The organism is Hymenobacter sp. UYP22, assembly GCF_040547285.1.
GTDB lineage: Bacteria > Bacteroidota > Bacteroidia > Cytophagales > Hymenobacteraceae > Hymenobacter.
This window is the reverse complement of record NZ_JBEPPK010000001.1, coordinates 1-56,211: the sequence shown is the minus strand read 5'-3', so window position 1 is coordinate 56,211 and position 56,211 is coordinate 1. Positions and strand designations below refer to the sequence as shown.

At 60.9% G+C, this 56,211-nt stretch carries 52 protein-coding genes and 1 riboswitch (1 of these 53 only partly in view); of the genes, 26 read left to right on the top strand and 26 right to left on the bottom strand.

Annotation, left to right across the window (positions count from 1 at the left end; genetic code table 11):
* Nucleotides 1-59, bottom strand: partial view of a YbbC/YhhH family protein gene (locus ABIB60_RS00260; RefSeq protein WP_354576931.1) — the start only. It extends 331 nt beyond the left edge of the window; only the first 59 of its 390 coding nucleotides appear in the window; the start codon lies at nucleotides 57-59; its stop codon lies off the left edge, out of view.
* Between the two features lie 197 nt (nucleotides 60-256).
* On the opposite strand from ABIB60_RS00260, the gene ABIB60_RS00255 reads away from it, so the two are divergent.
* On the top strand, nucleotides 257-1,615 hold the full coding sequence (locus tag ABIB60_RS00255) for a sigma-54-dependent transcriptional regulator (RefSeq protein WP_354576930.1): 1,359 nt from the start codon (nucleotides 257-259) through the stop codon (nucleotides 1,613-1,615).
* Nucleotides 1,616-1,860: 245 nt separating this feature from the next.
* Nucleotides 1,861-3,660, top strand: a complete 1,800-nt coding sequence (locus ABIB60_RS00250; protein WP_354576929.1) for a sensor histidine kinase — start codon at nucleotides 1,861-1,863, stop codon at nucleotides 3,658-3,660.
* A 291-nt stretch (nucleotides 3,661-3,951) separates the two neighbouring features.
* Here the strand turns inward: ABIB60_RS00250 and ABIB60_RS00245 are convergent, their stop codons facing one another.
* Nucleotides 3,952-4,725 (bottom strand): molybdopterin-dependent oxidoreductase, encoded by a 774-nt coding sequence (locus ABIB60_RS00245; RefSeq protein WP_354576928.1) that lies wholly within the window; start codon nucleotides 4,723-4,725, stop codon nucleotides 3,952-3,954.
* Nucleotides 4,715-5,431, bottom strand: a complete 717-nt coding sequence (locus tag ABIB60_RS00240; protein ID WP_354576927.1) for a cytochrome b/b6 domain-containing protein — start codon at nucleotides 5,429-5,431, stop codon at nucleotides 4,715-4,717. The genes ABIB60_RS00245 and ABIB60_RS00240 overlap by 11 nt, the downstream gene beginning before the upstream one ends.
* Before the next feature lie 173 nt (nucleotides 5,432-5,604).
* Here ABIB60_RS00240 and ABIB60_RS00235 point away from each other — a divergent pair, with 173 nt between their 5' ends.
* Complete coding sequence (locus ABIB60_RS00235; RefSeq protein ID WP_354576926.1) at nucleotides 5,605-6,435, top strand: phosphatase PAP2 family protein; 831 nt, start codon at nucleotides 5,605-5,607, stop codon at nucleotides 6,433-6,435.
* A gap of 73 nt (nucleotides 6,436-6,508) precedes the next feature.
* Nucleotides 6,509-6,922, top strand: a complete 414-nt coding sequence (locus ABIB60_RS00230; protein ID WP_354576925.1) for an EamA family transporter — start codon at nucleotides 6,509-6,511, stop codon at nucleotides 6,920-6,922.
* 2 nt (nucleotides 6,923-6,924) lie between these two features.
* Here the strand turns inward: ABIB60_RS00230 and ABIB60_RS00225 are convergent, their stop codons facing one another.
* From ABIB60_RS00225 to sdaAB, 6 genes are all read right to left on the bottom strand, one after another.
* Complete coding sequence (locus ABIB60_RS00225; protein WP_315997549.1) at nucleotides 6,925-7,353, bottom strand: EamA family transporter; 429 nt, start codon at nucleotides 7,351-7,353, stop codon at nucleotides 6,925-6,927.
* Nucleotides 7,354-7,355: 2 nt separating this feature from the next.
* Nucleotides 7,356-7,751, bottom strand: a complete 396-nt coding sequence (locus ABIB60_RS00220) for a DUF4259 domain-containing protein (protein WP_354576924.1) — start codon at nucleotides 7,749-7,751, stop codon at nucleotides 7,356-7,358.
* A 451-nt stretch (nucleotides 7,752-8,202) separates the two neighbouring features.
* Nucleotides 8,203-9,192, bottom strand: a complete 990-nt coding sequence (locus ABIB60_RS00215; RefSeq protein WP_354576923.1) for an NAD(P)H-dependent glycerol-3-phosphate dehydrogenase — start codon at nucleotides 9,190-9,192, stop codon at nucleotides 8,203-8,205.
* Between the two features lie 235 nt (nucleotides 9,193-9,427).
* Entirely contained in the window at nucleotides 9,428-10,837 is a 1,410-nt protein-coding gene (locus ABIB60_RS00210) for an efflux RND transporter periplasmic adaptor subunit (protein ID WP_354576922.1), read from the bottom strand.
* A 101-nt stretch (nucleotides 10,838-10,938) separates the two neighbouring features.
* Nucleotides 10,939-12,444, bottom strand: coding sequence for a TolC family protein (locus ABIB60_RS00205; RefSeq protein ID WP_354576921.1), 1,506 nt, complete (start codon nucleotides 12,442-12,444; stop codon nucleotides 10,939-10,941).
* Between the two features lie 158 nt (nucleotides 12,445-12,602).
* Nucleotides 12,603-13,283: an L-serine ammonia-lyase, iron-sulfur-dependent subunit beta gene (sdaAB, locus tag ABIB60_RS00200; RefSeq protein WP_354576920.1), complete on the bottom strand. Its 681-nt coding sequence runs from the start codon at nucleotides 13,281-13,283 to the stop codon at nucleotides 12,603-12,605.
* 187 nt (nucleotides 13,284-13,470) lie between these two features.
* Here sdaAB and ABIB60_RS00195 point away from each other — a divergent pair, with 187 nt between their 5' ends.
* Nucleotides 13,471-14,448, top strand: a complete 978-nt coding sequence (locus ABIB60_RS00195; protein WP_354576919.1) for a tryptophan 2,3-dioxygenase family protein — start codon at nucleotides 13,471-13,473, stop codon at nucleotides 14,446-14,448.
* 40 nt (nucleotides 14,449-14,488) lie between these two features.
* Nucleotides 14,489-15,235: a M23 family metallopeptidase gene (locus ABIB60_RS00190; protein ID WP_354576918.1), complete on the top strand. Its 747-nt coding sequence runs from the start codon at nucleotides 14,489-14,491 to the stop codon at nucleotides 15,233-15,235.
* 79 nt (nucleotides 15,236-15,314) lie between these two features.
* On the opposite strand, the gene ABIB60_RS00185 is transcribed toward ABIB60_RS00190, so the two are convergent.
* Nucleotides 15,315-15,821, bottom strand: a complete 507-nt coding sequence (locus tag ABIB60_RS00185) for a DUF2911 domain-containing protein (protein WP_354576917.1) — start codon at nucleotides 15,819-15,821, stop codon at nucleotides 15,315-15,317.
* Nucleotides 15,822-16,039: 218 nt separating this feature from the next.
* Here ABIB60_RS00185 and ABIB60_RS00180 point away from each other — a divergent pair, with 218 nt between their 5' ends.
* Nucleotides 16,040-16,447 (top strand): hypothetical protein, encoded by a 408-nt coding sequence (locus ABIB60_RS00180; protein WP_354576916.1) that lies wholly within the window; start codon nucleotides 16,040-16,042, stop codon nucleotides 16,445-16,447.
* Here the strand turns inward: ABIB60_RS00180 and ABIB60_RS00175 are convergent.
* The 3 genes from ABIB60_RS00175 to ABIB60_RS00165 form a co-directional block, all read right to left on the bottom strand.
* Nucleotides 16,434-17,759, bottom strand: a complete 1,326-nt coding sequence (locus tag ABIB60_RS00175; protein WP_354576915.1) for an MFS transporter — start codon at nucleotides 17,757-17,759, stop codon at nucleotides 16,434-16,436. The two genes, ABIB60_RS00180 and ABIB60_RS00175, sit on opposite strands and share 14 nt — an antisense overlap.
* 72 nt (nucleotides 17,760-17,831) lie before the next feature.
* The gene (locus ABIB60_RS00170) at nucleotides 17,832-19,121 is read right to left on the bottom strand and encodes an O-antigen ligase family protein (protein WP_354576914.1); all 1,290 of its coding nucleotides are present in this window, start codon (nucleotides 19,119-19,121) and stop codon (nucleotides 17,832-17,834) included.
* A gap of 35 nt (nucleotides 19,122-19,156) precedes the next feature.
* Nucleotides 19,157-20,017, bottom strand: a complete 861-nt coding sequence (locus ABIB60_RS00165) for a class I SAM-dependent methyltransferase (protein ID WP_354576913.1) — start codon at nucleotides 20,015-20,017, stop codon at nucleotides 19,157-19,159.
* A 147-nt stretch (nucleotides 20,018-20,164) separates the two neighbouring features.
* Nucleotides 20,165-20,382: riboswitch (cobalamin riboswitch) on the top strand.
* A gap of 199 nt (nucleotides 20,383-20,581) precedes the next feature.
* Between ABIB60_RS00165 and ABIB60_RS00160 the strand changes: the two genes are divergently transcribed.
* From ABIB60_RS00160 to ABIB60_RS00145, 4 genes are all read left to right on the top strand, one after another.
* The gene (locus ABIB60_RS00160; RefSeq protein ID WP_354576912.1) at nucleotides 20,582-20,989 is read left to right on the top strand and encodes an acyl-CoA thioesterase; all 408 of its coding nucleotides are present in this window, start codon (nucleotides 20,582-20,584) and stop codon (nucleotides 20,987-20,989) included.
* A gap of 151 nt (nucleotides 20,990-21,140) precedes the next feature.
* On the top strand, nucleotides 21,141-21,467 hold the full coding sequence (locus ABIB60_RS00155) for a hypothetical protein (protein ID WP_354576911.1): 327 nt from the start codon (nucleotides 21,141-21,143) through the stop codon (nucleotides 21,465-21,467).
* Between the two features lie 147 nt (nucleotides 21,468-21,614).
* Nucleotides 21,615-23,195: an NAD(P)/FAD-dependent oxidoreductase gene (locus ABIB60_RS00150; protein ID WP_354576910.1), complete on the top strand. Its 1,581-nt coding sequence runs from the start codon at nucleotides 21,615-21,617 to the stop codon at nucleotides 23,193-23,195.
* Between the two features lie 99 nt (nucleotides 23,196-23,294).
* Entirely contained in the window at nucleotides 23,295-23,654 is a 360-nt protein-coding gene (locus ABIB60_RS00145; RefSeq protein WP_354576909.1) for a CoA-binding protein, read from the top strand.
* A gap of 219 nt (nucleotides 23,655-23,873) precedes the next feature.
* Here ABIB60_RS00145 and ABIB60_RS00140 read toward each other — a convergent pair whose 3' ends face one another.
* Nucleotides 23,874-24,668 (bottom strand): glucose 1-dehydrogenase, encoded by a 795-nt coding sequence (locus ABIB60_RS00140; protein ID WP_354576908.1) that lies wholly within the window; start codon nucleotides 24,666-24,668, stop codon nucleotides 23,874-23,876.
* Nucleotides 24,669-24,958: 290 nt separating this feature from the next.
* Here ABIB60_RS00140 and ABIB60_RS00135 point away from each other — a divergent pair, with 290 nt between their 5' ends.
* The 3 genes from ABIB60_RS00135 to ABIB60_RS00125 are packed head-to-tail and all read left to right on the top strand — an operon-like array spanning nucleotide 24,959 to nucleotide 27,527.
* A complete protein-coding gene (locus tag ABIB60_RS00135) occupies nucleotides 24,959-25,522 on the top strand; it encodes an RNA polymerase sigma factor (protein WP_354576907.1) in 564 nt (187 codons plus the stop codon).
* 5 nt (nucleotides 25,523-25,527) lie between these two features.
* Entirely contained in the window at nucleotides 25,528-26,337 is an 810-nt protein-coding gene (locus tag ABIB60_RS00130; RefSeq protein WP_354576906.1) for a hypothetical protein, read from the top strand.
* A gap of 26 nt (nucleotides 26,338-26,363) precedes the next feature.
* Nucleotides 26,364-27,527 carry an outer membrane beta-barrel protein gene (locus ABIB60_RS00125; RefSeq protein ID WP_354576905.1) on the top strand — a complete coding sequence of 388 codons (1,164 nt, stop codon included), beginning with the start codon at nucleotides 26,364-26,366 and terminating at the stop codon, nucleotides 27,525-27,527.
* Nucleotides 27,528-27,621: 94 nt separating this feature from the next.
* On the opposite strand, the gene ABIB60_RS00120 is transcribed toward ABIB60_RS00125, so the two are convergent.
* Nucleotides 27,622-28,377 carry a TrmH family RNA methyltransferase gene (locus ABIB60_RS00120; protein WP_354576904.1) on the bottom strand — a complete coding sequence of 252 codons (756 nt, stop codon included), beginning with the start codon at nucleotides 28,375-28,377 and terminating at the stop codon, nucleotides 27,622-27,624.
* A gap of 50 nt (nucleotides 28,378-28,427) precedes the next feature.
* Here ABIB60_RS00120 and tamL point away from each other — a divergent pair, with 50 nt between their 5' ends.
* Nucleotides 28,428-30,989: a translocation and assembly module lipoprotein TamL gene (gene tamL / locus ABIB60_RS00115; protein ID WP_354576903.1), complete on the top strand. Its 2,562-nt coding sequence runs from the start codon at nucleotides 28,428-28,430 to the stop codon at nucleotides 30,987-30,989.
* Nucleotides 30,990-31,126: 137 nt separating this feature from the next.
* On the opposite strand, the gene ABIB60_RS00110 is transcribed toward tamL, so the two are convergent.
* On the bottom strand, nucleotides 31,127-33,304 hold the full coding sequence (locus ABIB60_RS00110; RefSeq protein WP_354576902.1) for an alpha-ketoacid dehydrogenase subunit alpha/beta: 2,178 nt from the start codon (nucleotides 33,302-33,304) through the stop codon (nucleotides 31,127-31,129).
* A 125-nt stretch (nucleotides 33,305-33,429) separates the two neighbouring features.
* Here ABIB60_RS00110 and ABIB60_RS00105 point away from each other — a divergent pair, with 125 nt between their 5' ends.
* Nucleotides 33,430-33,957: a GNAT family N-acetyltransferase gene (locus tag ABIB60_RS00105; RefSeq protein ID WP_354576901.1), complete on the top strand. Its 528-nt coding sequence runs from the start codon at nucleotides 33,430-33,432 to the stop codon at nucleotides 33,955-33,957.
* Nucleotides 33,958-34,137: 180 nt separating this feature from the next.
* On the opposite strand, the gene ABIB60_RS00100 is transcribed toward ABIB60_RS00105, so the two are convergent.
* Entirely contained in the window at nucleotides 34,138-35,169 is a 1,032-nt protein-coding gene (locus ABIB60_RS00100; protein WP_354576900.1) for an MBL fold metallo-hydrolase, read from the bottom strand.
* A gap of 339 nt (nucleotides 35,170-35,508) precedes the next feature.
* Between ABIB60_RS00100 and hemF the strand changes: the two genes are divergently transcribed.
* Both hemF and ABIB60_RS00090 read left to right on the top strand, forming a co-directional pair.
* Nucleotides 35,509-36,471: an oxygen-dependent coproporphyrinogen oxidase gene (gene hemF, locus ABIB60_RS00095; protein ID WP_354576899.1), complete on the top strand. Its 963-nt coding sequence runs from the start codon at nucleotides 35,509-35,511 to the stop codon at nucleotides 36,469-36,471.
* Entirely contained in the window at nucleotides 36,465-37,055 is a 591-nt protein-coding gene (locus ABIB60_RS00090) for a phosphatase PAP2 family protein (RefSeq protein ID WP_354576898.1), read from the top strand. The genes hemF and ABIB60_RS00090 overlap by 7 nt, the downstream gene beginning before the upstream one ends.
* Before the next feature lie 3 nt (nucleotides 37,056-37,058).
* On the opposite strand, the gene ABIB60_RS00085 is transcribed toward ABIB60_RS00090, so the two are convergent.
* From ABIB60_RS00085 to ABIB60_RS00070, 4 genes are all read right to left on the bottom strand, one after another.
* Complete coding sequence (locus ABIB60_RS00085) at nucleotides 37,059-38,033, bottom strand: serine hydrolase domain-containing protein (RefSeq protein WP_354576897.1); 975 nt, start codon at nucleotides 38,031-38,033, stop codon at nucleotides 37,059-37,061.
* Between the two features lie 133 nt (nucleotides 38,034-38,166).
* A complete protein-coding gene (locus ABIB60_RS00080; RefSeq protein ID WP_354576896.1) occupies nucleotides 38,167-38,427 on the bottom strand; it encodes a hypothetical protein in 261 nt (86 codons plus the stop codon).
* Nucleotides 38,427-39,017 (bottom strand): riboflavin synthase, encoded by a 591-nt coding sequence (locus tag ABIB60_RS00075; protein WP_354576895.1) that lies wholly within the window; start codon nucleotides 39,015-39,017, stop codon nucleotides 38,427-38,429. Before ABIB60_RS00075 ends, ABIB60_RS00080 begins: the two co-directional genes overlap by 1 nt.
* 126 nt (nucleotides 39,018-39,143) lie before the next feature.
* Entirely contained in the window at nucleotides 39,144-40,559 is a 1,416-nt protein-coding gene (locus ABIB60_RS00070) for a sugar transferase (protein ID WP_354576894.1), read from the bottom strand.
* Nucleotides 40,560-40,756: 197 nt separating this feature from the next.
* On the opposite strand from ABIB60_RS00070, the gene ABIB60_RS00065 reads away from it, so the two are divergent.
* From ABIB60_RS00065 to ABIB60_RS00050, 4 genes are all read left to right on the top strand, one after another.
* Entirely contained in the window at nucleotides 40,757-41,413 is a 657-nt protein-coding gene (locus ABIB60_RS00065; RefSeq protein WP_354576893.1) for a protein-L-isoaspartate(D-aspartate) O-methyltransferase, read from the top strand.
* Between the two features lie 161 nt (nucleotides 41,414-41,574).
* Nucleotides 41,575-43,710 carry a M43 family zinc metalloprotease gene (locus ABIB60_RS00060; RefSeq protein ID WP_354576892.1) on the top strand — a complete coding sequence of 712 codons (2,136 nt, stop codon included), beginning with the start codon at nucleotides 41,575-41,577 and terminating at the stop codon, nucleotides 43,708-43,710.
* 147 nt (nucleotides 43,711-43,857) lie between these two features.
* A complete protein-coding gene (locus ABIB60_RS00055; RefSeq protein WP_125429520.1) occupies nucleotides 43,858-44,382 on the top strand; it encodes an acyl-CoA thioesterase in 525 nt (174 codons plus the stop codon).
* Between the two features lie 92 nt (nucleotides 44,383-44,474).
* Nucleotides 44,475-45,305 (top strand): hypothetical protein, encoded by an 831-nt coding sequence (locus ABIB60_RS00050; protein ID WP_354576891.1) that lies wholly within the window; start codon nucleotides 44,475-44,477, stop codon nucleotides 45,303-45,305.
* 247 nt (nucleotides 45,306-45,552) lie between these two features.
* Here ABIB60_RS00050 and ABIB60_RS00045 read toward each other — a convergent pair whose 3' ends face one another.
* The 5 genes from ABIB60_RS00045 to alaS form a co-directional block, all read right to left on the bottom strand.
* Entirely contained in the window at nucleotides 45,553-46,713 is a 1,161-nt protein-coding gene (locus ABIB60_RS00045; protein WP_354576890.1) for a redoxin family protein, read from the bottom strand.
* A gap of 225 nt (nucleotides 46,714-46,938) precedes the next feature.
* The gene (locus tag ABIB60_RS00040) at nucleotides 46,939-47,487 is read right to left on the bottom strand and encodes a peroxiredoxin family protein (protein WP_354576889.1); all 549 of its coding nucleotides are present in this window, start codon (nucleotides 47,485-47,487) and stop codon (nucleotides 46,939-46,941) included.
* 98 nt (nucleotides 47,488-47,585) lie between these two features.
* Nucleotides 47,586-49,046 carry an Asp-tRNA(Asn)/Glu-tRNA(Gln) amidotransferase subunit GatB gene (gene gatB, locus ABIB60_RS00035; protein WP_354576888.1) on the bottom strand — a complete coding sequence of 487 codons (1,461 nt, stop codon included), beginning with the start codon at nucleotides 49,044-49,046 and terminating at the stop codon, nucleotides 47,586-47,588.
* A 59-nt stretch (nucleotides 49,047-49,105) separates the two neighbouring features.
* The gene (locus ABIB60_RS00030; RefSeq protein WP_354576887.1) at nucleotides 49,106-49,894 is read right to left on the bottom strand and encodes a TonB family protein; all 789 of its coding nucleotides are present in this window, start codon (nucleotides 49,892-49,894) and stop codon (nucleotides 49,106-49,108) included.
* Between the two features lie 118 nt (nucleotides 49,895-50,012).
* Nucleotides 50,013-52,700, bottom strand: a complete 2,688-nt coding sequence (gene alaS, locus ABIB60_RS00025) for an alanine--tRNA ligase (protein ID WP_354576886.1) — start codon at nucleotides 52,698-52,700, stop codon at nucleotides 50,013-50,015.
* Nucleotides 52,701-52,931: 231 nt separating this feature from the next.
* Between alaS and ABIB60_RS00020 the strand changes: the two genes are divergently transcribed.
* The 4 genes from ABIB60_RS00020 to ABIB60_RS00005 form a co-directional block, all read left to right on the top strand.
* Nucleotides 52,932-53,294: a MerR family transcriptional regulator gene (locus tag ABIB60_RS00020; RefSeq protein WP_354576885.1), complete on the top strand. Its 363-nt coding sequence runs from the start codon at nucleotides 52,932-52,934 to the stop codon at nucleotides 53,292-53,294.
* 47 nt (nucleotides 53,295-53,341) lie between these two features.
* Nucleotides 53,342-54,088: a DUF4241 domain-containing protein gene (locus ABIB60_RS00015; protein ID WP_354576884.1), complete on the top strand. Its 747-nt coding sequence runs from the start codon at nucleotides 53,342-53,344 to the stop codon at nucleotides 54,086-54,088.
* A 79-nt stretch (nucleotides 54,089-54,167) separates the two neighbouring features.
* The gene (gene dprA, locus ABIB60_RS00010; protein ID WP_354576883.1) at nucleotides 54,168-55,304 is read left to right on the top strand and encodes a DNA-processing protein DprA; all 1,137 of its coding nucleotides are present in this window, start codon (nucleotides 54,168-54,170) and stop codon (nucleotides 55,302-55,304) included.
* Nucleotides 55,305-55,953: 649 nt separating this feature from the next.
* The coding region (locus tag ABIB60_RS00005) for a transposase (RefSeq protein WP_354576882.1) at nucleotides 55,954-56,211 on the top strand (258 nt) is incomplete at its 3' end.

The window sequence follows — 56,211 nt, the reverse complement described above, 5'->3', positions numbered from 1 at the left end:
CCACAGATGCTAAGAGCTAACAATCCAGCTGTGCAAAGAGAAGTAAAGCTTTTAGTCATGGCGAGGAATCGAGAAGGGAGTTCTAGAGACGCAATATCTTGCGTCTCGTCGTTGCTGATGTTGTTTGGAACCGCACAAGCAAGACCGTTCAACGAGGAGACGCAAGATATTGCGCCGCTACGGTTCATTCTGCTTTTTCCCCACTAAGCCGATACTTTCGCACCCGAATCCCTAATTCTTCATTACCCCTCCCTCCATGCCCACCGGTACCCTGCTCCTGATTGACGACGAAGCCCGCCTGCGCCAGCTATTGGCGCGGGTGCTGGAGCTGGAAGGCTACACCGTGCTGCAGGCCCCCGATGCCACCCGCGGCCTGGAGCTGCTCCAGCACCACGCCGATGAGGTGCTCGTGGTGGTGTCGGACGTGAAGCTGCCCGACGGCCACGGCGTGGACCTGATGCCGCGCTACCGCGCCAAGGCCCCTGACTGCGAGATTGTGCTGCTCACGGCCTTCGGCACCATTCCGGATGGCGTGCGGGCCATGAAGCAGGGCGCCTTCGACTACCTCACCAAGGGCGACTTCGAGCAGCAGCTGGTGGTGGTGGTAGAGCGGGCCGCCGAAAAAGCCCGCCTGCGCCGCCGCGTGGCCGAGTTGGAGCGACGCATGAGCCAGCGCTACAGCTTTGCCAGCATGATTGGCACTGCCCCGGCCCTGCGCCGCGCCCAGGACCTGGCCCGGCAGGTAGCCCCCACCGACAGTACCGTGCTGCTGGAAGGCCCTACCGGCGCGGGCAAGGAGCTATTTGCCCAGGCCATTCATGAGGCCAGTGAGCGGAAGCTCAAGCCGTTTGTGGCCGTCAACTGCTCGGCTTTTCCGAAGGATTTGCTGGAATCGGAGCTGTTTGGGTACAAGAAGGGCGCGTTTACGGGCGCGCTGGCCGACAAGAAAGGCCTGCTGGAAGAAGCCAACGGCGGCACCCTGTTTCTGGATGAAATCGGGGAGCTGGAGCTGAACGTGCAGGCCAAGTTTCTGCGCGTGCTGGAGACGCGGCAGTTCACCAAGCTCGGCGATACCAAGCCCACCAGCGTGAACGTGCGTATCGTGGCGGCCACCAACCGTAACCTCAAGCAGGAAGCCGCCGCCGGCCACTTCCGCCCCGATTTGTACTACCGCCTCTCGGTGTTCACCATCAACGTGCCCAGCCTGCAGGAGCGCGCCACCGATGTGCCGGCCCTGGCCGGGCACTTTCTGCAGCACTTCGCGGCCCAGCTGCGCAAGCGCCTGCCGGGCCTGGAGCCCGAGTGCGTGGAGTTGCTGCAGCGCTACGAGTGGCCCGGCAACGTGCGGGAGCTGAAAAACGTGCTGGAGCGCGCCGCCATCCTGGCCCCCGCCGACCAGCCCCTCTCGGCCGGCTACCTCCCCGACGAGTTCCACACCCTGCCCTCGTCCCTAAGCCCCGACGCCGACCCCGCCGACCAGAGTCTGCGCGCCGTGGAAGCCCGCCACATCCGCCAAGTGCTGCATCAGGTGCAAGGCAACAAAACCGAAGCCGCCCGCCGCCTCGCCATCGGCCTTACGACCCTGTACCGCAAGGTGCAGGAGTACGGGCTGTAGGGACCTCACCCCCCGGCCCCCTCTCCTCAGGGAGAGGGGGAGCCTGACGACTACTTGTATGCATTAACCTGCAATCGTCAGTAGGCCGGTGTGCTCGTTTAAGCTTGCAACAGTTCTGGTACTCTCATGCAGGTCTATTCTTTCTTTCCATCAATTCGCTCAGTCCCAATACTGCCTCACGATACTCGTCAGGCTCCCCCTCTCCCTGAGGAGAGGGGGCCGGGGGGTGAGGTCCACCATGCGCCATGTCCCTGAAACTCAAAATTCGCCTCAGCATCCTGACCATGCTGACCTTGCTGCTGGGGCTGGGCGGGTATACTTTCTTTACGATTCAGCGGCTGGAAAAGGGCGCGCTCGGGATTCAGCGGGCTAATTTCCGCTCCGTGGAGTACGGGGAGCAGATGCTGCGGGCCCTGGAGCAGCTGCAGGAGCAGCCCACGGCCCAGCCCCCGCTGCAGCAGCTACGCCGGGCCCTCACCCGCGAGGCCGCCAACATCACCGAAACCGGGGAGCTGGAGCTAGTGGACACCCTTACCCAGCAGGTAGCCGATTACCAGCGGCTGGTGGATGACCGGGCCCCGGTCGCCCGGCAAGTGGCGCAGCTGCACCAGCTCCGGGCCGAAACGCACCGCATGATGCAGCTCAACGCAGCCTCCTTCAACCAGCAAACCCAGCGCATCACCCAGCAGGCTGCCCAGGAACGCCGCACAGTACTGACGCTGCTGCTACTGAGCGTGGCTGTGGGCCTGGGGCTGATTGTGCGCCTGCCGCGGGTGGTGCTGCGCCCGTTACGCCGGCTCCGGGCCGATGTGGAGGACGTAGCCAGTCCCGGCCCCACCACACAGGTATCCATTGTCAAGAACGACGAAGTAGGTGCCGTGGCCCTGGCCCTGAACCGGGCTTTCGGCTACATGCAGGACCAGCGCAGCGTGACGCGGGCGGCCCTGGCCACGGAGCGCAGCCGTCTGGAAAGCCTCATTGAGCACCTTGATGAAGGCCTACTCCTGCTCGACCCCGACCGCACCGTACTGCTGGCCAACCCCGCCGCCCGGGAGCTGCTGGGCCGCGAAGCCTCTGACTTAGTGGGCCGCCGCGCTGAGGATCTGAGCCAGCAAACCGAGCTGTTGCACCAGCTGTTCCGGCCCTTGCTGGCCCAAGAAGCCGTGCGCGCCGGCGAAACGCCCGCCCCGGTTACGGTCACCATCAACCGCCCCAATGGTGAAACGGCGTATTACCAACTCACGCTCAACCACATCGTCAGCCGTAACCGGGAAACCAGCCGCACCGAGTTTGTGGGCCATATCCTGAGTTTGCGCAACGTATCAGATTTCAAGAAGCTGGACGAGGTGAAGTCGAACTACCTGGCCACTATTTCGCACGAACTAAAAACCCCGCTGGCCAGCATCAAGCTGAGCCTGATGCTGCTACAGGATGAGCGCACGGAGGCTGAGGAGCGTCAGCGCCTGGCCGACGGTATCCGGGATGAAACGCAGCGCCTGCTGGGCATGGTGGGCCAGCTGCTGGCCGTATCGAGGCTGGATGCAGGGGCGGAAATTCAGTTCGATGTGCAGCCTATTCCGCTGGCTGATATCGTGCGCTACGCCATTGAAACCGTGCGCCCCCAACTGGAGGACCGGGAGTTGCACCTGCGCCTGGAAGTACCCCAGGACTTACCCCCAGCCCGCGCCGACCTGGAAAAAACCACTTGGGTACTCATCAACCTGCTGGCCAACGCCATCCGCTACAGTCCCCGCGGCGCCGATTTGTGCGTGCGCGCCCACCAAGCCACCCCCCAACAGTTGCAGATAAGTGTGCAGGATTGCGGGCCGGGCATTGCCCCCGAATACCACGAGCGGATTTTTCAGCGCTTTTCAGAAGTACCCAACGCCACCGGCCACAAGGGCGGCTCGGGCCTGGGGCTGAGCATTTCCCGCGAGTTCATCGAGGCCCAGGGCGGCCGGCTGTGGGTAGAAAGCATACCGGAGCAGGGTAGCCACTTCTGCTTCACGCTGCCGGCGGTTCCCATTAAACAAGTAAAAAAATAGCGCATACGCAATGTCACAGTTGCGCGGGCTAGCGGCAGAATTTCGGCCCGTAGGCAACCAATAGGGGCACATGACACGCGTAAACGCCGCTTTTGCGGGCTACCAACTGTTAGCAACGCATGTCACGAACAACACGGAACAGGGCTTGGCATGAGTTCCGGTTTGCACCACCTTTGTGCATCCCTCTGGCAAGCTCCTGCAAGGGTAAGCCAACACCGTCCCCTTTTCCGCAACCAACAGCACAACCCGAGGCCAAGCCCCGGGTTGCGCTGTTTTGGGCCGCCCCAGTTGTTACAGGCCCGAGTGCCAGTCGTAGCCCCGGTCGGCCCAGTAATCGGCGGGGCGCTGCGCCGGAAAGTCGATGTTACCCAGCCGCTTAATGTGCTTGATACCGTACTTGACGGGCGTAACCAGCCGCAGAGGCGCGCCGTGCTCAGGCGTGAGCGGAGCCCCGTTCATCTCGTAGCACAGCAATGTTTGGGGATGCAGGGCGCTGGCCATGTCCAGGCCCACGTAGTATTTGCCGTCGGGGGTGGTGAGGTTCACGTAGGGCGCGGCCGCATCGGCCAGGGGGAAGCGGGCCAGGAAGTCGGCAAACCGCGCCCCGGCCCAGGTAACCACGGTGCTCCAGCCCTCAATGCACTTGAGTTCGGTGGTCATTTCAACCCGGGGCAGGGCCTGAATATCGGCCAGCGTAAACTCCCGGGCTGCTCCGCCGGCGGCCGGCGCTACGCGCAGGCGCCAGGCAGCCGGGTCTAGCGGTGTTTTCAGGCCTACCCGGCCGTTGGTGCGGGGCATGCGGGCCCGGCTTTTCGGATACACCGGGGCCAGGTGGGCCGAGCTGAAATACTCCCCGGCCAGTTGCCCGTTGGCATCCAGCACGCTGCGCAGGGGCCGGGAAATGCCGTCGGCCTCGGAGCCCGTGCTGGCCCAGCGCCAGCCCAGCAGCCCCAGCACGGCGGCTGTACCTCCCACCAGGAAAGAGCGGCGGGAACGGCGGCGCACTTCGGCCAGGGCGGCCTCATCGGCGGGAATAAGCGGTTTTTTGGGCAGGTTAGCGGACATGGGAAGTAGTAGCAGAGGGTTCAGTAACAGGCGCAGCGGGAGCAGCGGAAGGCGGAATATCCACGACCTCCACACCGGCCACCATCGAACGAAAATTGTTCCAGCCGGCCCGCACTACCTGGGCCACGTGCACTAGGAAAAACAGCACGTAGCCGGTGGTGAGGATGAAATGCTCGGCCCGGGCCCACTCGTAGCCGCCGAGGGCCGTGGTGAGCCAGGCTAGCTGCGTGGGTTTGTAGATGGCCGCCCCCGTCAGCAAAGAGCCGGCCCCCATCAGCACCACGGCGGTATAGGCAATCTGCTGGGCGGCGTTGTATTTGCGCGCCGGCAGCGGCTGCTTGCGCAGGCCCAGGTCGTGGAGGATTACCTGCCCTGCCTCCCGCAAAGCGTGGCGGCCGGGCACCAAGGCCCGCCACTCTCCCGAAACCAGCGTGTAGCCCACGTATAGTAGGCCGTTGAGCACGAATACCCACATCAGCACGAAGTGCCAGGCCATGCCCTTGGCCAGCTTGTAGGGCATATCAAAGGCCTCGTAAAACGAATGGGGAAAAAACTTCAGCAGCGTAGTACTGCCCCAGCCCAGGCGGTACACATCATTAGCCCAGTAAATCCAGAGGCCGCTCCAAATCATCAGGGCCAGCACCGGAAAGTTGATCCAGTGAAACCAGCGGATGGCCAGCGGGTGCTTTTCGTGCAAATATTTCATGAGGCTACCTACGAGAAAATGAGGGTGAGCAGGTTGACGGGAAACAAGGGTGCCAACTAGTAAACAAGCCAGCGGCCCGTGGGTTGGCCGGCATTTCTATGTTACCGTAGTATTACGTCTTTATCTTGCGGGGCCGAATTAGTGCTCCTATCGTTCTGCTTTTTGCTACTGCCATGACTTCCTTTCTACCTGCTACCGTTGGTTTTGTGCGCCGCCACGCGCTTGTCGCCCTGCTGAGCGTGGGCTCCGCCCTGCCCCTGGCTGCCCAGGTGCAGCCCACCGCCCCTACCGATACGACCCGCAAGTACGAAAACCCCGGCGACCTGCCCACCATCGTGAAAAAGCCCTGGTACAAGGGCAAGCTGGTGACGGCCACCATCGTACCGGCTGTGCTCATCGGCTACGGGGTTTCTACTATCAACGGCAACGGCTTTTACAGCAGCTACGACGCCCGCCGTGACATCCAGCGCAACTTTTCCGGCTTTCATACCAAAGTAGATGACTACCTGATTCTGGCCCCCTACGCCGAGCTGGGGCTGGTGGCCCTGGCCGGCGTGGAGTCGCGCAACGACCGGCTGAACACGCTGCTGGTTATTGGGAAGTCGGAGCTGATTTTCGGGGCCCTGACCTACGCGCTCAAGAACACCACCAAGGTGCTCCGGCCCGATGGTAGCACCCGCAACTCCTTTCCTTCGGGCCACACGGCGCAGGCGTTTCTGGCCGCCAGCATCGTGCACACCGAGTTTCGGGATAAAAGCCAGTGGTACGGTGTGGGGGCCTACACCATTGCCACCAGCGTGGCCGCCCTGCGCATGCTCAACGACCGGCACTGGCAGTCGGACGTAGTAGCCGGGGCGGGAATCGGCATCCTGTCGGCCCACCTGGGCTACCTGTCCCACCGCAACCGCTGGGGCCGTAAACCGCGTATCAAAGGCGTCAGCGCCTCGCCCATGGCCTGGCCCGGGGGCACTACCGGCTTTACCTTCACCTGGCGGCCTGAGTAGGGCACCCAGGGCCGGGGCTAAAGCAACGGGCAAAGCGTTCATCTTCCGGTTTCACCTTATCCAGCGGCTAGTTATGTGGTGGACGTATGCGTTGCTTTCGGCGGTATTTGCGGCTCTCACGGCTATTCTGGCTAAGGTGGGCATGAAGGGCGTCGACTCTAGCCTGGCTACGGCGGTGCGCACGGTGATGGTGCTGGGGCTGGCCTGGGGCATTGTGTATGCCCAGGGCGGGCTGCCGGGTCTGGCCCACCTTACCCGCCAAAACTGGCTGTTCCTGACGCTCTCGGGCTTGGCTACGGGCCTGTCCTGGGTGTGCTATTTCCGGGCTTTGCAGTTGGGGCCGGTATCGAAGGTTGCGCCGGTGGATAAGCTGAGCGTGGCGCTGGCCATCGGGCTGTCGGTGCTGTTTCTGGGCGAAAAGCTCACTTGGCAAACCGGCCTGGGCGCTGGCCTGATTCTGGCGGGCACGCTGGTGTTGATTCGGTAAGGCTAATGCCCCCGGGCCAGCAGGGCAATGCCCACCACAATGCACAGCAACCCCAGCGCCTGCGGCCAGGCCAGGGTCTCGCGCAGTATCACCAGACCCAGCACGGCTGTCAGCAGCACCGAGCCCCCCACAATAACCGGCGTACCCACCGACGAGGACACGCCCCGGCTAAACACCACGAACGTCAGGATTTCGGCCAGGCCCACGCCGGCTCCGGCCAGCATCGCCAACCCTACGCCCTTGGAACTTAATTCCAGGGGCTGCCCCTTCAGGCGGAGCAACAACAGCCACACGCCGCCCAGGGCTGCCGCCACCAGTTGCAGAATCACCGCTCCCGCCGCGGCCGAGATATGCCCGGCGGCCAGCTTAATAAAGAAGTTGTAGCCCGCCAGGCAGAGCGCCGTCAGCAGGGCCAGGGCCAGCCAGTGCACGCTTACTCGGCCGTTAAGCGGGCCAGCAGGTCCTGCTGGTGCTGCTGCCACTGCGCGTAATCGGCCGACTGGGCCCACTTCTCCTGCAGCTCCGATTTGCGCACTACGGCTTCCACCGCCTCTACCGCCAAGTCGGCCAGGTCATCGTCCACTTCCATCCCGTTCACGGCCAGCAGCAGGCCCGGCAGAAAATCAGTGCCGGGGTGACCCAGAATGGCGGCCACAATTTCGGCGGCGGCCAACGCCTCGGCAGCTTCCGGTAGTTCCAGATAATCCTCCGTTTCAGCGGCGGTAGCCAAGGCCTCGTACAGGATGGCCTCGTTGGGCTCCTGGCGGAAATTCTCGGCGAAATCCGCCGCGTCGTCATTGTCAAGATTGTGGTAGTCCCAGGTGCCCATGTGGTGTGTGGTTAAATTACTTATGCCATCAACTTTCGAAGCATTGTTCTACGCCAAATTAGCTGTGATAGCATGAGCACAGTTACGAGTAAATACCAAAGAGGATAGTCCTGTGTAATTGCCCAATAGATAAATGGGCTGCCAATAATAGCGCACTCAAGTAGCAAGCCACCATTTAAAACACGCTTCTTCACATGGTTAGATAGGCTCGTTGCAGCCAGATAGAGCAATGAGTCCATCGTTAACATAGCTGCTAGGAACCACGGCCATACTACAATGCCATAGCCTAGTATTAAGACCATAGGCCCAAGAATAGCATCATCGAATAAGCTGAATTTGCTACCATTTTCTACTGCCGCCCAGCATACACATAGCAAATAAGTAGCTCCAACTAAGCACACGCAGTTTACCCAGTTAGTTACGACAAATTGCCAGTAGCTTTTCCAGGTTCTCATTTAAATTTCTCCTTCAGCAGCTCAATTTCAATGGCCGGGGAAATCTTCTCGTAGAGGATGTGGTAGGCGGCCGAGGTGATGGGCATGGACACCTGCAGCTTGCGGTTCAGCTCGTAGATGCTCTTGACGGCGTAGTAGCCCTCGGCCACCATGTTCATCTCTAGCTGCGCCGATTTCACGGAGTAGCCCCGCCCTACCATGCTGCCGAAGGTGCGGTTGCGCGAAAACTGCGAGTACGCCGTTACCAGCAGGTCGCCCAGGTAGGCGGAGGCCGACAGGTCGCGGGGCTGGGGGTTGAGGGCGTGCACGAAGCGGCGCATTTCCTGGACGGCGTTGCTTACCAGCACCGCCTGAAAATTGTCGCCGTAGCCCAGGCCGTGGGCAATGCCGCCGGTGAGGGCAATGATGTTTTTCATCACGGCGCAGTACTCAATGCCGTCGAGGTCCTCGGCGGGGTTGGCTTTCACGTAGCGGTTGCGCAGCAAACGGCTGAATTCCTCGGCCAGGTCAGCATCCGGAGAGCCAATGGTGAGGTAGCTCTGCTTTTCCAGAGCCACCTCCTCGGCGTGGCAGGGGCCGGCCACTACGCCCAGGCGAGTATGGGGCAGCCGGAACCGCTCGACCACGTAGTCGGTCACCAGCACGTTTTTGCCCGGAATCATGCCCTTGATGGCCGAAATAACCCGCTTGTTCTTCAGTTCGTCGCGGCCCAGCTTATCCAAAGTGCTTTGCACGAAGGCGGCGGGCACGGCCAGTACCAGCCAGTCGGCCTCACGCACGGCCTCATCCAGGTCGGTGGTGGGCAGCACCCGACTCAGGTCGTGGGCCACCGAGGACAGGTAGCGCGGGTTGTGGCGGGTGCGCAGCAGGTGCTGCACGTCGTCCTTGCTGCGCATCCACCAGTGTACGCGGCTGCCGTTTTCGGAGAGAATTTTGGTAAGCGCGGTGGCCCAGGAGCCGCCGCCCAGCATGGCTATTTTTTCCAAGGGGTGGGAAATGGTGATTTAGTGGTTTAGTGACTTGGTGAATGAGTTGGCCGTGCCAGCGGCGCGGGTCGTGCAGAGTAGCCGGACCAAACGGCCAACTCACTAAATCACTCATTCACTAAATCACTTTACGTCAATCTTAGCCAAAAAAAACGGAAGGCCGCCGCTAACGGGTGGTAGCGGCAGCCTTCCGGAATGGTTAGGAACTCAGAATGAGCTATTAACTCAGCTGTAGTTATTCTTCCTCGGTAGGGGCATCTTCCTTCATGGCGGCTTTGTCCAGGGTTTTGGCATCTTTCACCACCACCAAGGCGCCATCCTTCAAGGTTTTGGATACGGCCCGGAACGGCCCGCTCACCACCTGGTCGCCGGCCTGGATACCGCTCAGGATTTCCATGTTCTGGAAGTCGCTGATACCGGTTTTCACGGGCGTCATCACCGCCTTACCGTTGCGGATCAGGAATACCACTTCCTGCACGGGGGCTTTAATGCCGGTGGCCGCGGGCTTATCGGGCTGGGCGCCGCTGCCTCGGCTCACGCGTACAGTGGGGGTATTCTTCTTGTCCTCGGTTTTGGTGCTGTCGGAGCGGGTGGTTACGGCGGCCAGGGGCACGCTCAGCACGTTGGCTTTGCGGTTGGTAATCACGTCCACGGAGGCCGTCATGCCCGGGCGGAAGGGTACCACGCTGCGGCCCTGCACCGTGCGAATCAGCTGGCGGTACGACTCGGGCAGCAAGCGGATGCGCACCTCAAATTCAGTTACGGCTTCGGCCGTGAGGGCATCCTTGGCCGTGTTGGCAATGGCCGTTACCACGCCCCGGAACTTCTGGTCCTTGCTGGCGTAGCTGTCCACCTCCACGTCGGCCGAGTCGCCCAGCGTCACGTTGATGATATCGTTTTCATTCACGCTCACCCGCACCTCCATGTTGTTGAGGTTGGCAATGCGCATGATTTCGGTGCCGGCCATCTGGGAAGTACCCACTACCCGCTCGCCCTTCTTCACGTTGAGCTTGCTGACGGTGCCGCTTACCGGGGCGTAAATCGTGGTTTTATCGAGGTTACGGCGGGCATCGTCGAGGCCGGCCTGGGCGCTGCGCACGCTGCTCTGGGCCGCCCGAATGCTCTGGCGGGCCGAGTTGATTTCTTCCTGCGAAGCATCGTAGGCGGCTTTGCTGGCCTCGTAATCAGCCTGCGAAATCACCTTCTGCTTGTACAAAGAGGCATTGCGGCGGTAGGTTAGCTCGGTTTGGCGGGCGCTGGCAATGAGCTGCTGCAGGCGGGCCTGACTCTGGCCTACGTTGGCCTGCTGAGTGCCCACCACGGCGCTCTGCTGGCTCACCACGGCCTGGTAGTTGTCGGGGCGGATGCGCAGCAGCAATTGGCCCTTCTTCACGGAGTCGCCCTCCTCCACGTACAGCTCGGTAATTTCGCCCGATACGTCGGGGGAAATCTTCACTTCGGTTTCGGGCTGCACTTTGCCCGAGGCACTTACTTTCTCCACAATGGTAGCCGGCGTGGCCTTGGCCGCCAGCACCTCGGTGCCGGCCGGCTTACCTACCCAACCCTGTTTTTTCGCTAGCATAAATCCGCCAAGCAGCACCACCAGCAGGGCCAGCAGTATGTAGAGGGTACGGTTGTTTTTCATGTTGGTCTGGTAACGTCTTATGCAACTGGAAGACACGTTCTTAGTTACCGTATCTTTACTCTATGAATGAAGTAAAAAGCGGTTAACTGAGAGAGGAGAAACTACAAGGCAATGGGCCGGCCCTGGTAAAAATCCAGCACTTTACGGCGGAAGATAAACTCGTACTTGGCCTGAATCATGGTGGACTCGGCGGCGGTGAGGTTGTTTTTGGCAATGTTGAACTCGGTGCCGTTGAGCAGGCCGTTATTGAAGCGGATTTCGGCGTTGCGGTAGGCCGTGGTGAGGGCCTCCACCTGCCGCCGGGCCGAGAGGTAGCGCCGCTGGGCGGCAATGGCGTCGGCGTAGGCCTGCTGAATATTCTGGCGAACCGTCAGGCGGGTTTGCTCGGCGCGGAGCTCCTGCTGCTGAATGTTGATTTGGGCGCGCTGCACGGAGGTGCGCACCTGCAAGCCATTGAAAATGGGAATCTGCAGGGAGAATTGCAGGTTTTTGCCCAGGTTATCCTTCAGTTGAGAGGAGAAACCCGACGGCAGCAGCTCCGGAATAGCCTGCTTGGGCTGCAGCAAAAAGTATTGGGATGGTATTGGCTGCCCGCCCACGCCCGGCTGAAACACCGGTACGGCCACGGCCTCCGTAGAGTCGCCGTTGAATACCCGCGCCAGGCGGGAGGAAGAGAAACCCGTGAAAATCCCCGCTCCGAAGGCCAAACGCGGATAATAAGCGCCCCGGGCAATATCCAGGCTGCGGGAGGCGGAGCGCACGCGCAGGTCGGCGGCCTTGATTTCGGGCAGCAGGCTTTGGGCCGTTTGGTAGGTGCCGTCGGGGTCAGCTGTCAGCAGGGGCTCGTCATCGGGGTCAGCCAGGGGCGGCACCTCAATAGTAAGGCCCGTGGGCGAAGGCAGATTCAATAGCTGAGCAAGCGAGAGGCGGGCCAAGTCGCGCTGGTTCTGGGCCGTAATAACGTTGAGCTCATCCGAAGCCTGTTGGGCCTGGATGTCCAGCAGGTTGCTTTCCGGAATAGAGCCGGCCTTCAGCAGCTTCTGGGTGCGCTCTACCTGGCTGCGCGTGCTACTCACCCGCACCTCGTTGGCCCGCACCAACTCCTCCGATAGCACCAGCTGCAGAAACGCGGAGGCCACGTTCAGGGATAAATCGTTGCGGGACTTCTCGATATCCAGTAGACTGGCTTCCGAATCGAGGATGTTGCGCTTGACCGTGTTACGCAGCTGAAACCCCGAAAACAGCGTTACCTGCGAGTTGGCCGAGAAGTTATTAGACCGGATGGTCTGGCTCACGAAGTCGTTGGTGAGCGGGTCAAGGCTGGTGCCGTAGTTCCAGGCCTGGGTGCCCGAGAGGTTGGCCGAGGGCAGCAGGGCCGCCCGGCTCTGGCGCAGAGTGGCATTCTGGAGCTCCGCCGTGAGCTGCTGCCCGCGCACCGTCAGGTTGTTTTGCAGGGCATAGTCAATGGCGCGTTGCAGTGACCAGGGGCCGGAAGGCGCGGCGGCGGGCAAGGAGCCGGCCGGGGGCTGGGCCGGCGCCTGCTGGGCCCGTAGCGGCCCGGCCGCCAGCAAGCCCACGCCAAGCAGCAGCCAAGATGTACACTTCATAAGAAAAGAGTTGAGGGCTGACGGACACTACCGGCGCACCGGGCATTTCAGCGGAGTGCGGTGGCCGAGGCCACCAAAGGTATCGGATGGCGCGAACCCGCAAAATCACAAATCAACAAACCGTGCAAAATTCGCCGTTAACCGGGCCGGTTCCGCCGTTAGTCGATGGTGGGGATGTAGGTAACCCGGTGCACCCAGCGCAACTGCCGCAGGTATTCCAGGGTAATGTCACGCAGGCCCGAGTCGATTTCGATGAACTGCCGGGCCGCGTCGTTCTTGCCTTTCCGGCTCACGAACATGGTAGCAATGTTGCAGTCGTCGTGGGCAATAACACTGGCAATGAAGGCAATGGAGCCCGGCACGTCGTCGGCATCAATGATGAGCGTGTGCAGGGAGGCGGAGAAGTCGGCCGGGAAGCCATCCACCTCCACAATCCGGATGACTCCCCCGCCCCGGCTCTGCCCGATTACCTCCACGGCCTGGCCCGTGCGCTCATCGCGCAGCTGCAGCTTAATGGTGTTGGGGTGCATGGTGGAGGCATTGCCCACGCCCTGAAACGTGTACTGCAAACCGGCCTTCCTGGCGTGGTCGAAGGCCTCCCGAATGCGCACGTCGTCGGTGGGCATGCCCAGCAGGCCGGCCACAATGGCGCGGTCGGAGCCGTGGCCCTCGTAGGTGCGGGCAAAGGAGTTGTAGAAGGTGATGGTGGCGTGGGTGGGCACGCTGCCCAGAATGCGGATGGCGGCCCGCGCAATGCGCACCACCCCGGCCGTGTGCGAGGAGCTGGGTCCTATCATCACCGGCCCTATCATATCGAAAATGCTGGATTTTTCTGCCATAAGCAGGGTAAAGGTAATTTTTAATGTGATTGAAATGTGGGAAATGTGATGAAATGCCAGCGGGGTGAGCCAGAATAAACAGATGGAAGAGTTGCCCTTCCGTATCCGCCTGCTTTTCCACATTGCCTGCATTCCCTCACATTTCTCACATCTTTGTACCCACTACCCTCCTTTCCGCCCTTGCCGCATGACAACTCCCGAATTTCAACCTTCGCCGGCCGTGCTGGAGCAGCTGCAGCGCCTGCAACAGCGCTACGCCGCCGACGACCAGGACCTGGCCGCTTACCTGGAAGGCCTCTACCACACCCGCTACCTGGGCTACTGGGACTATATTCAGCTGGAAACCCTGCTGAGCTTGCAGCGCCCCCTCACCACCATCCCCGACGAGCGAATTTTCATCATCTACCACCAGATTACGGAGCTGTACTTCAAGCTCTGCCTCTGCGAGTATGAGCAGCTGGGCGATTTGGCCGCGCCCACCGTGGAGGAAGTCACGCGCCGGGTGGGCCGCATCAACCGCTACTTCGAAAACCTGATCGACTCGTTTGATGTGATGGTGGACGGCATGGACAAGCAGCAGTTTCTGGAGTTCCGGATGGCGCTGATGCCGGCCTCGGGCTTCCAGAGCGTGCAGTACCGCATGATTGAGCTGGCCAGCACCGCCCTGAGCAACCTGGTACCCGAGGAGCAGCGCCGCCTGCTGGGCGAGGCCGCCGCCCACGATGAACTGCTGGGCTGCATCTACTGGAAATCGGGGGCCACGGTGGTAGAAACCGGGGCCAAAGCCCTTACCCTGACGGAATTCGAGAAGAAATACGCCGACCGGCTGCTGGCCCACGCCCGCGAGTACGAACACCGCAACCTCTGGGCCGTGGTGCAGCGCCTGCCCGTCGGCCCCGAGGGCCAGGAAAACCCGCGCCTGCTGCGCCAGCTCAAGCAGCTGGACGTGAACGTGAATGTGAACTGGCCTTTGATGCACTACAAATCGGCGGTGCGCTACCTGGAGCGCCACCCCGATGCCATTGCGGCCACCGGCGGCACCAACTGGCAGCAGTACCTGCCTCCCAAGTTTCAGCGCCGCATCTTTTACCCCCAGCTCTGGACCGCGCAGGAACTGGCCGACTGGGGCAAGGGCTGGGTGGAAAGCGTGCTGGGCGGCGGGTAAACGGCTAATTGCCTATCGAATTACAATGTATTAGCCGATTATGAAAATAGCATGGGTTGCTGCGGCCAGCAGCTTATTACTGCTGGCCCACACACCGGGTAGTGGGCAGGTAGTACGGCCTTACAAAATTTACCAAGTCAAGCACGAGGATGGCCGAGTGTTCATTGTGGGGGAGAATTACGGCCCGGTTCCCTTCTCTGTTATTCTGCGGGTTAAACTGGTATCTATGCGCAGCTCAGTGCCGCTACCAGCCCGCGTAGCCTTGCCGCCTGATGCCGCACCCCATGTTCTGGTCACTCTAACGCCAGAAAAAGCCGATTTTTCTTACCGCTACTCCACGCAGGGTGATGTTGGCGTGTATACCGGCCAAGTACCGGATAGCATCCGAAACTGCCCGCTGCCATTCCAAGCGGCCACCGATACCATCCGGCCCCGCGAGAAGGCCCCAAAACAGTACGCTTTTGCTCTCCCTGATGGTACACCCATTGTGGCAGTCCGGGCCGGTACCGTGGCCTATGTGCGTCAGGACCAGAAGAATGCCCGCTCCAGCAAGAAAGGTAATACGGTCTTCATCTATCATGCCGATGGCACCTACGGCAGCTACTCCAACCTGGCCCAGTATGGCGCTACGGTACAGGTAGGGCAGGCCGTGCAACCCGGCCAGGTTATCGGCCGATTCGGCGGCAATAAGTACGAAACCAATTTTTGGTTTACTCTGGTGTATCTCACCCAAACCGACGTAGCCGGTAGTCCAATTCTATTTGAGCGCCGTAGACTCCGACCCTGACATTGCTGACTATGGGTACTGACTAAATGAGGTAATTAGCTAGCGGCTACCCTGGATCAGGCTCCATTCTCTTCTGAAACTATTTCACCACGAAGCTGACCTGCGTTTTCTCCCAAGCCAGCGTAACCTGCCCGGCATCGGTAGCTTTGATGGTAAACCGCTCTAGCAGCTGGGGGCTAGTGGCGGGTGTAGCCTTCACGCGCAGCACATCGTCGGCAGCCTCGTACTCATACGCCCCCCACTGCGTGGCCGTTTTGTTGAAAATGATGGTCCAGTCTTTTTCCGTAGGGATGGTGAACAGGGCATACTTGCCGGCGGGCAGGGGCTGGCCCTGCACGGTTACGGGCTGGTTTACCTGAAATGTGGTGGCCTCGTTGGCTCCCGTGCGCCACACCTGCCCGTACGGCACCAGGCCCCCGAATACTTTGCGCTCCTTGGCCGAGGGCCGGCTGTAGCGGATGGCTAGCTGCGCGCCGCCGGGCAGCGAGGCTGCTACCGTGGCCGGTGGGCTGGGTCGAGTGGGAGCCTGCTGGGGTTTGTCCGGCTCTGAACAGGCGGCTAGTGGCACCAGAAGCGTCAGCAGCATACGAACAGAAAACTGGCTAGGCCGAGTAAATAAAAGGGGCATATAGCGCAGGAAAGAGAGAAGGCACGTTTCTGCCCGGATACGGGCAATAAACTTCTTCCTCAATAATTATACCCTAAGTTGCGCGTTAGGTTGCCTACGGCCTGCAACTTTCGCCCGGAGCCAGAGCTCTTGCTCCTACACCGTCCGCAGTTCTGCCACCAAAGCGTACTCCTTCTATGATGACTTTCAAGATTTTCACCCTTCGTCTGCTGCTGGCGGCTCCTTTCCTTGCCGGGTTAGGCGGCTGTCTTTCCCAGAGTGATGAGGCCGAATGCAGCCAGGAGGCGGTGGGCTCCGTTACGCAGGTAACCGGCCCGAGAACCGGTACGGTGGGCACGCCGGTACCGGTTTCCTACACGGTAAGCATCCCCAGCAGCTGCGGGAAATTCAAGGAGTTGCGGGAGCAGAAGGACGGCAATAAAACCTTCCTGGTGCCCACGGTGCGCTACGAGGGCTGCGTATGCGCCCAAACAGGGGCCGATTACCAGGGTACCTACCAGTTTGTGGCCACGCAGCCCGGTACGTACGTGCTGTTGTTTCCCAACGCCACCAAAGCCCTGACCGATACCATTACAATCCAGTAGCGGCCTGGGCTTCCTCCTGGCTGATGCGCGAGGTAGCACGCGTATCGGCCATGCGCCAGTACACCAGTAGGGAGGCCGCCGCGCAAGCCGTTACGTACCAGTAAAACCAATGCTCCACGCCGTTGTCCTTGGCCAATAGGGCCAGGTACTCGGCGGTACCCCCAAAAATGGCCACCGTGAGGGCGTACGGCAGCCCCACCCCCAACGCCCGGATTTCCGTGGGGAACAGCTCGGCCTTCACCACGGCATTGATGGAGGTGTAGCCGCTCATGATGAGCATGGCAAGCAGCAGGTAGCCGAAAGCCGCCCCCACGCTGCCCGGCTGAGCCAGGGCCGTGAGCAGCGGCACCGTGGCCAAAGTGGCCCCCACCCCAAAAAACAGCAGTACCGGCCGCCGCCCAATCCGGTCCGATAAAGCGCCCATCAGCGGCTGCAGCAGCATGGCTACGCCCAGCGCCCCAAACGACACGAGCGTTGCTTGGTCTTTACTGAAGCCGGCAGTATTCACCAGAAACTTCTGCACGTAGGTAGTGAAGGTATAGAACACTACTGTGCCGCCCATGGTAAGGCCCACCACCGTGAGTACCTCGCGCGGGTGCTGCAGCAAAATCCGCAGCTGGCTGGGTTTTTCGGCCGAGGGCGGCGTGGCTTCCTGGCGGTTGAAGGCGTCGGTTTCCTCCATGGTGCGGCGCAGGTACAGGGCCACCAGCGCCGCCAGCGCCCCAATGGCAAACGGTATTCGCCAGCCCCAATCAGCCAGCTCCGCCGGGGTTAAGGCCTGCTGCAAACCCAGCTGCACCAGCAAAGCCAACAGTTGCCCGGCAATGAGAGTTACGTACTGAAAGCTGGAAAAAAAGCCCCGGTTGCGGGCATCGGCCATTTCGCTGAGGTAGGTAGCGGAGGTACCGTACTCCCCGCCCACGCTCAGGCCCTGCAGCAGGCGGGCCAGCACCAGCAAAGCCGGCGCGGCCACCCCAATTTTGCTGTAGGGCGGCGTGAGGGCAATCAGCAGTGAGCCGCCGCACATGAGCAGCACCGAGGCCAGCAGCGCCGCCTTGCGCCCGGCCCGGTCGGCGTAGATACCCATCAGCCACCCGCCCAGGGGCCGCATCAGAAACCCCACCGCAAAAATGGCCGCCGAGTTGAGCAGCTGGGCCGTAAGGTCGCCTTTGGGAAAGAAGGCCGGGGCGAAATACAGGGCAAAGGCCGAGTACACGTACCAATCGTACCACTCCACCAGGTTGCCCACCGACCCACTGAAGATGGACCGGATGCGGGAAGACATAGTGCGGGGTGCGGAGGGCTGGGACATTGTACCGGGGCGGGAGAAAAGTAAGAGGATGAGGCCGCGGCACCGGTTGGTTGGCCGAACGGGCGACGTAGCCTAGGGCAAGGCGGGCTCCTGTTTGGGCCCCAGCTGGGCAGTTTCGGCAGCAACTACCACAAAGCCGTACCCAAATACAAATAGGTTCAGGCTGATTTGCAGGCTCAGAATATCCACCACCAGCATGGCCACGGCTTGGGTGAAGATAAATACCACCACGTAGGGGTTTCGGCGGGCTGCGGGCTGCGCCAGCGGCCAGAGCAGCACTGCTAGCCACAGCGCCAGCCCAACCACTCCTCCGCCCACCAGGGTACTCAGATACTGGTTGTGCACGTTCACCCGGTTTTCGGGCCGCAGCCCAAAGTCCCGCCAACTGTATTGGTCGAGCATAGCGGCGTAGGCATCGGCCGGCCCCACGCCCAACAGCCAGTTTTCCCGAATGATGGCCCCGGCAGTTTCCACGGCGGCCAGCCGCTGGGCCAGGGAGTACTCGTTAATGTCCTGGCCCTGGGTGTACTGCGCCACATCATGCAGCGTGGCGCCCACCCGCTGCTGCACCGAGTTGAGGGTGCGGTAGGCCAGCCAAGGCACCAGCGCCACGCCTGCCAGCAGCAGCAGGCCGCCCACCAGGTTCCGGCGGAGCAGCAAACGCCCCGCCCAGGCCAGTAGCCCCGCGTACAGCACCAGCAGCCCCGTTCGGTAGGCCAGCACGTGCAGCGTGAGCCCTATAGCCACCACTGCCAGCAGCAACGCCCCCCGCAGTACGCGCCCCGCCAAGGGGCTGCGCCGCAGCAGCAGCCCCCAGAAAAACGCCTGGGCCAGCATGATTCCAAAGGCAATGTGAAACGTACCCGTAACGGCCTGCATGTTCTGCCCCATCCGGATGGCCTCATTGGCATGGGTGGAGTTGAGCAGGTACTGCAGCATGGTCGTGAGTCCCACCCCGGCCACGCTCAGCACGAACAGCGCGCCCACGGTCAGCCGCTGCCGGCGGCTCAGGGGCACCGCCAGCGTGAAAGCCAGGGGCACCGCCAGCCACGTCAGGCTCCGAAACAGCTCGTGGCGCCAGGTTGCCCACTGACTGGTATACAAGCCGCTCAGCACCAGAAACCCCACCAGCGCCACCGCCCGCAGGGCCGCCCCGTTGCGCCAGTAGCGGGGCACAACCTGCCGCAGCCCGGGGTTGGCTAGCACGGCCGCCACCCCCACCAGAGGGCTCAGGGCAATCAGGGCCCGGAACGCCAGCAACCCGGCCACTCCTGCCCCGCAGGCCAGCCATAGCAAGTGCTGCGACAACCGTCCTGAGCGGTAGTACCGGCCGCTGCTCAAGTCCTCAATAACCTGTTGCATACCGCAATATCTGCTAAACCTGCTTGGAAGGTTGGTTAGGTGCGGGCCGTTTCCAGCGCGAGCTTGCCCGTCAGCTCCAGTACCGCTTCCGTGGTTTCCATCCGCTTTTCGTACTCTATAATCAGGTGGCCGCCGGTCAGCACAGTTAGGCTCTGGTTAAGCTGGGCCAGTTCGGCGTAGGCTTCGGGGCGGCGGGTCGAGGAGGTTCCTTTCCGCAGGCCCCGCTGCCGGGCCCGCCAGCCCGCCAGCAGCATCCAGGGGTAGTAGAAAGGCAGCAGCAGCAACGATGTGTAGTTGACCTTAGAGGGGTGTACCTCCGCAATCCGCAGCCCCGACAGCGCCGCCAATGCCCGCTGCTTGGTGAGGTTGGCGAAGAAGATGTGCCCCAGGTACACGTCGTGGATGGTGCGGGCATTATCCGAGGCCCAGACGGAATCCACTTCGTTGGGAGGCATGAGCTTGTAGCCCTCACTTTCCAGCAGCAGGTAGCTCAGGCGGGTGCGCAGGTTGGAGTAGTTGGGCGTGGTGATGATGGCCCGCCCCCCCGGCCGCAGCACTCGGTTCAGCTCCTGAAACAGGTGCAGTTGGTTGGGCATGTGCTCAATACCCTCCTGGCAGATTACCACGTCAAAGCTGGCATCGGCGAAGGGCAGCGCCCCGTTCAGGTTGGCCTTCACGCACTCAATGGCCGGATACCGAAAAAACTCCGGGTACAAATCGGAGGCCGTCACGTGGGCCCCCAGCTCCAGCAGCAGCTGGGCCGTGTCGCCGTTGCCGGCCGGTACATCCAGCACCCGCTTGCCCGCCAGGCTGGCCTGCCGCCGCCGCAACAGGCCGGTTACTAAGTGTTTGATATCCTTACTACCTGTAAAAAACGGCCGCGCGATACGAATCATGTGGAAACTATACGTGAGAGAATAAGCCCTAGGAGGGCACAAATGTAGAAGCATTGCCCGGATACTTGCATGGAGCTTCCTTACCCCTCCTTGGCTGAATCAGGCAATCTGTGCGTACTTTGCGGCCACGTTCTTTGCCTGTGTATTTCAGTCAGACGAGCGGTGAGGTGGCTTTTTCCTCTCGACGGAGAAGCCGACCCAGGGAACCGGGTGCAACTCCCGGACAGACGCGCTACTGTAAGTGCCAGCGGCCCCGTTACCGGGCCACGGCGGCAGCCCCACGCAGCCCATTGCCCGCTTAGGCGGGTGAGAAGGGCGGGAGGCCGGGCATAAGTCAGGATACCTGCCCACCGCTTTCCATGATGAGGCCTCTTCGCGACCTGAGAGCCTTGTTGGGTGCTGCCACACTGGGCCAGCCGTGCGCTGGCCGGTCCCGCCGTGCAGGCCGGGTGCGGCCGAGCCGTGGGCAGACGAATCAGCAGAGCAAGCAGCCATACCAGCGGGAAAAGGCACTCCGAAAATGCGGGCCGGGAAGGTATTTCCTTCATCCTTTTCCCTAGCAGTATGCTTACCCTCGACGAAAAAATCAGCCAGGCCGAAACCCGCATTTTCAAGGCCGTTTTTCCCAATACCACCAACCACTACGACACCCTGTTTGGGGGCACCACGCTGCACATGATGGATGAGGTAGCTTTCATTACGGCCACCCGCTTCAGCCGCCTGAAAATGGTTACCGTTTCCTCCGACAAAGTAGACTTTACCCACCCCATTCCGGGGGGCACGCTGGTGGAGCTGATTGGCCGCGTGGAGCATGTGGGCACTACCAGCCTGAAAGTGCGCGTGGAGCTGTTTGTGGAACAGATGTACTCCGAAGACCGCCACCGCGCCGTGTCCGGACTGTTCACCTTCGTAGCCGTCAACGACCAGAAAAAACCCATCCGTATTCTGCCCGCCGAGGTGGTTTCAGCCTAGGGCGGCAGGCGGCAACTCCTGAACCCGAAAGCTAGCGGGAGCGTAGGAAGAAGAAACAAATGGGACATAACCAATATTTTTTCGAGTTATCCCGAACTATTCCGGTAAGCTGCGCGGTTTGCTTGCCACTCCCCCGTTTCTTCTACTCTGTATGCCCAACGAGCAGCCCTCCACTCACCCCATAAACGAACGCCTGGAACAGTCATTCCGGGATGCTGACCAGGCCCGGGAAGAACTCACTGAGTCTCTGGCCAATTCCGTAGCTGCCAACTGCGACCTGCTGCACCACGGCTTGGTTGGCGCCAAAGGCCTGGAAGTAACCACCGAAATGTACCGGCACTTGCTGGGCCGGCTGTTGCGCCACTCCTCCGGCGAAGTACGCAACCAGACGCTGGCTCAGTTCAACGAGTCCATCGAGAAGTTCTGGCCCCGGGCCAAAAGCGGCAAGGGCTTCTTCACCGCCGACGACGACCACTAGGTAGCTCGGCTCTTGTTTGCAAGCCTCCCTTGCTCCTGTCAGGTTTCTTGCCTGAGTTAGGCGGCAGCGGGAGGCTTGTTGCGTATCTTTGCGGCCCCTTGAGTACCCGTTTCGGTTCAAAGGCTAACTCCCTTTCACCTGTTGTGTATGGCTCCCTTCCAGGAAATTGAGCTGCTTCTGGCCCCGGAAGTAGCCTACGATGAACTGGCCCGCTACCGGGCCCTGCTTGCGGCCGCCGGCCTTTTGCCCGGCCAGGCCGATTTTGTGCACCTGCGAAAACGCTCCGTGGATGCCCGCGGCCGGCAGCCCCTGGTGCGCCTGCGCGCCGATATTTATCGCTCCGCCCCGCCCGCCGACTTATTCGGCCCCTGGTTTAGCTACCCCAACGTGCAGCAGGCCACCCGCTCGGTCCTGATTGTGGGGGCGGGCCCGGCTGGTTTGTTTGCGGCTTTGCGGGCCATTGAGCTGGGTATCAAACCTATTGTGCTGGAGCGGGGCAAAGATGTGCGCACCCGCCGCCGTGATTTGGCCGCCCTCAACAAGGAACACCTGGTGAACCCCGACAGCAACTACTGCTTTGGGGAAGGCGGGGCCGGCACCTATTCCGACGGCAAGCTCTACACCCGCTCCACCAAGCGCGGCGACATCCAGCGCATCCTGCGGATTCTGGTGCAGCACGGCGCCACCCCGGATATTCTGGTAGATGCCCACCCCCACATCGGTACCAATAAGCTGCCCTACGTGGTGGCCGCCCTCCGCGACAGTGTGCTGGCCGCGGGCGGGGAAGTACGGTTTGAAACCCGCGTGGATGACCTGCTGCTAACGGGCCAGCATCTGCGCGGGGTGATTACCAGCACCGGTGAGGAGCTAACCGCCGACGCCGTCATTCTGGCCACCGGCCACTCGGCCCGGGATATTTACGAGCTGCTACACCGGCGTGGCGTGCTCATCGAGGCCAAGCCCTTTGCCCTGGGCGTGCGCGTGGAGCACCCCCAGCAACTCATCGACCAGGCCCAGTACCGCCGCCAGGACCGGGGCGAGTTGCCAGCGGCTTCGTATTCTTTGGTGCACCAGACGCAGTGGCAGCAGCGGCAGCGGGGCGTGTTTTCGTTCTGCATGTGCCCCGGCGGTTTTATTGTGCCGGCCGCCACGGCTCCCGGCGAGGTGGTGGTAAATGGCATGAGCCCCTCCCGCCGCGACTCCCGTTTTGCCAACTCGGGCATTGTGGCGGCCGTGGAGCTGGAGGACATGGACGTGCGCCAGTACGGCGCGCTGGCGGGCCTGCGGTTTCAGCAGGAAATTGAGCAGCGCGCCTGCCAGCTGGCCGGCGGTACCCAACTGGCCCCGGCTCAGCTATTGGGCGACTTCCTCAAGAAAAAAGTATCGGCTGAGCTGCTGGAAACCAGTTATCAGCCGGGTCTTGTATCGGTGCCAATGGACAAAGTATTAGGAACAGGCCTGGCCGAGCGGCTGCGCCAGGGCTTCCAGAACTTCGGCCGCAAAATACCCGGCTACGCCACCAACATGGCCCAGATTGTGGGCGTGGAAAGCCGCACCTCCTCGCCCGTGCGCATCCCCCGCGACCGGGACACGCTGCAGCACCCCGAGGTGCGCGGCCTTTTCCCCTGCGGCGAAGGCGCGGGCTACGCCGGCGGCATTGTGTCGGCGGCTATGGATGGGGAGCGGTGCGCCGAGGCCGTGCTGGCGCAAGTGGCCGCAGGTTTGTAGTTATCCGTTGGGAGGTTTCACCGTATACAACAGGCGTACACCATTCGACTCCCACCTTTTTGTAGCTGATTACCCCGGTTATCAGCTCCCCCTTCTGATATGAAAAAGACCCTTGTATTGGGCGCTACCGATAACCCCGCCCGCTACGCCTACCGCGCCGTGCACCAACTCAAAAACCACGGCCACGAGGTGGTGCCCGTGGGCATCCGCAAAGGCTCAGTGGCTGGCCTGGAAATCCGCAACGACCGGCCTACCGCCCAGGATGTGGACACCGTGACGCTGTACGTAGGCCCCCAGAATCAGCCGGGTTGGTATGATTACATTCTGGACCTGAACCCTAGGCGCATCATCTTCAACCCCGGCACCGAAAACCCGGAGCTAGAGGAACTGGCTCACCAGCGCGGCATCAAAACCGAAGAAGCCTGCACACTGGTTATGCTGAGCGTGGGCCAATACTAATCGGTTTACTGTACACACGAAAAAGCCGCCGTGCCTTGAGGTACGGCGGCTTTTTTCATTAAAGCTGTTCAGGAAGATCGTCAAAACGTCCTGCAGAGCCGGAGGCGAAGCATCTCGCGTGCTGACGTCTGAATAGCATAGCAACGTCAGCACGCGAGATGCTTCGCCTCCGGCTCTGCAGGACGTATTAAAAGTTGCCGGACAGCCTCACTATGAGGTTTACTCGGCGTTGCCGTACATATTGGATTCGCCGCCGTCGATGGCAATGGTTTGGCCGCTCACGTAGGAGGCATCTTCGCTCAGCAGAAACGCCACCAGCTTGGCTACCTCCTCGGGCTGGCCCAGGCGGCGCGTGGGGTTATTGCTGGCGTACTGGGCTTCGGCCTGCTTGGGGTCGGTGGGGTTTACCTGCTTGAAGGCTTCGGCCACCATGGGCGTAAGAATGGCCCCCGGCGCAATGGCGTTGGTGGTGATGCTGTAGCGGCCGTACTCCAACGCCGCATTCTTGGTCATGCCCGATACGGCGTGCTTGCTGGCCACGTAGGGCATCTGGTTGAGTACGCCCCGAATGCCGCCTACGGAAGCCACATTTACGATGCGGCCGCTGCCCTGGCGCTGCATCACGGGCAGCACGTAGCGCAGGCCGTAGTATACGCCCAGCAGATTGATGTCAATTACTTTCTTGAACACGGCCACATCGTACTCCGTGATGCTGGCCTGCTTCCCTTCGATGCCTGCATTGTTGTAGAAGCCATCAATGCGGCCAAACTTGGCCACGGCTTCCTGTACGTAGTGCTGCACGGCCGCTTCATCCGAAACGTCGGCCACCACCGTCAGTATTTCTACTTCCCCAAATTCCTGACTGACGGCCTGTTGCGCCTCCTGTAGGCTCTGCTCATTGTAATCGATGAGCACCAGGTGGGCACCCCGACTAGCCAATTCTTTTGCGGCGGCCAGACCTAGGCCCATGGCTGCGCCGGTAATCACCATTACTTTTCCTTGCATCGTTTTCATAGCCAAGAAATTTATGTTGGTACATACTACAGACAGCCAGCTTACCCGTTTGTTGAGAAAAGCCGGTATTTTACCGCTGGGCTAGGCTGTGTGGACAGTAAGCAAGCCTACATAACGCCACATCCTCGGCATGACGTTCCGCTTGGTAGTCAGAAGCGTTACTGCCCACACAGCCTGGGCTGTGGCCACGGCCGCTAACTTTTTTTACGGGCTCAGGCAACCGTCCGCAGTATCCGCCCATCTAGCCCTCCAAACGCCCCGCATCTGACTGCACTTTACCCTTCCTTTCCGTGACTGAAGTCGAACTGATAGCCGCCTGCCGACAAGGCAGCAGCCGAGCCCAGAAACTGCTGTATGAGCGGTTTGCGGGCCTGATGCTGGGTGTGTGCCTGCGCTACCTGCGGCGGCGCGAAGACGCGGAAGAGGCCTTGATTGTGGGCTTCACCAAAGTATTCCGGGCCCTGGACCAGTACCGCCACGAGGGTTCTTTTGAAGGCTGGATTCGGCGCATTGTAGTGAACGAGGCGTTGGGCATGCTCCGCCGCAAGGAGCCCCTGCACATGGCCATCGATGATTTGACCTACGACGTGCCCGCCACCGCCGCCGAGGCCGAAAGCCAGCTTAATGCCCAGGATATGCTAGCCCTGCTGGCAGATTTACCCGCCGGCTACCGCACTGTGTTCAACCTCTACGCGCTGGAAGGCTACACCCACCCCGAAATCGGCGAGCTGCTCGGTATATCGGAAGGTACCAGCAAGTCGCAGCTCAGCAAGGCCCGGGGCATGCTCCAGCGCCGCCTGGCAGTGGCCGGGGCCCAGGCCCGGCCCACTCCTACCACCCTCTACTCCTACTAAGCCTCATGCAACCCGAAGATATTGACAAGCTGTTCCGCGAAAAGCTGGCGGACCACGCGCCCACCCCGCCGGCCTTTCTCTGGGCCGAAATCGAAGCCGAAATTCAGCCCCGCAAACGGCGGCCGATGATGTGGCTGGCCGCTGCCTCGGTGGCCCTGCTGACCTTGCTGGGCGGCCTGTGGTGGACGCTGCAAAACGGCGCAGGCCTGCAGAATGGCCGCCCCGAGCTGGCCGCTACTACACCCCGCCACGCCGCTGCTGCCACGCCCGAAAATATTTCACCGCCCCAGGCAACTACCTCCCCGGCTTCTCCATCTAGCCCCTCAGAAGCCCCGGCCAACCAGCCGACTGCCGCAGTGGCCACTGTGGCACTCGCCGCCCAAACCCCGTCCGTGGGTGTACAACCGGACCCGGTTTTGGCAGCCAGCCGGCCCAGCCGGCCTCGTGCTTCGACCCAGCGCCAAGACGTGGCGCAGGTAGCCACCACGGCCTCCACCCCGAACCGGCCATTAGGAACCACTCCTGAGAAGCCCGCTGCTGAGCGGGAATTACCGCAGGAGCTCAGCCGCCCCTCGGAGCTGCCTACCCACACCGTCGCCCTTACCGGCCCCATTGAGGTGGAAGTACGGCCCGCCGCCGCTCCGGCTGCGCCCGTTGTTCCCGCTCACCGGCCCCGGTTAGTGTCGTTGCTCCGGCAGGCCCGCAATGTGGTGCAGGGTGAAAAGGTGAGCCTCACGGCCGCCGGCTTACCCGAAACGGTGACGGTGCAGGCCCGCCTGGCGGGCCACACGCTCACCAAAGTCATTCAACTTTAACTCTCCCGCTTTCAGCGCCTTCTGTCATGAAACGCCTCCCCGTTCTCCTCACCGCCCTCCTGCTGGGTGCCGCCTCCGCCGCCCAGGCCTCCGATTTCGCCCGCCTCACGCCCCCTCGCGTGGCCAACGACGACACCATTGTGGTGAAGCTGCCCAACCAGGCCAGCATGACCCTATTCGTGAAAAACAAAGCCCAGCTGCGGGAGCTGCGCCAGTACAAGCTGGACTCCTTGCTGGTGCTGCTGGATAGCTACATCACCCAAGCCGAGGCCGCCGGCAAAAACTCTAAGTCGGAGCAGGTGACCATGGAGTTCTACCCCGCCAAGGAGCAGCCCGGCAAGCAGGTGCCTGAGCAGATCCGCATCACGGTGCGCAACCAGGGCCCCGGCGCCAAAACTAAATCGGCCGACCATGTAGACGTGACCTTGGGCCGGGTGTTTGGGGTGACGGTGGATGAAAGCACCGACGGCGGCTCTGACCGGGTATCGGTGCGGGTGGGCGCCACGCCTGCCTCCGACTCCATCCGGAATGCCCAGCGCCAAGCCAAGCGGGAAGAGTACCGGAACCGCGCCGTACACAGCAACTTCAACATCGACTTGGGCCTGAACGCGCTGGTAGATAAGGGGGCCGATGCCAACGGCGTAACGCCCGACCTGCGCCCCGTTGCCTCCCGCTACCTCAGCCTCAACTGGCACTACGATATCCGCCTGGGCCAGAAAGGCTCCGTGCTGTACCTGCGCACCGGCCCCGAGCTGGCTTTTAATAACTACATGCTGGATGGCAACTATCAATTTACCAACACCAACGGCATCACCACGCTCAGCAAGGCTGAAGCCGGCCGCAGCCTAGAGAAAAGCAAGCTGGCCGTCACCAGCATCAACTTGCCCCTGATGCCCATGCTCAACTTCCAGGATAAGAAGGGCAAGAACGCCTTCCGGGTGGGGGCCGGCGGGTTTGTAGGCTACCGTCTGGGCTCCCACACCAAGCTGAAATACGAGCAGGAAGGCAACACCAAGAAGGACAAGGACCGGGGCAGTTATAATCTGGAAGACTTCCAGTACGGTGTACAGGGCCTTATCGGCATCCGCAGCATCAACCTGTTTGCCAAGTACAACCTCAACGACACGTTCAAAAACAACCGCGGCCCCCAGGCCCAAACCTTCAGCTTCGGCTTCTCGCTGCTGAATTAGCGGTGAAATAGTGAGATAGTGAAATGGTGAGTTTGACGTTCTACCGGGCCTGATGGCGCAAGTAGAACGTCAAACTCACCATTTCACTATCTCACTATTTCACTATCTCGTTCCGGTAGAAGTTATCCAGCAGAATGGCGGCGGACACGGCCACGTTGAGGCTTTCGGCCTGGCCCCGGCCGGGAATGTGCAGGCGCTGAGTCAGGCAGGCTTCTACGGGGGGCGTGAGGCCGTGGCTTTCACTGCCCATAATCAGCACGCCGCTGGGCCGTAGCGTGAGGCGGTGCACGTTGTCGCCGTGCAGGTCGGCGCCGTATACGGGCAACTCCGGCGGCAGGCTGCCGAGCCACTCGGGCAGGTTGCGCTGCCATACGGGTACCCGCGTAAACGAGCCCATGGTGGCGGCCACGGTTTTGGGGGCCCAGGGGTCGGCGCAGGTATCGGAGCACACCACCCCGGCCAGTCCGTACCAATCGGCCAGGCGAATGAGCGTACCCACGTTGCCCGGGTCGCGCACCTCATCCAGGGCCAGCAGCAACTCCTGTCGGGGTACGGGCAGGGACTTTTCCGGGGGCAGTTGGGCAATAGCCAGGGCAGTATTGTTGGTGCTGAGCGTGCCCAAACGGGTCAGCTCCTCGGCCGAAACCACGTCAACGGGTACCCCGGCGGGCAGCTCCGCGCGGATTTTCTCCTCGAATTCGGCCGTAAGGATAAGGCGTTCCGTTAGAATCCCGGAACTTAGCAGCTCCCGGACGCTTTTGCCCCCTTCCACCAGAAAGGCATTGTGCCGGATTCGGTACTTCTTCAGGTGCAGCGCGTGCACGTATTTCGCTACTGCTTTTGAAACCATATTCGCAATTGAACGAGGAGCCCCCACGGGGCCTGTTTTCAGATACATGTATGTCCCGACTAGGACTGGGGGCGGTGCTGCTGGCCGGGGGCCTGAGTGCCTGCTCGCCCACGCGGCTTTTGCAGCCCGGGCAGCGCCTGCTCAGCCGGGTTAAAATAGAAGGCACGGACCAGGCCGACGCGGAGCGCCTGCAGGCGCTGGTGCAGCAGAAGCCCAACAGCACCTTTCCCCTGCCAAAGGTAGCCATCTACCAGCTAGGGCGCTCATTTTATAACCGGGAGCGAATTCAGCAGAAACTGGACGAGGACCGCACTAAGTACGACCAGCTCATCAAGGCCGCCGCCACCGACTCGGCGGAGGCGGGCAAGCTGCTTACCAAGCGCGAGCGGCACACCCGCCGCCACCAGCTGGCCCTGGACAAGGGCAACGCCATCATGCGCCTGGGCGAGGCGCCGGTGATTTACGACTCCTCGCTGACGGCCACTTCGGTAAAGCAGCTGGGCATATTTCTGAAGTCCAAGGGCTTTTTCCGCAGCGCCGTTGCCGTTACCGATACGGTGCCCACGGAGCGGTTCGCGCCCTTCCGCATTTTCGCCCTCAAGTCTCCCTTCCACGCCGATTCCCAGCGCGTGACGGTGACGTACCGCATTCAGGAGGGCCCGGCCTTCCACTACTCCCAGCTAGATTACGACATTGCCGACACGGCCATAGCCCGGCGGGTGCTGGCCAGCCAGCCCGAGAGCCAGCTGCGGGTTGGGCAGCAGTACGATGAAGAAGTCATTGGATCGGAGCGCAACCGTATTGAAACCCTGCTGAAGAACCAGGGGTACTTTGATTTCCGGGAGCAGTACATTACCCTGGAGGCCGATACCAGCTTCGCGCCGACCTCCGTGCGCCTGCGCACCATCATCAGCAAGCCCGCCCGGGGGGAGCAGCACCGGCTCTACACCATTCGGGGCGTAAACTTTATCACGGATGCGGGCCTGGTCCGGTTTGGCCTGCAGCGCGACACGCTGGTGCGCGACTCGGTGAACTACCTGGCCTACAAGCACCGCTTTAGTACCCGCGCCCTCGACCGGAAGCTGCTGGTACGGCCCGGCCAGCCCTACAGCTTGGCCAAAACCCAGCAGACCCAGCGCCAGTTGAGCAGCCTGGATATGTTCCGGTTTAGTACCCTCACCTACCGGCGCGTGCGGGGCAGTGAGGCCCCCGCCGACTCGGCCAAGGGCCTGCTGGATGCTACCGTGAATGCCTCGCCCGCTAAGAAATTCCAGGAAACCACTGAATTTGGGGGTACCTACGTGGCCGAGAAGGTAGGCCCGTTTGGCAACGTACGCCTGAAAGTTCGTAACGTATTTGGGGGGGCGGAGGTGCTGGAGTTTGGGGTACGGGCCGGTTTTGAAGGGCAGTACAACCTTACTGGGCTTACCCAAGGCGGCGTGGAGTCCAAAAATCTACGCAGCCAGTTGACCACCCAGCTCGGAGCGAATGTAAACCTGGTGCTGCCCCGGTTCCTGGTGCCCTGGCAAGGTGGCCGCTATTTTGCCCGGTATAATCCGCGTACGCGCTTCAACACCGCCTACACCTACGTGAAGCGGCCCGAATACACGCGCACCAACCTGGAAGGCACCCTGGATTACCTCTGGCAGCCCTCTACCTACGCCCAGGTAGTACTTACCCCAGTGGATGTAAGCGTTATCCGGACGGCCTCCATTGACCCGGCTTTCCGGGACACCCTGGAGCAGCTACGCATTAACCAAGGCTCTCCGCTGTACCGCAGCTTTGATAACCTGTTCATACCCAGCTTCAACGCCACGTATTTATACAACTCCAACAACTTCACCCAAACGCTCAATGCGCAGTACCTGCGGCTGTTTGTAGAATTTGGGGGCCTTACCCGCGGGCTGTACCAGAAAGAGCCCCTCACCAGCTACCGCGACGATTTGCGCAGCAACCGGCTGAAAGTATATGACTTCGGGAAGATAACCGTGGATTACCGGCGCTATTACAAGCTTACGCCCAGCACGTATTTCGTGTACCGGCTGTCGGGTGGGGTGGCCACGGCCTTGTCCAGCACCAAGCTCACTACCGTAAACAAGGATGGGTCGGAGGCGGTGACGGAAACGCTGTACCTGATTCCGTACGATAAATCCTTATTTGCTGGTGGCAGCACCAGTGTGCGGGCCTGGAAGCCGCGGCGCCTGGGTCCCGGCTCGTACGCAACTACCCGCATTCCCAGAAACTCCACTACCCCCGTGCGCGACTACAACACCGAGCAGCCAGGCGAGGTACTGCTGGAAGGGAACGTAGAATACCGCTTTCCGATTTATAGTTTCATCAAAGGGGCCCTCTTTACCGACTTTGGCAACCTCTGGACGCTCCGCAACGACCCACGCCCGGGGGCTGAGTTTAAGCTAAACCAGTTTTACCGGCAGTTTGCGGTGGGCTCCGGCATCGGGTTCCGGTTTGATTTCGACTTCCTGATTCTGCGCCTCGACGTGGCTACTAAAGTGTACGATCCTTCCGCCATTGGCAGCAACTGGGTTATCCGCAAGTTTAGCCTCCGCGAAGACCAGTCAGCCTTTAACCTGGGCATCGGCTACCCCTTCTAGGCAAGTGGTGAAGTTGTGAAAGGTGAAATTGTAGCAACCTGGAGTAGAAAGAAAACGCCCCGGCAGAGTTGCCAGGGCGTTTTGCGTTTTCCGGGCGAAACTGGTTTTCACAACTTCACCTTTCACAACTTCACTACCTAATATCCCAGCAGTTCCTGCAGGGCCGCCAGCACCTTGTCGGGGTTGGGCAGCATCTGCTTTTCCAGCTCCACGTTGAGGGCAATGGCGGGCAGGTTGGCGGCCCCCAGCGTAAATATCGGCGCATCGAGCTGCTGGAAGCAGTGGCGCTGAATGCGGCCGGCCAGGCTTTCGGCGAAGGAATTCATAAGCGGCTCCTCGGTGAGCACCAGGGCCTTGCCGTGGCGGCGTACAGCGGCCTGCACGGCCTCCCAATCAAGGGGGTTGAGGGTGCGCAAGTCCAGGATTTCCACTTGCCCGGGCAACTGGCGGCTGGCGGTTTTGGCCCAGTGCACGCCCATGCCGTAGGTAATCACCACGCAGGTTTCGCCGTTGCGCAGCTTGGTGGCATCGGCCGGCTGGGCCACGGCGGCTTTGCCCAGGGGCAGCACGTAGCCGGCGGCGGGTTCTACCGTTTTAGCGTCTTCGGTGCCGGCTACCTTGCTCCAGTACAATCCCTTATGCTCCAGTAGCACTACCGGGTTGGGGTCGAGGAAGGCGGCCCGGAGCAGCCCTTTCATATCGGCGGCGTTGCTGGGGTATACCACCTTGATGCCCCGAATAGTCAGCAACGTGCTTTCTACGGAACCTGAGTGGTAGGGTCCGCCCCCGCCGTACGCGCCCACCGGCACCCGAATCAGGCTTTGCACCGGAAACTGGCCGTTGGAGAGGTAGCAGGACTTGCTGAGCTCTTCCACCAGCTGGTTGAGGCCGGGCCAGATGTAGTCGGCAAACTGGATTTCCACAATAGCTTTGGCCCCCACGGCACTCATGCCGGCGGTGCTGCCCACAATGTAGGCCTCCTGAATGGGCGTGTTGAACACCCGGGCGTCACCGTATTTCTTGGCCAGCAGCGCCGCCTCGCGGAACACGCCCCCCAGCTCTCCGCCCACGTCCTGCCCATAGAACAGGGCTTCGGGAAACTCCCGCAAAATGTCATCCACGGCGTGCAGGGCAGCATCCACCATCAGAGCCTTGTCGGCACCAGCGGGGCTTCGCTCCCCGACTTCCTCGGTCACGGCCGCTGGGGCAAACTCATGGTCCTGGAAGGTAGCCGGGTCGGGGTTGGGGGCCGCCAGGGCGCGCTCGTAGTCCTGCTGCACCGTGGTGCGGGCCTGGGCGGCCAGTTGCTGGAGTTCATCTTCGGCGAAGCCCAGCTCCAGCAGCTGCTGATGAAAGCGCGGGAGCGGGTCGAGGGTGGTGTGCTGGGCCAGGTTGTCGCCGCGGTACCACTCCCGGCGCACCCCGCTGGTGTGGTGACCCAGCAAGGGGCATTTGGCGTGCACCAGCACCGGTCCGCGCCGCTGGCGCACGTACTCGGCCGCCTGCTGCATACCGGCGTAGCTGGCCAGAAAATCGGCCCCATCAAACTGCAAACGGTGCAGGCCTTTGAAGCCGGCGGCAAACTCGTAAGCATCCATGGCGCGCATCTCCCGGCTGGTGGCCGAAATGCCCCAGTCGTTATCCTGCACCAGATAGATAATGGGCAATTGGTGCAGCACGGCCATTTGCAGGGCCTCGGCCACTTCGCCCTCTGTCATAGCCCCATCACCGATGGAGCAGACCACAAGTGGGGCGGTATCTTGGGCTTTGGCAGGCAGCAGCTCATAGAGACCGGGCAATGGCGTACCGGACTCGCACTGGTCGCGGGGGTCAGCCATGAGCGGACCTATGCCCTGGCTTTCGAGGTATTTAAGGCCGTGCGCTACGCCAGTGGCCGGAATGGCCTGCATACCGGTGGCGGAGCTTTGGTGCGGAATGGTGGGGTAGCCGGCCCGGCGCAGGGAAGGGTGGCTGTAGTACGTGCGGCCGCCCGAAAATGGGTCGTCGCGCTTAGCCATGAGCTGCAGCATCAACTCGTAGGGTTGCAGACCCATTCCCAGCAGCATAGCATCGTCGCGGTAGTAGGGCGCGGCGTAGTCCTGGGGGCCCAGAAAGCAGGCGGCGGCCAGCTGAATAGCCTCGTGGCCCCGGGCGGTGGCGTGCACGTAGCGGGCCGTTACGGCCTTGTTTTCTTCGTAGAGGCGGGCCATTTCATCGGCCGTGCGCATCAGCAGGTAGGCCCGGCGCAGGGTGGCCGCATCGGGGCGAGTGTTGGGGGCGTCAGTTTCGAAAGCAGCGGCAGTTTCAGCAGTCATGGGTGGGTGGTGAGTGCGGGGCGAAGGTACGCAAAGGCAATGATGAGGGGAAACCGGCTACGGAGGCGGGTAGTTCAGGCGCGCACTCTGCTTTTCCGACCACCCGTGTTGCGTAGCTTTGCCCCATGCTCGCCAACCTCACCTTCTCCCCCGCCACCGACGCTGATATTGCCGCCCTCAACCACCTCGTGAACCGGGCCTACCGGGGCGAGGCCGCCGAGCAGGGCTGGACCACCGAATCGCACCTGCTGGCCGGCCAGCGCACCGATCAGGCTGACTTGCGGGAGCAACTGCACAGCCCCGGTGCTAGGTTTTTACTGGCCCGCACAGCCGTGCAGGAGCTGGTGGGCAGCGTATTTCTGCAGCAGCAAGGGCCCGATTTGTACCTGGGTATGCTGTCCGTAGAGCCCACTCTGCAAGCGCAGGGCCTGGGCCGCCAGCTCGTAACGGCCGCCGAGGCCTACGCCCGGACGCTGGGTTGCACGGCTATTCGGATTACCGTTATTTCGGTGCGCTATGAGCTGCTGGCCTGGTATGAGCGGCTGGGCTTCCGGCCTACCGGCGGCACTGTGGACTTTCCTACTGATACCCGCTTCGGCATCCCGCGCCAAACGGAGCCGCTGGTGCTACTGGTCTTGCGTAAGGAGTTGTAGGATACTCTTTGCTAGAAAGCAACAACTGTCATTCCGAACAAAGCGAGGAATCTGGATCAGCCAGCAATAGGTTAACCCAGATTCCTCACTTCGTTCGGAATGACAGTGTAAGGCTGTTCAGAAGGCTACCACAATCAATACGACGTCATGCAGAGCAGAGCGAAGCATGACGTGCTTGTTTCAGTCAAATGCCCACCACGCGTCCCGCTTTGGCGGGGTTCCCAGCGTGTAGGATTCACCGATGCGCGGTACCGTAACGGGCAGGCCGATGGCATCAGAAGCTTTAAGCACCAACTGAATCGGCTCATTCCAGGGGTGGTAGGCCAGCGTGAACTTGGCCCAGTGTACCGGCAGCAGCAGCCGGGCCCCGAGGTCCTGAGCGGCCTGGGCAGTTTCCTCGGGCAGGCAGTGGATGGCGTGCCAGCTCGGGTTGTACTGCCCATTTTCGAGCAGGGCCACATCGAAAGGGCCGTATTGCTCCCCGATGGCCCGGAAGTGCGGCCCGTAACCACTGTCGCCGCCCAGAAACAGCCGGTACTCATTCAGTTGCAGCACGTAGGAAGCCCACAGGGTACACTGCGGTTTCAGGCTCCGGCCCGACATGTGCTGGGCAGGCGTGGCTGTGAGCTGCACGCCCGGCACCGGCTCGGTGGTTTCGTGCCAGTTCAGCTCCGTGAGCTGCTCCGGCGCGTAGCCCCAGGCCCGCAGGTGGCCGCTCACGCCCAGGGGCGTAACCACGTGCTTCACTTTGCCGCGCAGCGGGGCCACGGTGGCGTAATCGAGGTGGTCGTAATGGTCGTGGGTGAGCACCAGTACATCAATAGGAGGCATATCGGCCACGGTGTAGGCATCGGCCCCGGCGTAGGATTTTACCGCAAACGACACCGGCGAAGCGGCTCCGCTGAACACGGGGTCAACCAGAATATTGAGCCCCCGGGCCTGAATCAGGTAGGATGAGTGGCCGAACCAGATGATGGTGGGCAGTTCGGTGGCCGGGTGGCGCAAATCGGTTTGCACGGTGGGCAGCGGGCGGGACGGCGTAACAGTGCGGGGCTTGCGCAGAAAATCCAGTAACATTTTGCCCATGGGCGCTTCACCGACGCTGAACTTCACCCCGCCCAGGTTCTGGAAACGGCCGTTCTGGTAGTTGGTGAGGCCGGCAAAGCGGCGCTGTGATTCAATGGCGGGATTTTTCCCGAAGACGTGGAGCATATATAGTAGTTTGGCGAGCCGGGTACCGGTCCGGCGGGCGCAGCCCGTCGGGCCGGTTGAAGTAAGCTGACATCCGGACGACGACGCCACAACGTCAGTTGACGGCAACCGGCCCGACGGGCTGCGCCCGCCGGACCGGGCAGCAGCGCCATCACACGGGCAGACGTACGGCGCGGCATTTTACTTTACCACGGGTGCGCGGAGAATAGCCACGCGGTGCCGCGGCCGGAATTAGCTACCTTTGCGGTTTGTATCACCGCCCCACTTTTCACCGCCGACGGTAAGCGCATCAGTCCGATTTCCCCGGGCTCCTACCCTCTACTTCAGCGGCCCCGTTGCATGCAGATTCCCGCGCTTTCGCCCTTCCCCGTCCCCACGCCCCACGCCCGCTTCCGCGACACCGTGGAGAGCTGGATGCGCCAGTTTCAGGACTGGCTGTGTCAGCAGCTGGAAACCACCGACGGTACCGGCCGCTTCCGCGAGGATGCCTGGCAGCACCACAGCGGGGGCGGCGGCCGCAGCCGGGTGCTCACCGAGGGCACCATCATTGAGAAAGGCGGGGTGAATTTTTCGGGCGTGGAAGGCCAGATGAGCGAGCAAGCCGCCCGCGTACTACTCATGCCCGACCCTAATTATTTCGCCACCGGCGTGTCGGTGGTGCAGCATCCGCGCAGCCCCCGCGTGCCCATTTCCCACATGAACGTGCGCTACTTTGAGGCCGGCAACGGCGAGGCCTGGTTTGGCGGGGGCCTGGATTTGACGCCCATCTACGTGGATGTGGAGCAGGCCCGCTGGTTCCACGAGCAGATTGCCGAGGTATGCCAGCGCCACAACCCGGCGTACTATGAGCGGTTCAAGCAGTGGGCCGATGAGTATTTTTACATTCCGCACCGCCAGGAAACCCGGGGCATCGGCGGCATTTTCTTCGACCGGCTCATCGTGGGCAAGGAGGCCGACGCCGAAAGTCTGTTCGCCTTCGTGCGCGACGTGGCCGAGGTGTACGGCCGCACCTACACTGCCCTGCTGCGCCAGAATGCTGATTTGCTCTACACCGCGCAGCAGAAACAGTGGCAGCTGGTGCGCCGGGGCCGCTACGCCGAGTTCAACCTGGCCATTGACCGGGGTACCCGCTTCGGGCTGGAAACCGGCGGCCGCACCGAAAGCATCCTCATGAGCCTGCCGCCCCAGTGCCAGTGGCACTATAACCAGCAGCCCGCGCCTGGCTCCCCGGAAGCCGACACCCAGCAGTGGCTGCGCAAGGGCGTCGACTGGCTCAGTGCCCAATCCACTGCCACGTGCTAGAGCAACTGCAAGCCCTTGACCGGTGGCTGCTGGTAGCGGCCAACGCCCACCGCACACCCAAGCTGGATGCGTGGATGGTTTTCTTTACCGAGCGGTTTGTGTGGTTTCCGGCCTACTTCGTACTGCTCGTGGTGCTGGCCTACCTCTACGGCCGCCGCGCCCGGTTGCTGCTGCCCTTGCTGGGGCTGAGCGTGGCCCTGGCCGACATGATTTCCAGCCGATTCTTCAAGCCCTATTTCGCTCGCCTCCGCCCCTGCCACGACCCCGACCTCTCGGCCACGCTGAACTTGGTAAACGGCTGCGGGGGTCAGTTCGGGTTCATTTCCTCGCACGCGGCCAACGCCTTTGCCCTGGCCGTATTCGTGGCCCTGGTGCTGCCCCGCCGCTACCGCGTGGCCAAGTGGCTGCTGTTCGTGTGGGCCTGTCTGGTGAGCTACAGCCGCATGTACCTGGCCGCCCACTTCCCCTCCGATGTACTGGCCGGGGCCCTGCTTGGTTCCGGCCTGGCCTGGCTCTGCGCCTGGGCCTACGAGCGACTGGCCCTGAAGTGGTTTGGCTCGGCGGAACCGGTTGCAGTGGTGTAAAACCTAGTGTATTTCATTCCACACCGCGTCCCCTGTTTTTTCCAGGTCGCCCGTGTCCGTGTTGGTCAGGATAATGACAGCGGTAGTAAAGTCGGGGGTGGTCAGCAGCAAGGAGTTAAACCCGTCGATGCTACCCCGCCGCTCAAGTACTGTCTGCGCCAATGATTTATTGTTGAAGTAGAATCCGACGGTAGGATATCCCCGGGTGTATTCAATAAAGGTTGGTTGCTGGGGTTTGGTAAGCAACTTGGCTGTTACCTGGGGCCGTAGCAGCCGGTTAGTCCTTAATGCTTCTACCAATATGCGCAGGTCGTCCACCGTTGAGTATATGGCTCCGGCCCCCGCGTAGTTTGATAGGTAGCGCGTGTCGTTGTAGAGCGTATCGTTTGGCACACCCGTTCCGAAACTGTAATTGTGGTAGCCATACGCCAGATTGCGAATAACGTGTGCTTCCTGCACTACACCCGTATTTTTCAGCTTCAACGGTTGAATAATAGCCTCCTGCAACAGTCGGGCATACGATTTTCCGGTAACTACTTCTAACACTCGGGTCAGCAGAATGTAGTCGACATTATTGTAGCGAAACCCCGTGCTACCCGGCCTTTTATCGACAACCACGTACTTGCGCACAAACTCTGCTGTCGATACGGGCGTAGCATACGCGCTAACGGGCTCATTGCGTAAGCCGGAATAATGCGTTAAGAGTGCCAGAAGGGTTATATCCCGGCAGTCGGGCGGCAGTTCCGGCAGGTAGGCTGCTACCTTATCGGTTAGCTTTAATTTGCCTTGCTCTTGTAGTTGCAATACCAGCACGGCGGTGAACGTCTTGGTCAGGGAAGCTACCGGAAACCGAGTGCTATCGGAAACAGGCACAGAAAACTGTCGGTTGGCATAGCCCCGGTTGATCCGCGCCACTACTTTACCATCATGGACTACCATTGCTGCTCCGCTAAAACGCCCTGCGTTGGCTTCAGCCACCAACAACCGCTCAATGGAATGCTGGGCCCTCAGTAGTTGGGGTAGAAATAGCAGGATCAATAGAAAATAGCGCATAGCTCACTGGTTTTCAGCAAAATATTACCGACTTGTTAATACCCTCTCATTCTGACTATTATCGTAGTATTTTCATAGGTGGAGGGCCCTGCTGCCGATATTTCTCCACAGCCTCGTTCCAAAAGCTGATCATGCCACTGTCGGTAGGAACTGGTCGGCCAGTCAGTTCATCTAAAAACCCTGGCTCCGAAGCACTGAGGATATCCGATACATCGAATGTATTATTGGAAAGCGAGTAGTGCTCTTCCAGAAAATACCACATGACCCAGAAAGCATCTTCTGCCGTCAGGTCTGTTTGCGCAAACCGAACCTCGTCCATTACCGCCCTAGCAGCTTGGCCACGTACTTGCCCACAATGTCGAACTCCAGGTTTACCTGGTGGCCGGGGCGCAGGTCCTGGAAGGTGGTGTGCTCGTAGGTGTAGGGAATGATGGCCACGGAGAAGCCGTCGTCGGTGCTGTTGAAGCAGGTGAGGCTGGTGCCGTTAATGCAGATAGAGCCTTTCTCCACGGTTACGCGGCCGGGGCCGGGCTCGTGGCGGAATCGGTAGAGCCAGCTGCCGTTCTGGTCCTCCACCGATTCGCACTCGGCCGTGAGGTCCACGTGGCCCTGCACAATGTGACCATCGAAGCGGCCGTTGGCGGCCAGGCACCGCTCCAGGTTTACGCGGCGGCCGGGGGCCCACTGGCCCAGGTTGGTTTTCTGCAGCGTTTCATCAATGGCCGTCACCACGTGGGTGCCGGCCATACCGTCCACGGCCACCACCGTCAGGCACACGCCGTCGTGGGCCACGCTCTGGTCAATTTTCAGCTCCTGGGCAAAGCCCGACTGCACAGTGAAATGGATGTTGGTACCTTCACGGCGCACATCGGTGATGGTGCCAAGGGTTTCAATAATGCCGGTAAACACGGGTTACAATGTGTTGAATGTGGTAGATGTAAGTAATGTGCTGGAATATATAACCTGAAACGGGCCGTTAAGATTGGGCGCGGGCGCAATACAGCGGCACATTCTCCGCATTTCCCACATTCATTCCTATTTGCCGCGCCCCTCGATAATAATCTTGAGCGTGTAGAGCAGCACCCGAAAGTCCATGGCCAGGCTCATGTTTTCGATGTAGAGGATGTCGAATTTGAGGCGCTCCACCATCTGGGCCACGGTTTCGGCGTAGCCGTACTTTACCTGGCCGAGGCTGGTAAGGCCGGGCCGCACGCGGTGCAGGTGGCGGTAATGGGGGGCAATCTGCACAATCTGGTCGATGAAGAAGCGGCGCTCCGGCCGGGGGCCCACAATGCTCATGTCGCCCTTGATAACGTTCCAGAACTGGGGTAGCTCATCGAGGCGGACTTTACGCATGAAGCGGCCCCAGGGCGTGATGCGGGGGTCGTGGTCGGAGCTGAGGGCCGGGCCCTGCTGCTCGGCATCCGTGTACATGGAGCGAAACTTGTAGATACGGAACGGCTGCTCCCCGCGCCCGATACGCTCCTGGGAGTAGAACACCGGCCCCGGCGAGGACAGCTTCACCATGATGGCCGTGAAGACGTACACCGGCCAGGCCAGCAGCAGAAACAAACAGGACGCCACCACGTCAATCAGGCGCTTGAGCACTTTCTGCCAGAGCGGCAGCAAATCCTGCTTGATTTCGATGAGCGGGGTGCCGAATACGTGGCTGACCTTCACCGAGCCCAGCAGCATCTGGTAGAGGTCGGGCAGGATGCTCACGCGGGCGGGCGTCCCGGCCAGCAGCGTCAGGATTTCCTCAATGGTGCGGTGCTCACTGGGCTCAATGGCAATAATTACCTGCTCGATGTGCAGGGCCCGGATGAGGGCGGGCAGGCGGCGGAACGGGCCTCGGGCGGGCAGCTCCGTGGCCAATTCTTCATCCACGGTTTCGCCCAGGGGCGTGAACCCCACCAATTTCAGGCCCAGGTGGCGGCCGGTGCGGTGCAATTCCCGGGAGGTGTCGCGGGCCAGGGCCCCGGAGCCCACCAGCAGCGTATTGAAACTAATGACTCCGCCCCGCACCAGCTGCTGCACGCTGCTCACGGCCCAGAGCCGCAGCACGGCCGTAAGCGAGAAGTGCAGCAGGAAATAGGCGGTAATGGTTTTGTAGTAGCTGTGGTAGTTCTGCACGCCCTGGTCATCGAGCAGCAGCACGAAGAAAATCAGGATGGCTCCCAGAATGGACACCCGCCCCAGCCGGATCAGCTCGGCCAGGCGCGACTTGCGAAAAATGTCGTTGTACTCTCCTAGCAGCGCATACAGGCCCGTCCAGAAGGAGGCAATCATCAGGGCCGAGCCGGACAGGAAAGCGGCATCGGCCGCGAAGTGGTAGTCGGCACTGATTTCGCGCAGCAGGTACTTACGTACCAGAAAAAAACATACCCACGCCAACAGGGCCGCGCCAAAATCGGCGGCTATCAGCTTCAGTTTTTGGAGAGTACGAATCAAGAGCAGATGAACTAACCGGCCGGGCCGGTACCTGGGGTGATTTTGTGCGCCCCGCGCCGTAGTTTTACGCTTCGGGAGGGGCTGGGGCAGCCCGTTGGGGCCATTTTGGCAGCTGCGCAAAGGTAGGAAAACCCCGCAATCCGGCACCCGGCTCCGGTTTCCAATTCTTCAGCTTGCTTTTTTCCGCTCCCCTGCTCATGTCTGCCGATACCTACCGCCACCGAGGAATGCGCCGCACACTGGTGGAGGAGCTGCGCCGCAAGGGCATCCGCGACGAGCGGGTGCTGGCGGCCATTAGCACGGTACCGCGCCACCTGTTTTTCGAGTCGGCCTTTCAGCCCCACGCCTACCAGGACAAGGCTTTTCCTATTGGCGAGGGCCAGACGATTTCCCAGCCTTACACGGTGGCCTACCAAACCGAGCTGCTGCAGGTGCAGCCCACCGACCAGGTGCTGGAAATCGGGACGGGCTCGGGCTACCAGTGCAGCGTGCTGCTGGAGCTCACGCCCCATGTGTGCAGCATTGAGTATAACCAGGTGCTGTTTGAGCGTACGGCCCGGCGCTTGGCGGGCTTGGGCCGCACCCCACGCCTGTTCTGCGGGGATGGGTCGTTGGGCCTGCTCCAGCACGCGCCCTTTGATAAGATATTGGTTACGGCTGGCTCACCCACCCTGCCCCGCCCCCTGCTACGGCAGCTGCGCGTGGGTGGAGCCCTGGTAATACCGGTGGGCGATGAAACCAGCCAGCGGATGATGCGGGTGGTGCGCGAAAGTGAGACGGAGTTTTCCCGCCAGGAATTGGAGGAATTTCGCTTTGTGCCCTTGTTGGGGCAGGCTGGCTGGGGCGCGGGGTAAAACGCTGAATCGGTGGAGTGCTGAGCCAATTGTATGGTATCTTAACCTCGCTAAACCGGCGCGCTTCGTGACGCCCCGGTATGCTCGACTGTTTTTAGACTAATTCGTCATCAGGCAAAGCGGATATCACCTGCTTTTGGCGTATTCTTTTCAGGATTTATATGGGCAAAAAACTACTCCTCTCGCTTTTCTGGGTTCTGACTTTCAGCAGCCTCTACTCTGTACCGGTGGGCGCACAAGCCCGGCGGCCCGCCGGCATTTGCGGCTTCGATAGTTTGCAGCAAATACTCTTCCGGCGCAACCCGGGCAGTGAGCAGGCCTACCGGGATTTTCTGCAGCAGAGCAACGAGCTGGCTCAGCAAACCAGCTTCCGGAACGCCACCGCGGCCCGTACGCCCCCCGATATAACAGTACCGGTGGTGGTGCACATCATTCATACAGGCACAGCCAACAACATCACCGATGCCCAGGTACTGGATGCTATCCGCATTGCCAACGAGGATTACAGCAAAACCAACTTGGATACGGCTGACGTAATTCCGGCCTTCCGGTCCATTCATGCCAATATTGGTTTTCGGTTTCGGCTGGCCCAGCGCGACCCTAGTGGCAACTGCACCACCGGTATTACCCGCACGTATTCAGCCCAAACGCTGGTTGGCGACAACAACGTCAAGAACCTCATCCGTTGGGACCCGAACCGCTACCTGAACGTGTGGGTGTGCGAAAACGCCAATGGAAGCGGGGGCTACGCCTATCTGCCCTGCACGGGGAGCTACGGGTTGGATGGCATAGTGGTTCGTAATGCGCAGTTCGGCAGCATCGGTACATCGGCCAACCGTCCTGAGCGCGCCCGGCGCACCTTCACCCATGAAATTGCGCATTATTTTGGCGTGCCGCATACCTGGGGCAGCTCTAACACGGCGGGCCTACCCAGCAACTGCGGCATTGATGACGGTATTCTGGACACGCCCAATACCATTGGCTCGTCTACAACGGTGTGTAACCTGGCCGATGCTCCGTGCGGCGTGCTGGCCAACGTGCAGAACCATATGGACTATGCCCAGTGCACCAAAATGTTTACGCTGGGCCAGCGGGCCGTTATGCGCAACTCACTTAACCTGAGCTGCCGCTCGCAGCTTGTTTCGGTTGCCAACCTGCAGTTCACTGGCACCAACGACGGGTACCAGAGTGGGCCCTGTCCGCCAGTTGCCCAGCTCTCGGCCAGCACGCAGGTATTTTGCGCGGGAGGCACTACTCGCTTCACCGATTTTACCAGTGTTTCGCCGGATGCGGCGTACCAGCGCCGCTGGGTTTTTATGGGAGGTGAGCCGGCTACCAGCACCGGAGCCGCACCTACGGTACGATACAGTACGCCGGGCTTTTACCCGGTTTCCTTATCGGTCACAACTGCCGCAGGTACCAGCACCACCACCCGCCTCCAGTTTATACAGGTACTCAGCGCGGCTTCGGTACGCCCTCTTCCGCTACAGGAGTCGTTTGAAAATCCTGCATTCATGGAGGATAACACCACTTGGCAGCTCACCTCCAGCAACGGAGCCCCCACTCCTACCTGGGAACGACAAACAACTGCCACTCCTAGTCATGGCCAAGCCAGCCTGGTAGTCCGGAACGCCGATATTCCCGCCGGAACGGGCAGTTACCTGTACGTTCCGGCGCTGGATGTGGCGGCATTGGCCGGGCCGCTAACCATGCAGTTCGACTACGCCTACGCCCGGCGTACAGCAGTGGCATCTGAGGCCTTGTCCGTCACCTTCTCCACTGACTGCGGAGCCAACTGGTCGTACCCCCTCACGCTGAGTACTGAGGAGCTGAATACGCAGGGCAGCAAGCTGCTACCGGCTTTTGCGCCAGCCAGCGCCACGGATTGGCGCACCTATTCGCTTGCGCTGCCCGCCGCATTTGTGCAGGCTGGCGACGCTTTCCGGATTCGGCTGTATGCGCTGAGTGGCGGCGGCAACTCGCTGTACCTCGACAACTTTCGGCTGAGCGGCACCATCACCCCGAATCGGGCAGCCATTCAGCGGAGCGTAGGAGTTTTTCCAAATCCGGCCACCCACGAAACCACGGTAGCCTTTCAACTCCCCGCAACGGCCCGGGTCCAGATTCAGGTAGTGGATATGCTCGGCCGGCCCGTTTCCAGCTTGCCTACTACCACGTACGGGGCGGGCTTACATCAGGTACCACTTCCGAACGCGCATCACCTTAGCCCCGGCGTCTACCTGGTGCAGCTCCGGCTAAACGATGACGTTTTTCAGTCCCGGCTACTCGTACAGTAAGCTCAGCACTCTAGCCGAAATGCTCGTAAAAGCCCAGACGATGATGTATCGTTTGGGCTTTTTTTGGGTTCAATGACTGCGGGCACAGTTACCAGTCGGAGCCCGCGAAGTACCTTTGCACTCCATATTCTGCTAACCATCCAGTACATGCTGCGCAAACAAAAGTCCGTAAAAGACTCCTTCGTCCGAATGACGGAACTGGTACTCCCCAACGACACCAACACGCTCAACAACCTGATGGGGGGCCGTATGATGCACCTGATGGACGTGTGCGCCGCCATTTCGGCCCAGCGCCACTCCAACCGCATCGTGGTAACGGCCTCCGTGGACAATGTTTCGTTCCGGGAAGGTATCAAGCTAGGCAGCGTGGTCACGCTGGAGTCGCAGGTGACGCGCTCCTTTAGCTCCAGCATGGAAGTGCACATTAACGTGTGGGCCGAGGATATCCCCAGCGGCACCAAAATCAAGAGCAATGAGGCCTTCCTCACGTTTGTAGCCGTGGACCAGTCGGGCCGGCCGATTGACGTGCCGGAAGCCACCCCCGAAACGCCCGAGGAAGTTGCCCTGTATGATGGGGCTCTGCGCCGCCGCCAGCTACGCCTGGTGCTGGGCGGGCGCATGGCCCCCCACGAGGCCACAGAGTTGAAAGCCCTCTTCGGCGAGTTGGAATAAAGCCACTTAAGCCGGCGGCGCGGCGGCCGCCAGTTGCAGCCGCGCCGCCGGCCACCGGGCGTTTTTTTCCTGGCTCCTATTTCTTTTCTCTGATGGATACCGCTGCCAACCTCGCCTTCTTCCAGAACTTCTATACCGGAGCAGCCTTGTACGTGCTGCCGGAGGCTGCCCCGGAAGTTGCCCCGGCGGCCGAACCGGTAAAAGCCGCCCTGGAGCAGCAGCGGGCCGCCGCCCCAGTGCCCGAGGCCCCGGCACCGCGGCCCGCTATACAGCCCGTAACTGCGGCCCCGGTGCCGCCAACGCCGACTACTTTGCCGGTGAAACCTGTACCACCGGCAGCTCCTCCGCTACCCACACCCACCGCGCCCGTACCGGCACCTGTTGTGGCAGCCCCGCCGATGGTGGCTCCGCCCCCCGCTCCGTCAGCTCAGGCGCTGGGTACTTTGCCGCTGGCGCAGTTGCCGGACGCGGCGCCGGCACCGGCTGGCCGGGTGCAACCTACGCCCACCCAGTCGCCGGTGGCGCACATTCCGTTCAGCACGTTGGGCAGCAACCCGCACGGGCTGGTGCTGCTGGTGCGCGTGGCTCCGGAGCAATTTCGCAAGCTGCCGCGCAACGTGTTCCTCAACAACCTGCTCAAGGCCCTGCGCCTGGTGATGGAAGACGTGGTGCTGGTGAACGTGGAGCACGACAAGTTTCCGGTGGCCCTGTGCAGCCTGCGCCGGGAGCTGGCGGCCCGGCAGATTCTGGCTTTCGGCAAAAATCTGCTCGACGTGGCCGTGTACACCACCCAGCCCTACGAGCCCGTACTCCTCTACGGTGACACCGCCTTCCTCGGAGCCGGGGAAATCGACATGCTGGAGTACGACGCGGGGCGCAAAAAACAACTCTGGCAAGCCGTGCAGCGGATGTTTATGGGGTAGCTGTTATGGCAAGTTCACGAACGGTGTAGAGACGCATACTTGCGTCTCATCCTTGAACGATAACGCGGTAATGGCGCAGACAAGGAGACGCAAGTATGCGTCTCTACACGTTCACGAAACCGCTTTAGTTGGTAGTTGGTAGTTGCTTACTGTCCACACGCCCTAGTTGGAAGATGAAGAGTTACAAAAAAAGCCCGCTATTTGCGGGCTTTTTTGACTTCTGCCTGACAACGAACAACTACCAACTCTACTTCAGCACTGCGGCCAGCTTGGCTTCCAGCGCCTCGCCACGCAGGTTTTTGCCGATGATGCGGCCCTGGGGGTCGAGCAGAATGGAGGCGGGAATGGACTTGATGCCGTAGGTTTGGCCGGCGGCCGACTCCCAACCTTTCAGATCCGAAACGTGTTTCCAGATGAGGCCGTCGGCTTCAATGGCTTTGAGCCACTTGCCGCGGTCCTGGTCGAAGCTCACGCCGTAGATTTCGAAGCCCTTGCCCTTGTACTTATTGTAGGCCTTCACTACGTTAGGGTTTTCGCGGCGGCAGGGGCCGCACCAGCTGGCCCAGAAGTCGATGAGCACGTACTTGCCGCGCAGACTGGTCAGCGGCAGGGCTTTGCCATCGGGGGCTGCGAGGCTGATTTCTGGGGCAGTGGTGCCCAGGGCCGTGGCGCGCAGGGGCTCCAGGCGGGCCACCAGGGCTTTGGTGTAGCGGGAGTTAGGCTGGCTGGCTTTCAGCTGATTGGCTACTGAGTCGGCCAAGGTGAAGTTCTCGTCGGGGTTCAGCACCGTGCTCAACACAAATGCCGACACCACCGAGTTGGGCTGCTGGCGCACCAGGCGGGCCACCTCGCGTTGGCCCTGGCCCTGCAGGGCTTCAGCTTTGCGCTGGATAATCTGCATGGAGTCCTGGCGGCCGGCCTGGGCGGCGCGGGTGTAGCGCTGTTCCAGCAGCGGCATTGCCTGCTGCATCTGCTGCTGGCTGGTTTGCAGGGTTTGGTTGATGTTTTTGAGCAGCTCTGAGTCCGGGGAGCCTTTCACGGTGTAGGTAGTGGCCAGCTGGCCCGCGTCGCCGGTGAGTTCCACGCGGCTCCCGTTGCCCAGCACCACCAGCGCCTGGCTTTGGTCGGAGGTTTTTACCTGGTACAGGCCCGGCTCAGGCACGGAGCCCGTAAACTTGAACTGGCCCTTCTCATCTACCGTGGCCGTATCCCGGGACACAAATTGGGTTTCGCCCAGCTCGGCCAGGTATACCTTACTGCCCGCGGCGGCATTTTGCAGTTGGCCGCTGAGCTGGTAGCCCGCCGCGCCATCGGTGCTGCCCGTGGTGGGCGTGGTGTTCTTGTTGCAGGCGTTGGCCATGCCCAGCAGGGCACCCAGGTAGAGCAGGCTCTTCATTTTATGCATCATTCGGAAAGCAAAACCGACCAGCGGCCGGCGGTATTGGCAAAAGACGGTAAAACCGGGCGCAAGTTGCCGATTTTGCCCGGAATTGCGCTGCTTGCCTCAACCATACCGGCCGGCCCCTGGTTCCCGGCTGGCTCCGGGCACATGCGGCCCGGCAGGCTACGGCAACAGTAGGGCCCAGCGCTTCTCCAACGCCTCGCCCCGCGGGCGATGGGCCAGCTGCCCTATTTAGTCCAGCGGAATATATTCCGAAATCTTCTGGCCCAGGGCCCGGCCCCGTAGGTTGGTGGCCAGCACGCGGCCTTCCGGGTCAAGCAGCACCGAGTACGGAATGGCCCGCACCCCGTAGGCGCGGGCCGCTGCATTCTGCCAGCCCCGCAGATCCGACACGTGGTACCAGGTCAGCTCGTCGGCGGCAATGGCCTGGTGCCAGCGCGCCCGGTTGTCGTCCAGCGAAACGCTGACTATTTCCAGCCCCCGCGAATGGAACTGCCCGTAGATTTTGCGCAGGTTGGGGCTTTCTTCCCGGCAGGGTCGGCACCAGCTGGCCCAGAAATCAACGAGTACATACTTACCGCGCAGGCTGCTCAGCTTCAGGCGGGAGCCGTCGGCAGCGGGCAGCTCAATTTCCGGAGCCAGCGCGGCCCGGGGTGCGGTGGCAGCAGGCTTGGGCGCAGAATCCGGCGGCACGACTCCGGGAGAAGTAGCCGGGCGCTGGCAGCCGGCCCACACCAGCGGAACAGTCAGCAGAACAGCAGAAAGACGGGTAGCCGGCATTGTGGTAGGGTTGGCGGGAGTTGCTGAGGAAGAAGCCAGGGCCAAAAAAACCCTCCAGCCGTAAAGCCGGAGGGTTTCCTTCGGAAAAGCTGGCGCGCCTACGCGTCCAGTTTCTGGCGCAGCAACTGGTTGGCCAGCTTGGGGTCGGCTTTGCCACCAGTGAGCTTCATTAGCTCGCCCATGAACATGCCGGTCAGGCTCTTTTTACCGGCGCGGTACTCGGCTACTTTAGCCGGGTTGGCATCCAGCACCTGCTGAATCATGGCTTCCAGCGCACCGGCGTCCTGGGGCTGCTGCAACAGGCCCTGGGTCTCGGCGGCCGCGGCGGCAGCATGGCCGGGGTTGTCCAGCAGGAAGGGGAATAGCTGCTTGCTGGCTACCGAGTGGCCGATTTTGTTGTCGTCGATGAGGCTGATGATACCGGCTAGATGCTGGGGCGTGAGCGGAAACTGGTCCAGGGTGAGGGCCCGCTCGTTGAGGTAGGCTTTCACAGGGCCGGTTACCCAGTTGGCGGCGGCTTTGGCGTTGGGCGTCAGGCGGGTCAGCTGGTCAAAGTACAGGGCTACCTCTTTCTCGGCCGTGAGCACATTGGCATCGTAATCCGAGAGGCCCAGCTCGCCGGTGAAGCGGGCGTAGAGCTGCTGGGGCAGGGCGGGCAGCTCGGCCTGCACGCGGTGCAGCCAGGCATCATCAATGATAACCGGGGGCAGATCGGGCTCCGGGAAGTAGCGGTAGTCGTTCAGGGTTTCCTTGCTGCGCTGCCCGCTCGTGGAGCCAGTAGCCGCATCGAAGCCCCGGGTTTCGGAGTCGATTTCGCCGCCGGCCTCCAGAATGGCAATCTGCCGCTCAATCTCGTGCTCAATGGCGCGCTGCACGTTGCGGAAGGAGTTCATGTTCTTCACCTCCACCTTGGTACCGAACTTCCCGGCGCCTTGCAGCATCACCGAAATATTGGCGTCGCAGCGCAGGGAGCCTTCCTCCATGTTACCGTCGCAGATGCCCAGGTACTCCACCAGCTTCTTGATTTCGGCCAGGTAGGCGTAGGCTTCCTCGGAGTTGCGGATGTCCGGCTCCGACACAATTTCGATGAGCGGCACGCCAGCCCGGTTCAAGTCCACCAGGGTTTCGGTTTCGCCGGCCAGGTGCATGCTCTTACCCGCGTCTTCCTCCATGTGGATGCGGGTGATGCCAATTTTGCGGGTTTCCCCGCCGGCCAGCCGGATGTCCACGTGCCCGTCGTGGCAGATGGGCGTTTTATCCTGGGTAATCTGGTAACCCTTGGGCAGGTCGGGGTAGAAGTAGTTTTTGCGCGCAAACAGGTTGTCGCGGCGGATGTGGCAGTTGGTAGCCAGCCCCATTTTCATGGCGTACTCCACGGCCGAGTAGTTTACGCGCGGAAGCGTACCGGGGTGGCCCAGGGTAATTACGCTCAGGTTGTTGTTGGGCAAAGCGCCGTACTCGTTTTCATCGGAGGAGTACATTTTGCTGCGGGTGAGCAGCTGGGCGTGTACTTCGAGGCCGATAACGGGCTGGTATTTAGATTTGATGCTGTCGTCCATTGAATCACAGATTCGCGCTGATTTCACTGATGGCGCTGATTTCCGGTGCAAAGTACGCACTATTTAATCTTGAACGTCAGCGGAACCGTGTAGTAAACCGCCACTGGTTCTCCCTCTAGTTGTCCGGGTAAGAAAGGCGGGAGCATTCGTACCACTCGCACGGCTTCCTCCTGTAAGTAACCATACGTGCGCTGCATACGTCGGGTGGCTTTAGCAGATGATGGAACCGGTTGAATATCCTCCACCTGCCCGGTTGCAGCTACGCGAAATTTGACAAACACCACCCCTTGCACACCGTCCCGCAGCGCTTCGGCCGGATACCGAAGACGCACAGCCAAGTACCGAAGCAGTGCCTCCTGACCACCCGGATACTCCGGTAGTACTTCATAAGGAAAATACGAGATGGACTGACCATCAGGGCCATTACACTCTCCCGTAATGGGCTGACTAGGTAGTACCTGTTCGCGACGGCGCAGCACGCCGGTAGGATAATACGTGGTGCGTTGGCCCTGCACTTTGCCTTGCACATAAGTCTGCTGCACGCGTAGCTGCCCGTTTTCGTAATATTCCAGGTAATCCCCCTCCCACAGATCATACGGCTTGTGCTGTAACAGCCCCGCGCTGGAGTGCAATTTGCCGCTGGGCAGGTAGTAGATGCGGCGGGTGCTGTGCAGACTGTCTACCGTAATGGTTTCCGCACGAAAAACTGCCCCTTCGGCCGTTTGCAACCGCTGGTGGTACTGGTCCTGAAACTCCACCCGACGCGTCACTTTAGCACTATCGGGAGGAACCGTGGCTAGTGCGGTTGCTGATAAAACAGAGCCAAGCCCAGCAAGCAAATACTTCATAGTGAAGGAGCCGAATACTTACGGCGTTATAAGAATAATGTCCGGCTGCAACCGGCAGCCTAAAGCTACTGGTTACAACCGGACACCATACTCCGGAATCAACCTATTTTGCCGACTACTATCCGGCCAGCTTCTCGCCTACCAGTGCCTCAGCCTTGCCGATGGCGGCACCCAAACCAGCAGCGTTTTTGCCGCCGGCTGTGGCGAAGAACGGCTGGCCGCCGCCCCCGCCCTGGATTTCCTTGGCCAGCTCCCGCACCAGCGTACTGGCGTTGAGTTGGCCGCCTTTGGCCAGCTCGTCGTCGAGCATGACGGCCAGCTGGGGCTTGCCGTCGATTTCGGCGCCGAGCACGGCTACCAGGTTGGCTACCTGCTGGCGCAGCTGGAAAGCCAGGGTTTTCAGGCCGTCGGCGGAAGTGGCTTGTACCTGAGCGGCCAGGAAGTTCACAGCGCCGAGCGACTTCACTTGGCTTACTAGCTGCTCGCGCTGCTGGTTGATGCTTTGCTGGGCGAATTGCTCGATCTGCTTGCGCAGGCCACCAATTTCCTCGGTCTGCTTTTCCAGGCTGGTGAGCAGGTGCTGGGGGTTGCCCAGGGCCTCGCGCACCTGCGTGAGTAGGTCCAGCTGCTGATCCACGTAGGCTTCGGCGGCTTCGGCGGTTACGGCCTCAATGCGGCGTACCCCCGCGCCCACGGCACTTTCCGAGGTGATTTTGAAGTAGCCGATGCTGCCGGTGTTCTGCACGTGCAGGCCGCCGCACAGCTCCACCGAGTAGTCTTTGTCGAAGGTAATCACGCGCACGAAGTCGCCGTATTTCTCTCCAAACAAAGCCATGGCACCCAGCGTTTTAGCCTCGTCGATGGGCACGTTGCGGCGCTCATCCAGCGGAATCTGCTGGCGGATGCGGCGGTTTACCAGCTGCTCAATTTCGCGCAGCTGCTCGTCGGTTACTTTGGTGAAGTGCGAGAAGTCGAAGCGCAGGAGCTTGTCGTTTACCAGGGAGCCTTTCTGCTGCACGTGCCCGCCCAGAACCTGGCGCAGGGCGGCTTGCAACAAGTGCGTGGCCGTGTGGTTGTTGCGCACCAGGTTGCGCCGGGCCGCGTCGGGGCGGGCCAGGAACTCCTCGGTCAGCTCCTGGGGCAGTTCCAGGGTAGTGTGAATGATGAGGTCGTTTTCCTTCTTGGTATCAATTACGCGCACCTTGCTCAGTGGCGACTCCAGGTAGCCCGTGTCGCCAATCTGCCCGCCCGATTCGGCGTAGAACGGCGTCTGGTCGAGCACCAGCTGGTACTCGGTTTTGCCCTTCTTGTCGATTTTACGGTAGCGCAGTAGGCGGGCCGTGGCTTCATCCTGGTCGTAGCCCACGAATACGTTGGGCGCGTCGTGCTCCGTCACGGTTACCCAGTCGCTCTGCTCGGTTTCCTGGGCGTTGCGGCTGCGGTTTTTCTGCTGTTCCAACTCCTTCTTAAAGCCTTCCTCGTCCACTGTCAGGCCCTTCTCGCGGGCAATGAGGGCGGTAAGGTCGAGCGGGAAGCCGAAGGTGTCGCTCAGCTCGAAGGCAGTTTTGCCGTCAATCACGCCGCCGTTCTGGCGGGTGGTTTCCTCCAGGGCGTCGAGGCGGCGCAGGCCGGTTTCCAGGGTTTTGAGGAAGGCAATTTCTTCTTCCTCAATCACGCGCTGCACGAAGGCCGTCTGGGCTTTTAGCTCGGGGAAAATACCAGCCATCTGGTCGGCCAGCACGGGCACCAGCTTGTAGAGGAACGGCTGCTTCTGGCCCAGCGACGAGAAGGCGTAGCGCACGGCCCGGCGCAGAATGCGGCGAATCACGTAGCCGGCCTTCACGTTGGAGGGCAGCTGCCCGTCGGCAATGGTGAAGGCAATGGTGCGGATGTGGTCGGCAATTACCCGGATGGCAATGTCCGTTTTCTCGTTTTCGGTGGCCGGCTGGTCGTTCACGGTGGCCGGGGCCGTGCCGTAGTACTCCTTACCTACTTCTTTGGCAATGAACTGGATAAGCGGCTGAAACACGTCGGTGTCGTAGTTCGACTTCACGCCCGACACGGCCATCATCAGGCGCTCGAAGCCCATGCCGGTGTCCACGCTCTGCTCGGGCAACTTGATGAGCGACTTATCGGCCAGGCGCTGAAACTCCATAAATACGTTGTTCCAGATTTCCACCACCTGCGGGTGGTCGGCGTTTACCAGCTCACGGCCGGGCTTCTGGGCCCGCTCCTCCTCGGAGCGCAAATCGATGTGGATTTCGGTGCAGGGGCCGCAGGGGCCGGTGTCGCCCATCTCCCAGAAGTTGTCCTTCTTGTTGCCAGGCAGAATCCGGTCGTCGGTGGTGTATTGGCGCCAGAGGTCCTGGGTCTCGGTGTCGGCGGCGGTGCCGTCGTTCTGGTCGCCCTCGAAGTAGGTCACGTACAGGCGGTCCTTCTCCAGCTTATATACCTCGGTGAGCAGCTCCCAGGCCCAGGCAATGGCGTCCTTCTTAAAGTAGTCGCCGAAGCTCCAGTTGCCCAGCATCTCGAACATGGTGTGGTGGTAGGTATCGTAGCCTACCTCTTCCAGGTCGTTGTGCTTGCCCGATACGCGCAGGCACTTCTGGGTGTCGGCAATGCGCTTGAAGGGCGCGGGCTTGTTGCCCAGGAAATAGTCCTTGAACGGGGCCATGCCCGAGTTGATGAACAGCAGCGTGGGGTCGTCCTTCACCACAATGGGGGCCGAGGGCACGATGTGGTGGCCTTTGGAAGCGAAGAAATCCAGGAATTGCTGGCGGACGTGCGAGGCGGTGGGCAGTGACATAGGAATAGCGCGAAGCTCCGCTTCGCGACGCGTGAGGGTTCGTAGAAATTGGCGGCTGCCGGGATTTTGGCTATTTTTCGCCTTTCCCCGGAAGAGGCACTAGCGGCAAAGGTAGCCGACTTTATAGAAGTGAGAAATTAGAGCGAAGAGCTTAGCCCGGTTTTTCAGCGCTTCTTTTCCCTGTCTATTCCTCTCTCTGTTCTAAACTCTCAGTTCTGAGTTCTACCCAGCATGCCCTACAAAGAGCGCGACATCGAGAAGCAGTATTACACCATCGGCGAAGTGGCCGCGCAGTTCAACGTGGCCCCCTCGCTGATTCGCTTCTGGGAAACGGAGTTTGAGGAGCTGCGCCCCCGCAAAAGCAAGAAGGGCAACCGCCTCTACACGCCCCAGGACATCGACACGTTCCGCACCATCTACCACCTGGTAAAGGAGCGCGGCTACACCATCCCCGGAGCCCGCGACATGCTCAAGCAGAAAGGCCCCCAGCTCAAGGAAAAAATCGACGTTATCCAGAGCCTGGAGCGTATCCGTAAGTTCATGGTAACCATGAAGAAGGAGCTGGATGCTATTGGCAAGGCACAGCAGGGGTAGCCATCATATAATTTAGAGGCATCTGTTCATTCTGGATACTACTATTCATGCGTGCTTATCACTTGTTGCTTGCAGTGGGTGGGCTGGCTACCAATTTTTGCGCTTCCACGCCAAATGGCATAGTCAAACCCGGCAAAAAAAACATCCTATGTGCGCCCTATCAGGTTACGGCCGAACCAGCCGTATTTGAAACCAGCTTTTTTCCAGGGGCGAAGATTCAGCAAGACAGCTTCAGCATTGCCTTCACACCTGATTTTCTAGGTAACCTACCCGTGCCTTCCGGTCGCATCGTTGCCACCGATCCGGTGACAATGCGCGCTACGGCTTTCACAACGGAGTTTCCGCATGGGCGCTTTCCGGTAGAACTGGCTATTGCGCGATTCAACGGGGATAGACGAGTAGCATTTGCGCGCATCCTATTTTCAACCCAGCCTGTGAAAAGATGGGAACTGGCTCTTATCCCGGGACAGAAGCCTCTTGCTATCCGCGACTCCTCCTACTACGGTTTCTCCGTGGATGCTGGCACCGCACTATTCACTGATGCTGAGCACATTGAGTCAGTTGGCAAACAACTAACAACTGAAGCAGCATACGAGCAGCTGTTTGTCAAAAGTTTTGAATTGCTCCCCGGCAACAAAGCCTATAGAACAGGCTTCCTGTACGCGGCGCAAACAGACACATTAGCGGTTTTCGAAACCGGCTGGGGCGACGGGAGTTACGCAACGTATGTGGGGCTCGACTCGCAAGACCGACCTTGCCGATTACTGACCGACTTTCAAGTTATTCGGTGGTAGTAAGCATTTCCACCATCCCACTTAGTTACTTAATTTAACCTTCTGCTTATCTGGCTTATCGCTCCTGGCTTCCGTACCTATGCCTAATTCTCCCGACGACACCCTCCTCCACGAAGTAGCCCTGACGCTGTTTTCCGGCGTGGGGCCGCAGCTGACGCGGCAGCTGATGAGCTACGGAGGCTCGGCAAGGAACGTGCTGCACCTGCCGCCGGGCAAGCTGCTGAAGATTCCGGGCGTGGGGCCGGCCACGGTGAAGGTGCTGACGGGCCCGGAGCGCACCGCCGCGCTGCAGCAGGCCGAAGAATCGGTGCGCAAGGCGGAGAAGGAGGGCGTGCAGCTGCTGTTCTACACCAGCAAGCAGTTTCCGGCCCGACTCAAACAGATTCCCGACGCCCCCGCCCTGCTCTACTACCAGGGCACCGCCGACCTCAACCAACCCAAAACCCTGGCTTTGGTCGGCACCCGCCAGGCCACCGACTACGGCCGGGAGCAAACCGAGCGCCTCATCAAAGGCATTGCCAGCCACCACCCGCTCATCGTCAGCGGTCTGGCCTACGGTATTGATATTGCGGCCCACCGCGCCGCCTTGCAGGAAGGGCTGGAAACCGTGGGCGTCATGGCCACCGGCCTCGACGTCATCTACCCCCACGCCCACCGCAAAACCGCCGAGAAAATGCTCAGCCAGGGCGGCCTGCTCACCGAATTTCCCTTCGGCACCCCGCCCGACAAATACAACTTCCCCGCCCGAAATAGAATAATTGCTGGCCTCTCCGATGGCACCGTGGTAGTGGAAGCCGCCCGCAAAGGCGGGGCCCTGATTACGGCCGACCTCGCCCTGGACTACAACCGGGAAGTGCTGGCCGTGCCCGGGCCGCTGGGCTCCGCAGCCTCCGAGGGCTGCCACGACTTCATCAAAACCAGCCGGGCCGCTTTGTATGCTGAACCGGCTGACATTGAACAGGCCCTGAATTGGGACCTGGCCCTGCATCTGCAAGGCAAACCTACGGCCCTAGCTACTTATGACGCCGACGACTTTACCGCCGAGGAGTTCCAGATGATTACGGTGCTACTAGCCGCACCTGGCCGGGAAGAGCACCTCGATAATCTGGCCTGGAAGGCGCAACTGCCGGTGCACACTGTGGCTTCCCTCCTGCTGGGGCTGGAATTTCGGGCGCTGGTGAAGGCCCTACCGGGCAAGCGTTTTGGGCTGATTTAGCTCCGCGTTATTGCCAGCATGGGCTTGCTCACCTCTTGAAGCGCGCAACGTTAGTAAGGGCCCGTCTTTTAAAGGGAAAGTCGACAAAACGCGAGTACATACCTATACACGCTCCATAGGCTTGGTCTAGATATTAGTGAGTACTAATCAAAAAATCGTGGAACACCAAAATGTTCCACGGGGAACGTTCCGTTCTATTTGACCCTCCCGAGTTGGCAAAAGCGAGTTCTCCCACAGCGTATGGAGAGTTGATAAACTGTCCTGCCTAGCACGTCATGCAGAGTTGAAGGCGAAGCATCTCGCGTGCTGACGTTGTAAGGCTAATGCAGATAGCAGCACGCGAGATGCTTCGTTCCTGGCTCAAGGCGCCACATGCTCGGCATGACGTGCTCCCTACCTGACTGTCCACACAGCCTAATATTAGCTGCCTGCAAAACTGCTTGTTTCGGTCTGATTCTCATTCATACAATACCTTCTTGTGTCACTCCTACCGAAATTTTCCGGCCGGCATTACCATAAGGTGAAAAGCACCTGTAGCTGAGAGTTTAGATGCTGAACCTGTTTAGGAAGGGGGCAACAGGCTAAAACAGAAAGGACTCCCACAACATGAGCGAAATTTGAGGTGCGACCCATCTCCTTTCTCTCCGCTATGGAAGTCCTTTCCAAAGATATCATCGTGACTTGGATTTTGCCTTATTTGCCGTTTCGTCCGGGCGGGCGACGCCTTGCCGCTGAGCCGGCAGAGGTCGTCGCCGCGATTCTCTACAAGCTGAAAACTGGCTGCCAATGGCGCTTTTTGCCCGTGCAGCAGCTGCTGCCCCAGCGGCCGTTGAGTTGGCAGGGCGTATTCTACCACTTCAACGAGTGGCGCAAGCAAGGGGCGTGGAAACGGGTTTGGCTGTGCGTG

Excerpts from the sequence above, each read along its gene's own strand:
- ABIB60_RS00255 (WP_354576930.1), top strand. The coding sequence starts at position 257 with ATGCCCACCGGTACCCTGCTCCTGATTGACGACGAAGCCCGCCTGCGC.
- ABIB60_RS00250 (WP_354576929.1), top strand. The coding sequence starts at position 1,861 with ATGTCCCTGAAACTCAAAATTCGCCTCAGCATCCTGACCATGCTGACC.
- ABIB60_RS00245 (WP_354576928.1), bottom strand. The coding sequence starts at position 4,725 with ATGTCCGCTAACCTGCCCAAAAAACCGCTTATTCCCGCCGATGAGGCC.
- ABIB60_RS00240 (WP_354576927.1), bottom strand. The coding sequence starts at position 5,431 with ATGAAATATTTGCACGAAAAGCACCCGCTGGCCATCCGCTGGTTTCAC.
- ABIB60_RS00235 (WP_354576926.1), top strand. The coding sequence starts at position 5,605 with ATGACTTCCTTTCTACCTGCTACCGTTGGTTTTGTGCGCCGCCACGCG.
- ABIB60_RS00230 (WP_354576925.1), top strand. The coding sequence starts at position 6,509 with ATGTGGTGGACGTATGCGTTGCTTTCGGCGGTATTTGCGGCTCTCACG.
- ABIB60_RS00220 (WP_354576924.1), bottom strand. The coding sequence starts at position 7,751 with ATGGGCACCTGGGACTACCACAATCTTGACAATGACGACGCGGCGGAT.
- ABIB60_RS00210 (WP_354576922.1), bottom strand. The coding sequence starts at position 10,837 with ATGAAAAACAACCGTACCCTCTACATACTGCTGGCCCTGCTGGTGGTG.
- ABIB60_RS00205 (WP_354576921.1), bottom strand. The coding sequence starts at position 12,444 with ATGAAGTGTACATCTTGGCTGCTGCTTGGCGTGGGCTTGCTGGCGGCC.
- sdaAB (WP_354576920.1), bottom strand. The coding sequence starts at position 13,283 with ATGGCAGAAAAATCCAGCATTTTCGATATGATAGGGCCGGTGATGATA.
- ABIB60_RS00195 (WP_354576919.1), top strand. The coding sequence starts at position 13,471 with ATGACAACTCCCGAATTTCAACCTTCGCCGGCCGTGCTGGAGCAGCTG.
- ABIB60_RS00190 (WP_354576918.1), top strand. The coding sequence starts at position 14,489 with ATGAAAATAGCATGGGTTGCTGCGGCCAGCAGCTTATTACTGCTGGCC.
- ABIB60_RS00185 (WP_354576917.1), bottom strand. The coding sequence starts at position 15,821 with ATGCTGCTGACGCTTCTGGTGCCACTAGCCGCCTGTTCAGAGCCGGAC.
- ABIB60_RS00180 (WP_354576916.1), top strand. The coding sequence starts at position 16,040 with ATGATGACTTTCAAGATTTTCACCCTTCGTCTGCTGCTGGCGGCTCCT.
- ABIB60_RS00175 (WP_354576915.1), bottom strand. The coding sequence starts at position 17,759 with ATGTCCCAGCCCTCCGCACCCCGCACTATGTCTTCCCGCATCCGGTCC.
- ABIB60_RS00170 (WP_354576914.1), bottom strand. The coding sequence starts at position 19,121 with ATGCAACAGGTTATTGAGGACTTGAGCAGCGGCCGGTACTACCGCTCA.
- ABIB60_RS00165 (WP_354576913.1), bottom strand. The coding sequence starts at position 20,017 with ATGATTCGTATCGCGCGGCCGTTTTTTACAGGTAGTAAGGATATCAAA.
- ABIB60_RS00160 (WP_354576912.1), top strand. The coding sequence starts at position 20,582 with ATGCTTACCCTCGACGAAAAAATCAGCCAGGCCGAAACCCGCATTTTC.
- ABIB60_RS00155 (WP_354576911.1), top strand. The coding sequence starts at position 21,141 with ATGCCCAACGAGCAGCCCTCCACTCACCCCATAAACGAACGCCTGGAA.
- ABIB60_RS00150 (WP_354576910.1), top strand. The coding sequence starts at position 21,615 with ATGGCTCCCTTCCAGGAAATTGAGCTGCTTCTGGCCCCGGAAGTAGCC.
- ABIB60_RS00145 (WP_354576909.1), top strand. The coding sequence starts at position 23,295 with ATGAAAAAGACCCTTGTATTGGGCGCTACCGATAACCCCGCCCGCTAC.
- ABIB60_RS00140 (WP_354576908.1), bottom strand. The coding sequence starts at position 24,668 with ATGAAAACGATGCAAGGAAAAGTAATGGTGATTACCGGCGCAGCCATG.
- ABIB60_RS00130 (WP_354576906.1), top strand. The coding sequence starts at position 25,528 with ATGCAACCCGAAGATATTGACAAGCTGTTCCGCGAAAAGCTGGCGGAC.
- ABIB60_RS00125 (WP_354576905.1), top strand. The coding sequence starts at position 26,364 with ATGAAACGCCTCCCCGTTCTCCTCACCGCCCTCCTGCTGGGTGCCGCC.
- ABIB60_RS00120 (WP_354576904.1), bottom strand. The coding sequence starts at position 28,377 with ATGGTTTCAAAAGCAGTAGCGAAATACGTGCACGCGCTGCACCTGAAG.
- tamL (WP_354576903.1), top strand. The coding sequence starts at position 28,428 with ATGTCCCGACTAGGACTGGGGGCGGTGCTGCTGGCCGGGGGCCTGAGT.
- ABIB60_RS00110 (WP_354576902.1), bottom strand. The coding sequence starts at position 33,304 with ATGACTGCTGAAACTGCCGCTGCTTTCGAAACTGACGCCCCCAACACT.
- ABIB60_RS00105 (WP_354576901.1), top strand. The coding sequence starts at position 33,430 with ATGCTCGCCAACCTCACCTTCTCCCCCGCCACCGACGCTGATATTGCC.
- ABIB60_RS00100 (WP_354576900.1), bottom strand. The coding sequence starts at position 35,169 with ATGCTCCACGTCTTCGGGAAAAATCCCGCCATTGAATCACAGCGCCGC.
- hemF (WP_354576899.1), top strand. The coding sequence starts at position 35,509 with ATGCAGATTCCCGCGCTTTCGCCCTTCCCCGTCCCCACGCCCCACGCC.
- ABIB60_RS00080 (WP_354576896.1), bottom strand. The coding sequence starts at position 38,427 with ATGGACGAGGTTCGGTTTGCGCAAACAGACCTGACGGCAGAAGATGCT.
- ABIB60_RS00065 (WP_354576893.1), top strand. The coding sequence starts at position 40,757 with ATGTCTGCCGATACCTACCGCCACCGAGGAATGCGCCGCACACTGGTG.
- ABIB60_RS00060 (WP_354576892.1), top strand. The coding sequence starts at position 41,575 with ATGGGCAAAAAACTACTCCTCTCGCTTTTCTGGGTTCTGACTTTCAGC.
- ABIB60_RS00055 (WP_125429520.1), top strand. The coding sequence starts at position 43,858 with ATGCTGCGCAAACAAAAGTCCGTAAAAGACTCCTTCGTCCGAATGACG.
- ABIB60_RS00050 (WP_354576891.1), top strand. The coding sequence starts at position 44,475 with ATGGATACCGCTGCCAACCTCGCCTTCTTCCAGAACTTCTATACCGGA.
- ABIB60_RS00045 (WP_354576890.1), bottom strand. The coding sequence starts at position 46,713 with ATGATGCATAAAATGAAGAGCCTGCTCTACCTGGGTGCCCTGCTGGGC.
- ABIB60_RS00040 (WP_354576889.1), bottom strand. The coding sequence starts at position 47,487 with ATGCCGGCTACCCGTCTTTCTGCTGTTCTGCTGACTGTTCCGCTGGTG.
- gatB (WP_354576888.1), bottom strand. The coding sequence starts at position 49,046 with ATGGACGACAGCATCAAATCTAAATACCAGCCCGTTATCGGCCTCGAA.
- ABIB60_RS00030 (WP_354576887.1), bottom strand. The coding sequence starts at position 49,894 with ATGAAGTATTTGCTTGCTGGGCTTGGCTCTGTTTTATCAGCAACCGCA.
- alaS (WP_354576886.1), bottom strand. The coding sequence starts at position 52,700 with ATGTCACTGCCCACCGCCTCGCACGTCCGCCAGCAATTCCTGGATTTC.
- ABIB60_RS00020 (WP_354576885.1), top strand. The coding sequence starts at position 52,932 with ATGCCCTACAAAGAGCGCGACATCGAGAAGCAGTATTACACCATCGGC.
- ABIB60_RS00015 (WP_354576884.1), top strand. The coding sequence starts at position 53,342 with ATGCGTGCTTATCACTTGTTGCTTGCAGTGGGTGGGCTGGCTACCAAT.
- dprA (WP_354576883.1), top strand. The coding sequence starts at position 54,168 with ATGCCTAATTCTCCCGACGACACCCTCCTCCACGAAGTAGCCCTGACG.